At 62.5% G+C, this 57,064-nt stretch carries 53 protein-coding genes (1 of these 53 cut by a window edge); 25 read left to right on the top strand and 28 right to left on the bottom strand.

What is annotated here, in order from left to right:
- The 3 genes in view from fdhF to VFL62_RS15230 are tightly spaced (at most 3 nt apart) and all read left to right on the top strand, a layout consistent with a single transcriptional unit that may run on beyond the window.
- Nucleotides 1-2,407, top strand: partial view of a formate dehydrogenase subunit alpha gene (fdhF, locus tag VFL62_RS15240; protein ID WP_325173211.1) — the 3' portion only. The gene continues 470 nt to the left of window position 1, outside the view; 2,407 of the gene's 2,877 nt are visible here — the last part of the coding sequence; the start codon falls outside the window, past its left edge; it ends in the stop codon at nt 2,405-2,407.
- A 3-nt stretch (nt 2,408-2,410) separates the two neighbouring features.
- Entirely contained in the window at nt 2,411-3,241 is an 831-nt protein-coding gene (gene fdhD, locus VFL62_RS15235; RefSeq protein WP_325173210.1) for a formate dehydrogenase accessory sulfurtransferase FdhD, read from the top strand.
- Nucleotides 3,231-3,467 (top strand): formate dehydrogenase subunit delta, encoded by a 237-nt coding sequence (locus VFL62_RS15230; RefSeq protein WP_325173209.1) that lies wholly within the window; start codon nt 3,231-3,233, stop codon nt 3,465-3,467. Before fdhD ends, VFL62_RS15230 begins: the two co-directional genes overlap by 11 nt.
- A gap of 26 nt (nt 3,468-3,493) precedes the next feature.
- Here VFL62_RS15230 and VFL62_RS15225 read toward each other — a convergent pair whose 3' ends face one another.
- From VFL62_RS15225 to VFL62_RS15165, 13 genes are all read right to left on the bottom strand, one after another.
- Entirely contained in the window at nt 3,494-6,466 is a 2,973-nt protein-coding gene (locus VFL62_RS15225; protein WP_325173208.1) for a bifunctional [glutamine synthetase] adenylyltransferase/[glutamine synthetase]-adenylyl-L-tyrosine phosphorylase, read from the bottom strand.
- Nucleotides 6,467-6,535: 69 nt separating this feature from the next.
- Nucleotides 6,536-8,008 carry a sensor histidine kinase gene (locus VFL62_RS15220; protein WP_325173207.1) on the bottom strand — a complete coding sequence of 491 codons (1,473 nt, stop codon included), beginning with the start codon at nt 8,006-8,008 and terminating at the stop codon, nt 6,536-6,538.
- Nucleotides 7,992-8,672 carry a response regulator transcription factor gene (locus tag VFL62_RS15215; protein WP_325173230.1) on the bottom strand — a complete coding sequence of 227 codons (681 nt, stop codon included), beginning with the start codon at nt 8,670-8,672 and terminating at the stop codon, nt 7,992-7,994. Before VFL62_RS15215 ends, VFL62_RS15220 begins: the two co-directional genes overlap by 17 nt.
- Nucleotides 8,673-8,958: 286 nt before the next feature.
- Complete coding sequence (locus VFL62_RS15210; RefSeq protein ID WP_325173206.1) at nt 8,959-10,548, bottom strand: Do family serine endopeptidase; 1,590 nt, start codon at nt 10,546-10,548, stop codon at nt 8,959-8,961.
- Between the two features lie 161 nt (nt 10,549-10,709).
- Entirely contained in the window at nt 10,710-12,053 is a 1,344-nt protein-coding gene (locus tag VFL62_RS15205) for a methyl-accepting chemotaxis protein (protein WP_325173205.1), read from the bottom strand.
- A gap of 169 nt (nt 12,054-12,222) precedes the next feature.
- Nucleotides 12,223-12,705 (bottom strand): cytochrome c-type biogenesis protein, encoded by a 483-nt coding sequence (locus tag VFL62_RS15200; protein WP_325173204.1) that lies wholly within the window; start codon nt 12,703-12,705, stop codon nt 12,223-12,225.
- Between the two features lie 4 nt (nt 12,706-12,709).
- The gene (locus VFL62_RS15195) at nt 12,710-14,692 is read right to left on the bottom strand and encodes a heme lyase CcmF/NrfE family subunit (protein ID WP_325173203.1); all 1,983 of its coding nucleotides are present in this window, start codon (nt 14,690-14,692) and stop codon (nt 12,710-12,712) included.
- Entirely contained in the window at nt 14,689-15,207 is a 519-nt protein-coding gene (ccmE, locus tag VFL62_RS15190) for a cytochrome c maturation protein CcmE (protein WP_325173202.1), read from the bottom strand. Before ccmE ends, VFL62_RS15195 begins: the two co-directional genes overlap by 4 nt.
- Before the next feature lie 57 nt (nt 15,208-15,264).
- On the bottom strand, nt 15,265-16,368 hold the full coding sequence (gene ccmI, locus VFL62_RS15185) for a c-type cytochrome biogenesis protein CcmI (protein ID WP_325173201.1): 1,104 nt from the start codon (nt 16,366-16,368) through the stop codon (nt 15,265-15,267).
- 196 nt (nt 16,369-16,564) lie between these two features.
- Complete coding sequence (locus VFL62_RS15180) at nt 16,565-17,959, bottom strand: hypothetical protein (protein ID WP_325173200.1); 1,395 nt, start codon at nt 17,957-17,959, stop codon at nt 16,565-16,567.
- 139 nt (nt 17,960-18,098) lie between these two features.
- Nucleotides 18,099-19,475 carry a sensor histidine kinase gene (locus tag VFL62_RS15175; RefSeq protein WP_325173199.1) on the bottom strand — a complete coding sequence of 459 codons (1,377 nt, stop codon included), beginning with the start codon at nt 19,473-19,475 and terminating at the stop codon, nt 18,099-18,101.
- A gap of 102 nt (nt 19,476-19,577) precedes the next feature.
- Nucleotides 19,578-20,249 carry a response regulator transcription factor gene (locus tag VFL62_RS15170; RefSeq protein WP_325173198.1) on the bottom strand — a complete coding sequence of 224 codons (672 nt, stop codon included), beginning with the start codon at nt 20,247-20,249 and terminating at the stop codon, nt 19,578-19,580.
- Between the two features lie 150 nt (nt 20,250-20,399).
- Nucleotides 20,400-21,068, bottom strand: a complete 669-nt coding sequence (locus tag VFL62_RS15165) for a metallophosphoesterase (RefSeq protein WP_325173197.1) — start codon at nt 21,066-21,068, stop codon at nt 20,400-20,402.
- Nucleotides 21,069-21,295: 227 nt separating this feature from the next.
- Here VFL62_RS15165 and VFL62_RS15160 point away from each other — a divergent pair, with 227 nt between their 5' ends.
- On the top strand, nt 21,296-21,658 hold the full coding sequence (locus VFL62_RS15160) for a VanZ family protein (protein WP_325173196.1): 363 nt from the start codon (nt 21,296-21,298) through the stop codon (nt 21,656-21,658).
- A 63-nt stretch (nt 21,659-21,721) separates the two neighbouring features.
- Here VFL62_RS15160 and VFL62_RS15155 read toward each other — a convergent pair whose 3' ends face one another.
- A complete protein-coding gene (locus VFL62_RS15155; RefSeq protein ID WP_325173195.1) occupies nt 21,722-21,874 on the bottom strand; it encodes a hypothetical protein in 153 nt (50 codons plus the stop codon).
- Between the two features lie 238 nt (nt 21,875-22,112).
- Entirely contained in the window at nt 22,113-22,265 is a 153-nt protein-coding gene (locus VFL62_RS15150; protein WP_325173194.1) for a hypothetical protein, read from the bottom strand.
- Between the two features lie 274 nt (nt 22,266-22,539).
- Between VFL62_RS15150 and VFL62_RS15145 the strand changes: the two genes are divergently transcribed.
- Nucleotides 22,540-23,505 (top strand): Ku protein, encoded by a 966-nt coding sequence (locus VFL62_RS15145; RefSeq protein ID WP_325173193.1) that lies wholly within the window; start codon nt 22,540-22,542, stop codon nt 23,503-23,505.
- A 12-nt stretch (nt 23,506-23,517) separates the two neighbouring features.
- On the opposite strand, the gene VFL62_RS15140 is transcribed toward VFL62_RS15145, so the two are convergent.
- Nucleotides 23,518-23,682, bottom strand: coding sequence for a Flp family type IVb pilin (locus tag VFL62_RS15140; RefSeq protein ID WP_325173229.1), 165 nt, complete (start codon nt 23,680-23,682; stop codon nt 23,518-23,520).
- Nucleotides 23,683-24,058: 376 nt separating this feature from the next.
- Between VFL62_RS15140 and VFL62_RS15135 the strand changes: the two genes are divergently transcribed.
- The 3 genes from VFL62_RS15135 to VFL62_RS15125 are packed head-to-tail and all read left to right on the top strand — an operon-like array spanning nt 24,059 to nt 28,124.
- The gene (locus tag VFL62_RS15135) at nt 24,059-25,603 is read left to right on the top strand and encodes a thymidine phosphorylase family protein (protein WP_325173192.1); all 1,545 of its coding nucleotides are present in this window, start codon (nt 24,059-24,061) and stop codon (nt 25,601-25,603) included.
- Between the two features lie 11 nt (nt 25,604-25,614).
- Nucleotides 25,615-26,520, top strand: a complete 906-nt coding sequence (locus VFL62_RS15130) for a ribose-phosphate diphosphokinase (protein ID WP_325173191.1) — start codon at nt 25,615-25,617, stop codon at nt 26,518-26,520.
- A complete protein-coding gene (locus VFL62_RS15125; protein ID WP_325173190.1) occupies nt 26,517-28,124 on the top strand; it encodes an MBL fold metallo-hydrolase in 1,608 nt (535 codons plus the stop codon). Before VFL62_RS15130 ends, VFL62_RS15125 begins: the two co-directional genes overlap by 4 nt.
- 23 nt (nt 28,125-28,147) lie before the next feature.
- Here VFL62_RS15125 and VFL62_RS15120 read toward each other — a convergent pair whose 3' ends face one another.
- Both VFL62_RS15120 and VFL62_RS15115 read right to left on the bottom strand, forming a co-directional pair.
- Complete coding sequence (locus VFL62_RS15120; protein WP_325173189.1) at nt 28,148-29,725, bottom strand: MDR family MFS transporter; 1,578 nt, start codon at nt 29,723-29,725, stop codon at nt 28,148-28,150.
- 122 nt (nt 29,726-29,847) lie between these two features.
- A complete protein-coding gene (locus tag VFL62_RS15115) occupies nt 29,848-30,369 on the bottom strand; it encodes a YcgN family cysteine cluster protein (protein WP_325173188.1) in 522 nt (173 codons plus the stop codon).
- Between the two features lie 343 nt (nt 30,370-30,712).
- Here VFL62_RS15115 and VFL62_RS15110 point away from each other — a divergent pair, with 343 nt between their 5' ends.
- Genes VFL62_RS15110 through VFL62_RS15100 form a run of 3 tightly spaced genes read left to right on the top strand, consistent with a single transcriptional unit; the run spans nt 30,713 to nt 34,086 of the window.
- Nucleotides 30,713-32,935 carry a transglycosylase domain-containing protein gene (locus VFL62_RS15110; RefSeq protein ID WP_414644731.1) on the top strand — a complete coding sequence of 741 codons (2,223 nt, stop codon included), beginning with the start codon at nt 30,713-30,715 and terminating at the stop codon, nt 32,933-32,935.
- A gap of 9 nt (nt 32,936-32,944) precedes the next feature.
- On the top strand, nt 32,945-33,523 hold the full coding sequence (locus VFL62_RS15105) for a DUF1214 domain-containing protein (RefSeq protein WP_325173186.1): 579 nt from the start codon (nt 32,945-32,947) through the stop codon (nt 33,521-33,523).
- Nucleotides 33,520-34,086, top strand: a complete 567-nt coding sequence (locus tag VFL62_RS15100; RefSeq protein WP_325173185.1) for a DUF1254 domain-containing protein — start codon at nt 33,520-33,522, stop codon at nt 34,084-34,086. Before VFL62_RS15105 ends, VFL62_RS15100 begins: the two co-directional genes overlap by 4 nt.
- A gap of 33 nt (nt 34,087-34,119) precedes the next feature.
- On the opposite strand, the gene VFL62_RS15095 is transcribed toward VFL62_RS15100, so the two are convergent.
- Together VFL62_RS15095 and VFL62_RS15090 are read right to left on the bottom strand one after the other, a co-directional pair.
- Nucleotides 34,120-34,836, bottom strand: coding sequence for a hypothetical protein (locus VFL62_RS15095; RefSeq protein ID WP_325173184.1), 717 nt, complete (start codon nt 34,834-34,836; stop codon nt 34,120-34,122).
- Nucleotides 34,837-34,905: 69 nt separating this feature from the next.
- A complete protein-coding gene (locus VFL62_RS15090; protein WP_325173183.1) occupies nt 34,906-35,103 on the bottom strand; it encodes a hypothetical protein in 198 nt (65 codons plus the stop codon).
- A gap of 285 nt (nt 35,104-35,388) precedes the next feature.
- Between VFL62_RS15090 and VFL62_RS15085 the strand changes: the two genes are divergently transcribed.
- The gene (locus tag VFL62_RS15085; RefSeq protein ID WP_325173182.1) at nt 35,389-36,333 is read left to right on the top strand and encodes a DUF2336 domain-containing protein; all 945 of its coding nucleotides are present in this window, start codon (nt 35,389-35,391) and stop codon (nt 36,331-36,333) included.
- A gap of 5 nt (nt 36,334-36,338) precedes the next feature.
- Here the strand turns inward: VFL62_RS15085 and VFL62_RS15080 are convergent, their stop codons facing one another.
- The 3 genes from VFL62_RS15080 to VFL62_RS15070 all read right to left on the bottom strand — a co-directional run bounded on the left by VFL62_RS15080 (nt 36,339) and on the right by VFL62_RS15070 (nt 39,274).
- Complete coding sequence (locus tag VFL62_RS15080) at nt 36,339-36,683, bottom strand: DUF1491 family protein (protein WP_325173181.1); 345 nt, start codon at nt 36,681-36,683, stop codon at nt 36,339-36,341.
- 112 nt (nt 36,684-36,795) lie between these two features.
- The gene (locus tag VFL62_RS15075) at nt 36,796-37,449 is read right to left on the bottom strand and encodes a peptidoglycan-binding domain-containing protein (protein WP_325173180.1); all 654 of its coding nucleotides are present in this window, start codon (nt 37,447-37,449) and stop codon (nt 36,796-36,798) included.
- Nucleotides 37,442-39,274: an ATP-binding protein gene (locus tag VFL62_RS15070; protein WP_325173179.1), complete on the bottom strand. Its 1,833-nt coding sequence runs from the start codon at nt 39,272-39,274 to the stop codon at nt 37,442-37,444. Before VFL62_RS15070 ends, VFL62_RS15075 begins: the two co-directional genes overlap by 8 nt.
- Nucleotides 39,275-39,685: 411 nt before the next feature.
- On the opposite strand from VFL62_RS15070, the gene VFL62_RS15065 reads away from it, so the two are divergent.
- Nucleotides 39,686-40,132: a DUF5330 domain-containing protein gene (locus VFL62_RS15065; protein ID WP_325173178.1), complete on the top strand. Its 447-nt coding sequence runs from the start codon at nt 39,686-39,688 to the stop codon at nt 40,130-40,132.
- Between the two features lie 92 nt (nt 40,133-40,224).
- Nucleotides 40,225-40,659 (top strand): SufE family protein, encoded by a 435-nt coding sequence (locus VFL62_RS15060; RefSeq protein WP_325173177.1) that lies wholly within the window; start codon nt 40,225-40,227, stop codon nt 40,657-40,659.
- A gap of 3 nt (nt 40,660-40,662) precedes the next feature.
- Here the strand turns inward: VFL62_RS15060 and VFL62_RS15055 are convergent, their stop codons facing one another.
- Nucleotides 40,663-41,076 (bottom strand): MucR family transcriptional regulator, encoded by a 414-nt coding sequence (locus VFL62_RS15055; protein ID WP_325173176.1) that lies wholly within the window; start codon nt 41,074-41,076, stop codon nt 40,663-40,665.
- Between the two features lie 171 nt (nt 41,077-41,247).
- On the bottom strand, nt 41,248-42,087 hold the full coding sequence (locus VFL62_RS15050; RefSeq protein WP_325173175.1) for a DUF308 domain-containing protein: 840 nt from the start codon (nt 42,085-42,087) through the stop codon (nt 41,248-41,250).
- A 288-nt stretch (nt 42,088-42,375) separates the two neighbouring features.
- Between VFL62_RS15050 and VFL62_RS15045 the strand changes: the two genes are divergently transcribed.
- From VFL62_RS15045 to VFL62_RS15035, 3 genes are all read left to right on the top strand, one after another.
- Entirely contained in the window at nt 42,376-44,025 is a 1,650-nt protein-coding gene (locus tag VFL62_RS15045; protein WP_325173174.1) for a glycosyltransferase family 39 protein, read from the top strand.
- 103 nt (nt 44,026-44,128) lie between these two features.
- Entirely contained in the window at nt 44,129-44,908 is a 780-nt protein-coding gene (locus VFL62_RS15040) for a class II aldolase/adducin family protein (protein ID WP_325173173.1), read from the top strand.
- Nucleotides 44,909-45,095: 187 nt separating this feature from the next.
- Complete coding sequence (locus VFL62_RS15035; RefSeq protein WP_325173172.1) at nt 45,096-45,503, top strand: hypothetical protein; 408 nt, start codon at nt 45,096-45,098, stop codon at nt 45,501-45,503.
- A gap of 40 nt (nt 45,504-45,543) precedes the next feature.
- On the opposite strand, the gene VFL62_RS15030 is transcribed toward VFL62_RS15035, so the two are convergent.
- The 3 genes from VFL62_RS15030 to VFL62_RS15020 all read right to left on the bottom strand — a co-directional run bounded on the left by VFL62_RS15030 (nt 45,544) and on the right by VFL62_RS15020 (nt 49,913).
- On the bottom strand, nt 45,544-46,938 hold the full coding sequence (locus VFL62_RS15030; protein WP_325173171.1) for a M20/M25/M40 family metallo-hydrolase: 1,395 nt from the start codon (nt 46,936-46,938) through the stop codon (nt 45,544-45,546).
- A gap of 32 nt (nt 46,939-46,970) precedes the next feature.
- Complete coding sequence (locus VFL62_RS15025; protein WP_325173170.1) at nt 46,971-48,272, bottom strand: glycosyltransferase family 87 protein; 1,302 nt, start codon at nt 48,270-48,272, stop codon at nt 46,971-46,973.
- Between the two features lie 84 nt (nt 48,273-48,356).
- Complete coding sequence (locus tag VFL62_RS15020; RefSeq protein WP_325173169.1) at nt 48,357-49,913, bottom strand: helicase HerA-like domain-containing protein; 1,557 nt, start codon at nt 49,911-49,913, stop codon at nt 48,357-48,359.
- A gap of 328 nt (nt 49,914-50,241) precedes the next feature.
- On the opposite strand from VFL62_RS15020, the gene VFL62_RS15015 reads away from it, so the two are divergent.
- From VFL62_RS15015 to scpA, 8 genes are all read left to right on the top strand, one after another.
- Nucleotides 50,242-50,607, top strand: coding sequence for a DUF2267 domain-containing protein (locus tag VFL62_RS15015; RefSeq protein WP_325173168.1), 366 nt, complete (start codon nt 50,242-50,244; stop codon nt 50,605-50,607).
- Nucleotides 50,608-50,632: 25 nt separating this feature from the next.
- Nucleotides 50,633-51,040 (top strand): DUF4332 domain-containing protein, encoded by a 408-nt coding sequence (locus VFL62_RS15010; RefSeq protein ID WP_325173167.1) that lies wholly within the window; start codon nt 50,633-50,635, stop codon nt 51,038-51,040.
- Between the two features lie 115 nt (nt 51,041-51,155).
- Nucleotides 51,156-52,013 carry a dihydropteroate synthase gene (folP, locus tag VFL62_RS15005; RefSeq protein WP_325173166.1) on the top strand — a complete coding sequence of 286 codons (858 nt, stop codon included), beginning with the start codon at nt 51,156-51,158 and terminating at the stop codon, nt 52,011-52,013.
- Nucleotides 52,010-52,378 carry a dihydroneopterin aldolase gene (folB, locus tag VFL62_RS15000; RefSeq protein WP_325173165.1) on the top strand — a complete coding sequence of 123 codons (369 nt, stop codon included), beginning with the start codon at nt 52,010-52,012 and terminating at the stop codon, nt 52,376-52,378. The genes folP and folB overlap by 4 nt, the downstream gene beginning before the upstream one ends.
- Entirely contained in the window at nt 52,378-52,869 is a 492-nt protein-coding gene (gene folK / locus VFL62_RS14995) for a 2-amino-4-hydroxy-6-hydroxymethyldihydropteridine diphosphokinase (RefSeq protein WP_325173164.1), read from the top strand. Before folB ends, folK begins: the two co-directional genes overlap by 1 nt.
- 72 nt (nt 52,870-52,941) lie before the next feature.
- Nucleotides 52,942-54,810 (top strand): methylmalonyl-CoA mutase family protein, encoded by a 1,869-nt coding sequence (locus VFL62_RS14990; protein ID WP_325173163.1) that lies wholly within the window; start codon nt 52,942-52,944, stop codon nt 54,808-54,810.
- The gene (locus tag VFL62_RS14985) at nt 54,807-55,271 is read left to right on the top strand and encodes a GFA family protein (protein WP_325173162.1); all 465 of its coding nucleotides are present in this window, start codon (nt 54,807-54,809) and stop codon (nt 55,269-55,271) included. Before VFL62_RS14990 ends, VFL62_RS14985 begins: the two co-directional genes overlap by 4 nt.
- Nucleotides 55,272-55,309: 38 nt before the next feature.
- Nucleotides 55,310-57,064, top strand: a 1,755-nt coding sequence (gene scpA, locus VFL62_RS14980) for a methylmalonyl-CoA mutase (RefSeq protein ID WP_325173161.1), incomplete at its 3' end; no start/stop codon positions are given.

Raw genomic sequence — 57,064 nt, 5'->3', positions numbered from 1 at the left:
CAACGCGGCCTGGATGCCGAAGGACGAATCCAACCCCTATTTCACCTACGATCCGTCCAAGTGCATCGTCTGCTCGCGCTGCGTGCGCGCCTGCGAGGAAGTCCAGGGCACCTTCGCGTTGACGATCTCCGGTCGCGGCTTTGACAGCCGCGTCTCGCCCGGCATGAACGAAGCCTTCATCGGCTCCGAATGCGTGTCCTGCGGCGCCTGTGTCCAGGCCTGCCCGACTGCGACGCTGACCGAAAAGTCCGTGATCGAGATCGGCCAGCCGGAGCACTCCGTCGTGACCACCTGCGCCTATTGCGGCGTCGGCTGCTCCTTCAAGGCGGAAATGCGCGGCGAGGAAGTGGTCCGGATGATGCCGTACAAGGATGGCAAGGCCAACCGCGGCCACTCCTGCGTCAAGGGCCGCTTCGCCTATGGGTACGCCACCCACAAGGAACGTATTCTCAAGCCGATGATCCGCGAGAGCATCGACAATCCCTGGCGCGAAGTGTCGTGGGATGAGGCTTTCAAGTTCGCCGCCGACAAGTTCAAGGGCATCCAGCAGAAGTACGGCCGCGACGCCGTCGGCGGCATTACGTCGTCGCGCTGCACCAACGAGGAAACCTACCTGGTGCAGAAGCTTGTCCGCGCCGGCTTCGGCAATAACAACGTGGACACTTGCGCCCGCGTCTGCCACTCGCCGACCGGCTATGGCCTTGCCACCACCTTCGGCACCTCGGCCGACACCCAGGATTTCGACTCGGTCGAGGACACCGACGTCGCCGTGATCATCGGCGCCAACCCGGCGGCTGCCCACCCGGTGTTCGCCTCCCGCCTGAAGAAGCGGATTCGTCAGGGTGCCAAGCTGATCGTGATCGATCCGCGCCGCACCGAAATGGTGCACTCGGCGCACATTGATGCATTGCATCTGCCGCTGTTGCCCGGCACCAATGTCGCCGTGCTCACCGCGATGGCGCATGTCATCGTCACCGAAGGCCTCGTCAACGAGAAGTTCGTTCGCGAACGCTGCGACTGGGACGAATTCCAGGAGTGGGCCGATTTCGTTTCGCTGCCGAAGAACAGCCCCGAGGCGACCGCCATCATGACCGGCGTCGATCCGAAGGCGTTGCGCGAAGCGGCCCGCACCTACGCCACCGGCGGCAATGGCGCCATCTATTACGGCCTTGGCGTCACCGAACACAGCCAGGGCTCGACGACGGTGATTGCGATCGCCAACCTCGCGATGGCAACTGGCAACATCGGACGCCCCGGTGTCGGCGTGAACCCGCTGCGCGGCCAGAACAACGTGCAAGGCTCCTGCGACATGGGTTCATTCCCGCATGAGCTGACCGGCTACCGGCACATCGGGATCGACTCGGTGCGCGAACAGTTCGAGGCGGCCTGGAACGTCAAGCTCAACCCCGAGCCCGGCCTGCGCATTCCCAACATGTTCGACGCCGCGATCGAAGGCACCTTCAAGGGTCTCTACGTGCAGGGCGAAGATATCCTGCAATCGGATCCGAACACCAAGCATGTTGTGGCGGCGCTGTCGTCGATGGAATGCGTCATCGTTCATGACCTCTTCCTCAACGAGACGGCAAACTACGCGCACGTCTTCCTGCCGGGTTCGACCTTCCTGGAGAAGGACGGCACCTTCACCAACGCGGAACGCCGCATCCAGCGCGTGCGCAAGGTGATGACCCCGCTCAATGGCTTGGCTGACTGGGAGGTGACGATCCAGCTCGGCAAGGCGATGGGCTTTGAGATGCACTACAATCATCCGTCCGAGATCATGGACGAGATTGCGGCACTGACCCCGACCTTCGCGGGCGTTTCCTTCGCCAAGCTCGATGAACTCGGCTCGGTGCAGTGGCCCTGCAACGAGAAGGCGCCGGAAGGCACGCCGGTGATGCACATGAACGGCTTCGTTCGTGGCAAGGGCAAGTTCGTCCTCACCGAGTACATCCCGACCGACGAGCGGACCGGACCGCGCTTCCCGCTGCTGCTGACCACCGGACGCATCCTCAGCCAGTACAATGTCGGCGCCCAGACGCGGCGGACCGAAAACGTGGTATGGCACGCGGAAGACCGGCTCGAGATCCACCCGCACGATGCGGAACAGCGCGGCGTGCGTGACGGTGACTGGGTTCGGCTCGCGAGCCGCGCCGGCGAAACCACCCTGCGCGCGCTGATCACCGATCGCGTCGCACCCGGCGTCGTGTACACCACGTTCCACCATCCGGACACTCAGGCCAACGTCATCACGACCGAGTTCTCCGACTGGGCAACCAACTGCCCCGAATACAAGGTCACGGCGGTGCAAATCTCGCCTTCCAACGGTCCGTCGGAATGGCAGAAGGCCTACGAGGAGCAGGCGCGTCACTCGCGGCGTATTGCGCCGGTTGTGGAAGCTGCGGAGTAGCCGTTGCGCGATCCGGTTCGCACCGTGGGTCGTCTGGCGTGGCGGGACAACCGCCTCAGCGAGGGCCTGCGTGCGATTCCGGAAGAAACGGCGCTGGCGTTGACGTACAACGGCGGCACCTACGCCGTGATGATGGGAACGCCGCAAGATCTCGAAGACTTCGCGGTCGGCTTCAGCCTCAACGAAGGGATCGTGCAGTCGGCGGACGAAATCTCCTCGCTCGATATCGTCGACCTTGATGACGGCGTGGAACTGCGGATGTGGCTGGCGGAAGAAAAAGCCGCCCGCCTCGGCGAACGACGGCGGCATATCGCCGGCCCGACCGGCTGCGGACTCTGTGGCATCGATTCCATCGCCGAAGCCGTGCGGCCGACGGCCGTCGTCGGCAAGGGGACCTCGTTCAGCCCGCGAGAACTCATGGTCGCGATGGCGAGCATGCCGCCGCTGCAGCCGATCAACGTCGAGACCCGTGCGGTCCATGCCGCGGCCTTCTGGACACCGGCCGCCGGCATCGTTGCGCTCCGCGAGGATGTCGGTCGTCACAACGCCCTCGACAAGCTCGCCGGCGCGCTTGCGCATGCCAAGGCTTCGACAGGCGACGGACTGGTGCTTCTCACCAGCCGCGTATCGGTCGAGATGGTGCAGAAGACGGCGGCGATCGGCGCGGCCGTCATGGTCGCCGTTTCCGCCCCCACCGCGCTCGCCGTCAAGATGGCCGATGCCGCCGGAATTACCCTTGTCGCCGTCGCGAGATCCGACGGTTTTGAAATTTTCACCCATCCCGATCGCATCGCCTCAGCGGCGATCACCCAAGGAACCGCTCATGTCGCATGATCCCGCCGAACGGCTCGTCTATATGGCCAACCAAATCGGCAAGTTTTTCCAGAGCCAGGGGCACGACAAGGAAGTCGCCGGCGTTGCCGAACACATCAAGAAGTTCTGGGACCCGCGGATGCGCAAGGTGATCTTTGCGCATCTCGACGCAGGCGGCGCGGGCCTTGATCCGAACGTCCGTGACGCCATCGCCTCGCTGAAAGCCGCTGGCGTCAAGGCGTATTGACCGCGGCGCCGCCGACGCACGGCGGGCTAGCTGCGTTCTTCCAGAATTGCGCGAAACACCCGCCGCACTTCGGCCTCGGTCTCCTTGACGCGCGCCTGAAGCGAGGAGAAGTCCGGCGCGTCGCCCGCCCGGGCCATGATGCGGAGCAGGTCCTGGCCGGCGGTTTCCGGATCGAATTTATCGCTCACGCATAGCCGCAGGATTTGCGTCAGATCGTGATAAAGCAAAGCGGCCGACCGCAGAATTTCCACTGACGCAGCCGGCAATACGCCAAGACGCCCGGCTCTATCGAGCACCTCCAGCGTATTGACGTTAAGAATCTCCGATTTTTCGGCCGCGCAGGCGAGCTGCAGATACTGGGCGATGAAATCGATATCGACGAGCCCGCCGGCGACGTGCTTGAGGTCCCAGACGTCGCTTTCGCCCTTCTCGAGCGCGATGGCGCGGCGCATGTCGGCCACGTCGATCGCAACGCCGGCGCCGTCGCGCGGGCGGGTCAGGACCTCGCGAATGACGCGTTCGATCCTGTCGCGGAATTGCGGAGAGGCTGAAATCACCCGCGCCCGGGTCAGCGCCATGTGCTCCCAGGTCCAGGCTTCCTTTTCCTGATACTCGGCGAACGCATCGACATGGGACGCCACGGGACCAGCACGTCCCGAGGGCCGCAACCGCATATCGATTTCGTAAAGCACGCCGTAATTGGTGCGGGTCGTGAAGGCGCTGATCAGTCGCTGCGTGAAGCGCGCAAAGTATTGCGCACCATGCAGGGATTTGGCGCCATCGGAATCCGGATGCTCGGAATCGAAGTCATAGAGCAGGATCAGATCGAGATCGGAGGCCGCCGTCATCTCGCGGCTGCCGAGCCGGCCCATTGCCAGGATTGCGGTTTCCTGCCCCTTGATCCGGCCGTACTGTGCCGCGAACTGCTCGGTCACGAGACCATGCACGGTGTGCACGATGCCCTCCGCGACGTCGGCGAAGGCGACGCCGGCGTGCTGCGCCGAGACGGTACCCGACAGGATCCGTGTACCGATCAAGAACAGGCTCTCGCGGCCGAACAGGCGAAGGCGGTCGAGAAACTCCTCGTAAGAACCGGCATCTTCCAATGTCGCCGCAAGACGCGCAGACAACTCGGTCTTGTCGGGCATCGCGCCGAAGAAGCGCGGGTCGATCAGGCCATCCATGATCTGCGGCTGCCGCGCCAGCATATCGCCGAGCCGTGGCGCCGCGCCCAGGATCAGGGCCACCAGCGCCACCAGATCGCGATTCTGACTGAGCAGGACGAACAGCCTGCCGCCGCGCTGCAGGGCCTGGAGAAAGCGGTCGAAGACGACGATGGCGTTGTCAGGATCTTCGGCATTGGCAAGGCCGCTGATCAGCGACGGCAAGAACTCGACAAAGGAATTGCGGGTGGCTTCGCTGCGGAATACGCGATAGTCGCCATCGAGCCACTGCCGTACCGTTCCGGCGACGGCGACCGGCTTCTTGAAGCCGAGCGAGGCCAGATGTTCGGTCAGGCGCGGGTCGTCCGGCCCTCCCCCGTAATCGATCTCGGGCAACTTGGCCGTCCCGGCCGGATCGCCCTCGAACAGCTTGGCGTAATGCCCCTGGACGATCGTGAGGTGCCCGAGCAGGTCGTGTGCGAACGAGGCGCGGCTCTGATAGCCGAAAAACCGCGCAAATTGCTCGACAGCTTGAGGATCGTCCGGCAGCGTATGGGTCTGTTCGTCGGCAACCATTTGCAGGCGGTGTTCGACCCGCCGCAGGAATTCGTACGCAGCGGTGAGTTGGTTGCGCGCCTCATAGGTGATCCAGTTGCTGGTGGCGAGGCGATCGAGCGCCTCCAGCGTCGGACGCACCCGCAGTTCGGGATGGCGGCCGCCGGTGATCAACTGCTGCGTCTGCGCAAAAAACTCGATCTCGCGAATCCCGCCGCGCCCGACCTTGACGTTGTGCCCTTCGACCGCAATGTCGCTTTGACCGCGAAAGGTCTGCATCTGGCGCTTCATGTCGTGGACGTCGGAGAGCGCGGCAAAGTCCAGATGCTTGCGCCAGACGAAGGGCGAGAGTTCCGCCATCAGCGCTTCGCCGGCCTGCGAATCGCCGGCGCAAGGCCGCGCCTTGATCATGGCCGCGCGCTCCCAGGTGCGGCCCTCGCGCTCATAATAATGCAGCGCGGAGCGGATCGAGATCGCCAGCGGTGTCGAGGCCGGATCGGGACGCAGTCGCAGATCGACCCGGAAGACATAGCCTTCACCGCTACGCTGCTGCAACATGCGCGACAGCCCCTGCGCCACACGGACGAAGAACTGCTGCGGCTCGATATCCGGGGCGAGCGAATTGGATTCAGCGTCGTAAAAAACGATCAGGTCGATGTCGCTGGAGAAATTCAGCTCCCCCGCGCCCATCTTGCCCATCGCCAGCACCACGAGGCCGCTGCCCTGCTCCGGATGCTCCGGATCGGACGGCAGCATCCTTCCCCGCGTGGTTTCCTGCTGCAGCAGGAAGTGCAAGGCCGATTGCACACAAGTAACGGCGAGATCGGTCAATGCGCGCGTGACCTGCATGACCGGCCAGACGCCGCCGATGTCGCAAAGCGCAATCAACAGAGCGGCCTCGGCCTTGGTCGTCCGCAAAATCTGCATCGCTTCCGCTTCGCTCGAGGCACCCCACACCTTTCGGCGGCATTCCTCGGTCAGTTGCGTCAGATGCCGTTCGGGCTCGCGTTGCAAGACGCGAAGCGCGCGCGAGGCGTCGGCGCGAAGCAGGTCGAACAGATAGGGCGAGGCTTCGGCGAGGCCGGCGAAAATGCTCCTGGCCAGCGGAAATCGTGCGAACAGACCCGCAAATTCGGCGCTGATGGCGCTGGTGAGGTCGGATCGCCACGCCTCGAGACGCTGCTCGGCCGTTTCGGGCACAGACAACAGCGGCCCGGCGGCGAAACGCGCGGCCAGCGACATGGACTCGACATCCGCATCACGGATTCCGGGAACGGTCATGGGGAATGTCGATCCAGACGGACTACCGGTGTCAAATCGATGCGCACGGGCCGGCTTTTCTAACCCGATTCATGCCGCTTTCTGTGGCACATCCGCCGTTTGAGCCGCAAGCCTATCGCTCGACCCTGACCGGGCCGGAATGGCCAGCGTTGCGATCAACCCTGGATGGGCGTCGTCGAGCCTGAGATCGCCGCCATGTAGCGTCGCCACGGCCGATGCCAGGCTCAAGCCGAGGCCGGAACCCGGCTGGGTCCGGCTGGCCTCCAACCGCACAAATCGCTCGACCGCGTGCTTGCGGTCGCCGACCGGAATGCCCGGACCGTGGTCGGTGACGCTCAACAGAACCTGATCGCCGACACGCCGGGCCTCGATCAGGATCTGCTTGGGATCGGCTTCCAGCCCCGCACCCGCCCCCGTCGGCAATGTGGCAACGATCGGCTTGCCATATTTGATGGCATTCTCGACCAGATTGGCGAGCGCCTGACTGATCAACTCACGATTGCCATGAATCGGTGCCGGTTCGGCTTTCACGTGCAGCGTCATGCCATCGTCTTCGGCGAGCGGCTCGTAAAGTTCGTGAATGCCTCGCGCGACCTCGGCGGCGTCGAAGTCATCCATATTGCCGCGAGCTTGTCCGGACTCGGCGCGGGCAATCATCAAGAGCGCATTGAAGGTGCGGATCAGCCCGTCCGACTCCTCGATGGTGCGCTCGAGCGCGGCGCGATATTCGGGCTCGGTTCTCGATTTCGCCAGCGCGTCCTCGGCACGGTTGCGAAGACGCGTCAGCGGCGTTTTCAGATCGTGGGCGATGTTGTCGGAAACTTCCTTCAACCCCATCATCAATGCCTCGATGCGCTCCAGCATGGCATTGAGATTCTTCGCAAGACGATCGAGTTCATCGCCGCTGCGTCCAACCGGAAGACGGCCGCTCAGATCGCCCGCCATGATGCGTTCGGTTGTGCCGGTCATGGCATCGATCCGCGCCAGCACCCGCCGGGCGACGAAAATGCCGCCGCCAAGTCCAAGCACGACCACGACCAGCAACGAGAACTGCGCGGCTTTGGCGACGATGCCGATCATCCGGCGCCGCTCTTCGAGATCGCGTCCGATCAGAAGGCGAAAGCCGCTGGAAAGTTCGGTGACCTTCACCAGCGCAAAATGATTGGCGTTGTCCTGATCGTCGAGCCGGCGATAGGCGGTTTCAGACCATCCGATCGTACCCATGACCCCCGGGGAAAGCGATCCGACATTGCCGGCGACCGCCTGCCCCGCAGGCGTCGTCACGAGATAGAGATTGGCCCCGGGGCGCAGAGCGCGATTTTCAATGGTGAGAACCAGCCCACGCAGGCCACGACGGCTGAAGATATCGCTGACCTCACCGGTTTCCGCGTTTACCGTGGCGGTAATCTGCTCGGTGATCAGGTGGCGTGTGTTCCAGGCGAAGAACGCCAGCAACGATGCCGCGAACAACGCGAACAAGAACAGATAAAACAGCGTCAGGCGGAACGCCGTGGTTCGGATCAGCTTACCGAATGCCGTCACGGATCATGTATCCCGCGCCGCGAATGGTATGAAGCAGCGGCCGCTCAAAACCCTTGTCGATCTTGGAGCGCAGCCGCGAAATGTGCACGTCGATGACGTTGGTCTGCGGATCGAAGTGATAGTCCCAGACATTCTCCAGCAGCATGGTCCGCGTCACCACCTGTCCGGCATGCTTCATCAGATATTCCAGCAGGCGGAACTCGCGCGGTTGCAGCGTCAGTTCTTCCTTGCCGCGCATCACCCGGTGCGACAGGCGGTCGAGTTCGAGATCGCCGACGCGGTAGGTCGTCTCTTCGGCAGGTCCGCCGCGGCGCCGCGACAGCACCTCGATCCTGGCGAGCAGTTCCGCAAATGAATAGGGTTTTGGCAGATAATCGTCACCGCCGGCGCGCAGGCCTTTGATGCGGTCGTCGACCTGCCCGAGCGCCGACAGGATCAGAACGGGGGTGCGGTTGCCCTTCTCGCGCAGCGCGCCGATCAGCGACAGGCCATCGCGCTTGGGCAGCATGCGGTCGACCACCAATACGTCGTAATCGCCGCCTTCCGCCAGCGCCAGCCCTTCTTCGCCGTCGCCTGCGAGATCAGCGACATACCCGACTTCTCGAAACGCCTTGACCAGATAGTCGGCGGATTCACGGTCGTCTTCGATGATCAAAAGGCGCATCTGTGTATCGGTCGCGGTCGCGGTCACGTGGAAACTTCCATCACCATGGCGTGACCCGGGCCCTCATGCAAGGCGATCGGACCCGCCCTTTTGAGCCAATTAAAATCAAAAAAAGCGGGCGGTGAAGCTGGGGGGACCTCACCGCCCTTTGACCTCCCGACGGAGGGGGGCGTTTTCCACCGGAAGGTAGTCAAGGGAGCGGGCTCACGACCCACCCCCGAGGAAAGCAGCGTCGGCGGGGGCGATTATGCCGACGGCACCCTCCATTTCGTCGCGCACCGGGCGTCTAGCCTTTCGCCAGCGGGATCGCGACAAAGCGCGAAGAGCCGCCGCTCTTGACCCGCATCAGGACGCTATTCTTGTTATCGCTGCGCGCGGCTGCAATCGCCTCGCGCACATCTGCGACATTCGTCACACTCTTTCCGGCGACCTCCAGAATAACGTCGCCTTCCTTGAACCCGCGCTCGGCCGCCGCGCTCTTCGGATCGACGTCGGTAACCACGACGCCTTCCTTGCCGGCTCCGGCAACGCTGTTGGCCGGCGCAAGAGTCAAGCCGAGCCGGGGCACATCGGTTCCACGGTTCGCACCGCCCTTGTCGCTGTTGTCGGTATCCGCCTTGGCCTCGATCGTATTCGGCAACTGGCCGAGGCTGAGGTTGACCACCTTGTCCTGGCCCTTGTGCAGCACATTGAGCTTGACCGCGGTTCCCGGCGAAAGACCACCGATGGTGCGGGCGAGTTCACGGGCGTCCTTGACGGATTCGCCGTTGACTGCCGTGATCACGTCGCCGGATTCAATGCCGGCCTTGGCCGCTGGACCGTTGGCCTGCGGTTCCGCAACCAGCGCACCTTCCGCTTTCTTCATACCGAGACTGTCGGCGATGTCGGGCGTGACCGGCTGAATCTGCACGCCGATCCAGCCGCGGCTCACCGAGCCCTTGTCCTTGAGTTGGGCGACCACGCTCTTCACCGTGGAGGACGGGATCGAGAACGCAATGCCGACGCTGCCGCCCGATGGCGAATAGATCGCGGTGTTGACGCCCATGACTTCGCCTTCAGTGTTGAAGGCCGGGCCGCCCGAGTTGCCCTTGTTCACGGGCGCGTCGATCTGGATGAAATCGTCATAAGGACCGTTGCCGATGTCGCGGCCGCTGGCCGACACGATACCTGCGGTCACGGTGCCGCCGAGCCCAAAGGGATTGCCGACCGCGAGCACCCAATCGCCGATGCGGGGCTTGCCATCGGACAATTTGGCGAACGGGAAATTCGAACCGCCCTCGACCTTGATTAGGGCGAGGTCGGTGCGCGCATCGGTTCCGATGACCTTCGCGGTGAAGGTCTTGCCGTCGTCGGTCGTGACCTCGACCTTGTCGGCGCCGTCGACCACGTGGTTGTTGGTGACGGCGAAACCGTCAGCCGAGATGAAGAAGCCCGAGCCTTGTCCGGTCACCATGCCGCGGCCGCGCGGGATGGCGCGCAGCCCCGGCGGCAGATCGCCCCCGCCGAACCGACGGAAGAAGCGCTCCATCGGAGAGCCCGGCTGGAACGGCGACGAATCGTCGTTGTCGCCATTATCGTTTTTCGCAACCTTCTCGTTGATATTGACCTTGACCGAGATCACAGACGGTTTCACCCGCTCGACGATATCGGCAAAGCCGATCGGCTGGGCGACCTTGCGGACCTCGTTGTTGACCTGCGCGTGCGCACTGGTGCTGAAGAGGTCGACGGGGCCGCCCGAGGGGCCGAAGCCGTAGACCGCCACGCCAAGACCGGCGACCACCGAGGCCATCAGCGCCAATTTGCGCGCAGACAACAGGGAACGGCGCGGTGCCCGGTAAGACGGAAGCGTGGAAAGATCGGTGGGACGATCGGTCATAAAAACTTCTCCAGAGCCTGAATCGGAATGGTGCGGGGCGTATACCTGCAGGCCCCAAACATGGGGATTTACGCCTTACGACGCGCTGGCGAGGGAATTAAACTTTGGTAATGAACAGCCGATCGAATGCGGCGGATTATCGCAGGCTGACCGGTATGTTCTCAGCTTGCTTTCACGTTGCGGATGAAGTCGTCGACTTCCCGCTTCAAGGTTGTCGCCTGCTGCGACAGGTCAGCGGCGGCCGCGAGCGCCTCGCCCGCCATTTTCCCGGTTTGCGCCGAGCTCGCCGTGATCTGGCCGATATGGTTGGAGACCTCCAACGTGCCCCGGGCGGCGTCCAGGACGCTTCGGGAAATATCCTGCGTCGAGTTCCGCTGCCGATCGGTATCGACCTCGATACCGGACATGATCTCATTGATCTCGGCGAGCGTGGCGGAGATGGCGTCGATGGCGCTGCACGTCTCCGCGGTGATGCCCTGGATGTTGCCAACCTGGGCAGAGATCTCTTCGGTAGCCTTGCTGGTCTGGTGCGCGAGATTCTTCACCTCGGAAGCCACAACCGCAAACCCCTTGCCGGCTTCCCCTGCCCGCGCCGCCTCGATGGTGGCGTTCAGCGCAAGCAGATTGGTCTGCGAGGCAATCGCCTGCACGAGTTGCACGACAGTGCCGATCTTCTCCGCCGCTTCCGACAGCGTGTGGATGGTATCGCGGCTCTTCTCAGCCTCGGCGGCCGCGCCCTCGGCGCGCTGGCTTGCATCAGAGACGCGGCGGCTGATCGTACCGATGGAGGTGGTCATCTCCTCGGTCGATCGGGCCACCACCTGCACGCTCGTGCTGGCTTGCTCCGCGGCCATTGCTACAGAATTGGCTTTGCCGGTGGTTTCGTTCGCCACCTGCGACAGCGTCTCGGCGTTGCTTTTGAGATGCACCGCTGATGACGCGACGCTGGCGACGACGCTCGCGACGAGGTCGTTGAACTCGTGGATGCGACCGTCAAGATACCGGGACCGGTCGCTCTGGCGGCGCGCTTCCTCGAGCTTCTGCTCGGTCAAACGCAAGCGCTCGATCCCGTTGGTCTTGAAGACTTGAAGCGCACCGGCGAGCAGCCCGATCTCGTTGGAGCCGCCCAATCCCGGAATCGGCGTGTCGAATTTCTGATCGGCGACCTCGCGCATCGCATGCACGATCGCCGCAAGCGGCCGCATAATACCGTTACGAACTGCGAAATAGGCCGTCAGACAAACGACCGCGGCGAAAATCGCGATCACAAGACAAGCGGTGAGAAAATAGGAGAATGCCGCCTGCGCGTCCTGGTAGATGTGCTGCGCGTGGTCGCGGCCCGGCCCGCTCAGCGCAGCGAACTCTGGGGCCAGCGAGGTGATCTCATTGTTGAGATAGAGCACGGCGACAAAGCCGGTGCCACCGCCGATCGCAAGCAGGAACAGAAGGGAGGCAACGACAGCGCCAACCAGAAAACGAATCGTCAATTTGCTGTCGGAGAACATGAGCGCACTTGGTTGACGTGAAACATGCCGGCAAATTTTCAGACAAAGGTCAAAATTGCATGAAGCTAGCGACGCGCAATGTCCGCATACGGCCTGCCATTGCCTCCGTACAAATACGTAGGCAGTGCTTCGGCTGCGAATAACTCTCAACTGGTGGCAGCAGGAGACGTCAGGATTTTTCCGGCGGCGCGTCAGCAGACATGAGGGCTGCAAGCTTTTCTTCTTCTTCGGCCGAGAGCGCCGCAGGCGCCTCGGGTACGCTTTTCGCTCTCCGGCGGCTGTTGGCCCATAACGCCGTAGCACCTGCCGCGAGCGCAAGCGGCGTCAGAAACCAGAGCAGCCAAGTGTGCGAGTTGAGTCGTGGCTTCAAAAGGACGAACTCACCATAACGCGCCACCAGGAAGTCCATCACCTGCGCGTCGCTATCGCCGGCAGCGATCCGTTCGCGAACGAGGAGCCGCAGGTCGCGGGCCAGCGGCGCCTCCGAATCGTCGATCGACTGGTTCTGACAGACCATGCAGCGCAATTCGCGCGACAAGTCCCGCGCCCGCGCCTCCTTTGCCGCATCTGACATGATCTCGTCCGGCAGCACGGCTTGAGCTGCCGTCGCCATCGTCATCAGCATCATCAATGCGAACAAAGCGCGCTTCAAAGGGTCACTCCGCCGCCTGCAACCCGCGCATGGACTTTGCCGGCTTCGGCGCTCCCACCCGCAGGCGACGATCCGACAGCGACAGCACGCCGCCAAAGGCCATCAGCACCGGTCCGAACCAGATCAGGAGCACGAGGGGCTTGTGGTAGATCCGCACGGCAACGGCGCCGTCGGGGCTGACATCGCCAAGGGAAATGTAGAGCTGGCTCGCGCCGCGCGAGAGCAGCGCCGCTTCCGTCGTCGTAGCACCGCGCGTGGTGAAGTTGCGCTTCGAGGGCGTCATGGTGGCGATCGGCTGCCCGCCGAGCAGCACGTTGAATTTAGCGGCCGTCTCGCGGTAGTTCGGGCCCTGAAGCGGCGTCAAGCTGTCGAGCCTCAGCTCGTAGCCTGCGATGTTGGTGACATCGCCGGCTCTCATTGTTCTGATATTCTCGCTGTTCCACGTCGTCTCGCACACGATGCCGATCAGCGCGACGCCGATGCCGGCATGGGCGAACATCGTGCCCCAGGCCGAGCGCGGCAGTCCGCGGGCGCGCTGAAACGCGACGCCAGGCGGCAGCCGGAACAGTCCGATGCGTTCGACGATATCGATCACGGCGCCGACGATGACAAAAGCCCCCAGGCCGATCGCCAGCGGCGCGAATGTGCTGCCGCCTTGAGTCCAGGCCCAAACCAGTGCGAGCACGAAGAATGCGGCGATGCCGGCGGCCATCAGGCGCTGGGCGGCGCCGAGCAGATCGCCGCGCTTCCAGGCCAGCAACGGTCCAAAGGGAAGCGCGACCAGCAACGGAACAAATAGCGGCCCAAAGGTAAGATTAAAGAACGGCGCGCCGACCGAAATCTTCTCACCCGTCATGACCTCCAGCGCCAACGGATAAAGCGTTCCGACAAAAACCGTCGCGCAGGATGTCGTGAGCAGCAGGTTATTGAGCACGAGTGCTCCTTCCCGCGAGATCGGCGCAAACAGGCCGCCCTGCTTGAGCGAGGAAGCGCGCAAGGCGTAAAGCGACAAACTGCCGCCGATGAAGACGCACAGGATCAACAGAATAAAGACGCCGCGCCGGGGATCGTTGGCGAAGGCATGCACCGAAGTCAGCACCCCCGAGCGCACCAGGAAGGTACCGAGCAGGGACAGCGAGAAGGTCAGGATCGACAGCAGGATGGTCCAGACCTTGAGCGCGTTCCGCTTCTCCATCACGACCAGAGAATGCAACAGTGCGGTGCCGGCGAGCCACGGCATCAGCGAGGCATTCTCGACCGGGTCCCAGAACCACCAACCGCCCCAGCCCAGTTCGTAGTAGGCCCAGTAAGACCCCATTGCGATGCCGGTGGTGAGGAATATCCAGGCAATCAGCGTCCACGGCCGCACCCAGCGCGCCCAGGCGGCGTCGATCCGGCCCTCGATCAGCGCCGCAATCGCAAAGGAAAACGAAATCGAGAAGCCGACATAGCCGAGATAAAGCATCGGCGGATGTACGGCGAGACCGATGTCCTGCAGGATCGGATTGAGATCCTGGCCTTCGATCGGCGGATCAGCGATCCGCAGGAAAGGATTGGAGGTCGTCAGAATGAAGAGATAGAAGGCGCTGGCGATCCAGGCCTGCACCGCCAGCACGTGCGCCCGCAGCGTTATCGGCAGGTTGTTGCCGAAGATCGAAACCAGGCCGCCGAACAACGCCAGGATCGACACCCAGAGCAGCATCGAGCCTTCGTGGTTTCCCCACACGCCGGTAATCTTGTAGATCAGCGGCTTCATCGAATGCGAATTTTCAAACACGTTGAGGACGGAAAAATCCGAGGCGACGTGGAGCGTGACCAGCGCCGCAAAGGACGCCGCGACGAACATCAACTGCGCCACCGCCGTCGAGCGCGCGACGTTCATCAGCGAATATTCACGCCAGCGGGCGCCCAGGATCGGCACCGTCGACTGAATCAGCGCAAGGCCAAAAGCAAGCACCAGCGCGTAATGTCCGCTTTCGGCAATCACCGCACCGCTCCCTGCTCGCGTTGTGTGGTATTGGCCGCAGCACTGTCATCCGCCCGCTTGCCGGTTTTCGCTTTTGCTTCGTATTCGTCTTTCCAATGTCCCTGTTTCTTCAGGGCGTCGGCGACATCCTTGGGCATGTAGTTCTCGTCGTGCTTGGCGAGAACGGTATCAGCCTTGAAGACGCCCGAGGCATCGAGCGCACCTTCGGCGACCACACCCTGCCCCTCGCGGAAAAGGTCGGGCAGAATTCCCTGATACGATACCGGCAATTTGGAACTGCCATCGGCCACTTCGAAACTGACCTTCAGATTGTCGCCGCGCACGAGCGATCCGGGCTGCACGAGGCCGCCGAGCCTGAAGCGCTTGCCCGGCTGAATATGCTTTTCAGCCACCATCTGCGGCGTCGAAAAGAATACGATCGAATCGCGCATCGCGTTGAGCACCAGCGCGGCGGCGACCGCGAGCACGGCAAGCGAGCCGCCGATAATGGTCAGACGCCGTTGCTTGCGTGTCATTGACTGCCTCTTTTGCGCCACCGCGCCATTTCGCCCATCGCCGTCATCCAGCGCCCCTCATCCATCGAGGCCCAGATTCTTCAGACCATCATTCAGTTCGCGCAGCCGCTCGGGATCTTTTGCGACCGCCTGCCGGGCGTCCGATGAGGCTGCCTTGGCCTTGTCGGCATCGCCCAGAACCATATAGGCCTTGACCAGGCGCAACCATCCCTCGACGTCGTCGCCATTCTGGCGCAGGCGCGTGGCCAGCCGCTCGACCATGCTGCGGATCATGGCGCTGCGATCGGTCTCGCTCATGTCTTTCGCGGCAGCCATCGCCTCGTTCGACAACGCCGGAGCCGGCGCGCCGCCGACCCGAACCAATGCAGCCTGCACCAGGGAACGCCAGGGTGCGTTCGGCGGCGCCTTTTCCAGCATGCCGCGCCAGATCGAGGCCGCCTCTGCGGCGCGGCCGTCCTGTTCGGCGGCCAGCCCCAGGAAATAACTCGCTTTCACTTCGCTGGCGTCCAGCGCCAGCGCCCGCTCGAATTCGGTCTTGGCTTCGGCGGTGACAACCCCGCCGGCCGCACCCACCAACGCCTCGCCGAGATCGGCGCGGCGCGCGGCGTTTTCGCCGTTGTAGGTGATCGAGTTCCGGAACGCGCGGATCGCATCATCGATACGTCCCACTCTTGCGAGCACCGGCGCAAGGATGCCCCAGCCGCGGCCATCGGTCGGATTTGCGGCAAGGTGCTGCTCGACCTGTGCGATCATGTTCTCAAGCGATTGCGTGCCTTCAGGCGAACGGCTTCGCTGCGCCAACGGAAAATCGGGCAAATCAGGCGAACCCAGCGGGTAGTAGAGCCCGACTGCAACAAGCGGCAATCCGGCAAGGGCAACAACGGCCGCGAAACGGCGCAGTCGGACATTCGAACCCGCGGTGACCTCGCGCTCGCTATCGGCGGCGGCGAGCAGCCTGCGGCCGATCTCGACGCGCGCGGCAGCCGCTTCGGGCGGATTGATGAGGCCCGCAGCCGCATCGCGGTCGAGTTCGCTGAGCTGGTCGCGGTAGACGGTTGTTTCGCTGCCGTCCCGTTGCGGCTGGCCAGCCCGGCCAAGCGGCCAGAGCACGGCAAAAACCGCCGCGGCCGTCATCAGCGCGAACACGAACCACAATGTCATCAAGCAAGTTCCGGTGAAGCGGCGCAAAACCAGTGTGGGCACCCGTTCGGCCGCTTTACACCACAGCCGATGGGTGCGGGCAATTGACAAATATCAATTTGACGGGATGAAGGTAAGATGCTGAAATTTCTGTTGAAATAATCGACCTAAACTTGGCCTCGAGACCGGCAAAATGACCGGTCCGAACCCCGCCGGATCAAGCTGTGCGCGAGGATTTGCGCTCGCCGGTCATGGCGTTTTCGGCCGCCCTGCTCATCAGCGAGGCGTAGTCGGCGCCAAACAGCACATCGCAGAACCGAATGGCGGCGGTCACCTGAGCCTGACGGTAGGTGCGCGCCTTGCCCTCGCTGCCACGGAGCGACTGCACCAGCGCCTCGGTCGACTGCTCGACATAGTGCTGCAGGTCCGAATATGTCCGCATCGTCACTTCGTTGATCGCGAGTTCGCCGGCATAGGTGCGGCACACCGCGACGAACTCGATCAGGGCGGCGGTCTCTTCGACATCGCCGGAGTTGATCGCCGGCGCGGCAGCGATGTCCTTTTCGGCGCGTTGGCGCAGCAGCCGCCTGACGCGGCCGGGTACGCTGTCGATTTCCGACTGCAGAGCGCTGGATATGTCGGCGCGGATCGAAGCCAGCTGCCTGCCCCAGGCTGAATCCTGGCGCAGATCGAGTTCGGTCCGCAACCCGCGAACGCCGTCGTGCAGGGTTTTCAGGTGTTCGGAGACTTCGGCGAAACGACCGCGCTTGATGTCGACGCGCAATGTTGCCGCGAGGCGCGACAGGTCATACAAGGCAATGGAGACCGCCATGCCGTAGGGCGTCGAAGCCACCCGCATTTCATCATCGGAGGCCGCCATGCGGATTGCCAGACGAATGATCTGCCATGGCGCCGCAAGCCGCTGCGCAATCAGCGACAGGGCGAACGGCAGCAATTGCGGCGTCTGCAACGAGGGCACATTGAGCGCTGCGACCGCCGCCTCGATCTGCGAGTCGTTGAAAGCCCGCATATAGCTGGGAAGCCGACTGTTGAGCGTATCGACCGCCTCCCGCGCCCGCAAAAGGCTGGCAATCGAGGGCAGGTCCTCAATCACGGCCGGCGGCCCAATGCGCGACAGCGCACGGCGGTCGTCGTTGCCCGGCGCTGTGACGGCGAGCAGCGCTTCGGCGGCAGCGAGCTGAAGCTTTCGCGCGGCGGCTTCGATCTGCGGCGAGGTGCCGTTCTCCGGACCCGCGGCAAGAGCCGCTTCGAGTTCGCGTGCAAGGTCCGGCGACCCTTCGCGCGCGAGCCACTGCCACACCGGTACCAGCGAGGTACGCCGAAGCTGGCCCTGGCGCACCGACCCATTGCCCTCGACCAGGAATGGTTCCAGCGGATGGAACAACACCCGCGTCGGATTGTCGGTGCGCGGCCTCGCCTCATCGTCGGCGCCGCGTACAATCCTGCGCAACTGCTCCAGCACGAAATTGGCGACGGCAATTTCCTCGCCCCGCTCGACCGCACGCTCGAACTCCCGCATCAGCAGCGCCTGCGACTGCGGCGACAGCTTGGCGAGATAGTCCCTCAGCCGTTCGGTGGATGTCTGGCTCATGCGCCCGGAATGCAGCTTTACGGCGCGGCATCAATACGCCCGCCGGGGCATAGTACGAGCCCGCGTGTTAAGAAGTCGTTTAGGATGTCAAACGTAGAGGGTGGTTCGCGGCATAAAATCTACTGAAGGTTGCATAGTGCTAGGCTGCCGGCAACCGAAGCTCCGCCCGCAAGCCTCCGATTGGCGCGTGGCCGAGGGTCAGGCTGCCGCCATAGAGGCCCGCAAGATCGGTTACGATCGACAAGCCAAGCCCGGAGCCCGGCTTGGATTCGTCGAGCCGCTGGCCGCGGCGGGACACCTGGGCCCGCTCTTTCTCCGAAAGACCGCGCCCATCGTCATCGACCATGATACGCAGCATGGGCGCGGCACCGGCCTGCTTGGGCTCCTCAAGCAGAACCTCGATGAAGACGCGAGAGGCCGCCCACTTGCAGGCATTATCGACCAGGTTGCCGACCATCTCCTCAAGATCCTGGCGCTCGCCACGAAATTTCGCTTTCGCGCCAGCGGAGACTTCGATGACGACGCCGCGGTCGCGATGAATTTTTTCCATGGTCCGGCGCAAAGCGTCCACGACCGGTTCGACTTCCGTGACGGTGCCGACGATGGTGACACGTGCGGCGATCCGCGCCCGCTCCAGATGGTGAGCGACCTGGTCGCGCATCACGTCCGCTTGTTCGAGAACCTTGGAAGCAAACGGATCGGACGAATGCGATGTGGCCTCGTTGACGATCACTGACAGCGGCGTCTTGATCGCATGAGCGAGGTTGCCGACATGGGTGCGGGCGCGTTCGACGATTTCCCGGTTGGCGTCGATCAAGGCATTGGTTTCGCGCGCCAGCGGCGCGATCTCGACGGGAAACTCGCCCTCCAGCCTTTCGGCACGTCCGGACCTGATATCTGCGATGGCGTCGGAAATCCGTTTGAGCGGCGCCAGTCCGAAACGCACCTGGAAAATCGTGGTCAGAACCAGCACGATCGAAAGCGCGAGAAACGTGCCGCCGAGATAGTAGTCGAAGTTGCGCGTCTCGTCGAAAATCTCCGAAGCATCGCCGGCAACATCGACAAGGAACTTGCCGTCGGCGCCAAGATCGACCGGACGCTCCACCATCCGCAAGGTCTGCCCCTCCGGCCCCTCGACATAGCCGATGCGAATGCCTGCGGCGCTCAGCTCGCTGCCATGGTCCTCCAGTTTCGGCAGCTTCTTGTCCCACAGCGAGCGGGACGCCCGCGCATCGTCCTTTTCGGTGTCGGTGCGCGTGATCTGCCAGTACCAGCCCGACAGCGGCAGTTCGAACAGCGGCTCGCCCAGTGACTGGAATTGACGGTCCGGCGGCTCGTCCGGCGTCGCCACTTCGGCGACCAGGGTTCGCAGATAAAGATTGAGGCGGCGATCAAACGCACGTTCGGTAGCGTCACGGTAGACCGACGACAGGATGACGCCGGTGATCAGCAGAATCACCACCACCCATGCGGTCGCGGACAGAAACAACCGGGTCGCAAGCGAGCTGCGGCGCATCAGGGCATCATCCCGAACGATTTGCGGCCGTGTCTATACCCGCTCAAAGAGCCGAATGACAGGCGGCCAATGCCGCAACAGAGCACATCAGGAGATGTCCGATCAACGGCCTGCCGCGGGCGGCGTCAGCAGATAGCCGAGCCCGCGAACCGTCTGGATGATGTCGACATCGAGCTTCTTGCGGATACGGCCCACGAACACCTCGATCGTGTTCGAGTCGCGGTCGAAATCCTGATCGTAGAGATGCTCGACCAGTTCGGTGCGCGACACCACACGTCCGGTGTGATGCATCAGGTAGGCAAGCAATCGATATTCGTGCGAGGTCATTTTGATCGGGTTGCCGGACACGCTGACGCGGCCGGTGCGGGTATCGAGCGACACCGGACCGCAGGTCAGCTCCGATTGCGCGTGACCGGTCGAACGGCGCAGCAACGCACGAATGCGCGCCAGGACTTCCTCGAGGTGAAAAGGCTTGGCGACATAGTCGTCGGCGCCGGCATCAAATCCCTGGACCTTGTCGCTCCATCGGTCGCGCGCCGTCAGGATGAGGACCGGCATCGAACGTCCGTTGCGGCGCCAGGCCTCCAGCACCGAGATGCCATCCATCTTGGGCAGGCCGATGTCCAGCACGACCGCGTCATAAGGTTCGCTGTCGCCGAGGAAATGCCCCTCCTCGCCATCGAAGGCGCGATCGACCACGTAGCCGGCGTCCGTCAGCGCCGTGGTGAGTTGGCGGTTGAGATCCGGATCATCCTCGACGACAAGTAAGCGCACGTGGGTCTCCAAATATCGTTGTAATCTAAGACGCAAGATGAGCGCGGCCGTCGTGAACGGGTTATGAACGGCGGACATCCGCAAGATTACTTTTTCTTCACAACGGCTTTCAACGGGTTTGCCGGGGAATCCGTGAGGGCCCCTCAATCGTTAACCCGCTGCGGGGACGCCCTTGACGATGATCAAATCGACCGGGCCGCCCGGCCGGTCATCGTCGAACACACCGATCGTCAATCGCCCCGTCCGCCAGGCAAGCGTATCGAGATTGGTTCGGCCTTGATAAAGCAGCGGGCCGTCGGGATGATTGTCGTGGCCGTGAACGACGTGCAGCTTGCCGAAGCCTTCGGAATATCCTTTCGGATATCGCTTCCACAGCAGCGTCTCTTCGCTCTGGCGCTCCAGCGGTGTCGCGGGATCAACGCCTGCGTGCACGTACAGACGATGGCGGTCGACATGAAACAGCCGCAGCCGATCGAGCCAATCAGTGTCTGCCGGCGGCACGTTGGCCGGATCGCCGCCGTAGGATGCGAGCACGGCATCGCCACCTTTCGCCAACCAGTCATCCATATTCGAGCCGTTCCGTAACGCGCCGACCATCATCGCATCGTGGTTGCCCTTCAGCGCGATCAGTTCGAGTCCGTCCAGGCCCGATCGCAGCCGCTCGATCACGCCCTTGCTTGCCGGCCCCTTGTCGACGTAATCGCCGATCGTGACGACGGTGTCCCTGCGATTGGCGGACCGGGCGGCAATTTCAGCAAGACCGCTGTCCAGCAGATCCAGCCGGCCATGGATATCCGGGATGACGAAGGTGCTGCTCATGGCTGATACCGCGTCCGCTCTCGCTCTTCACATGAACGTAATGCGCATGCCGGTCAAAAGGACACAAAGCGGTGAACCGCCGGCAGATACGAGGTCCCGCCCCCCTGGCGTTTACCAAACTGCCGCCAGCCGCAAGAAACTCAAGGCCTGCGGACAAAGTAACTCTGCGCCGAAAGGAGCGCTTCAAACAGGTTGAGATCACATCCGTTGTAGCTTACCAAGCAGACATGATTCACAGACTATCGGCCATCGCCGGCTGGCTAGCGCTCGGCTTCGTCGTCTTTGCGACGCTGTCGCCAATTGACGCCCGCCCCTCACTCGCAACCCCGCATCTGGAACACTTCGCCGCCTTTGCGCTGATCGGCCTTGCCTTCGCGCTGGCTTATCCCAACCGCGTCTTGCTGGTTTTTGCGATTGTAGTCGGTGCCGCGGTCGGCCTCGAGATGCTTCAGCTGTTAACGCCCGACCGTCACGGCCGTGCCGCTGACGCCTTGGTGAAGGCGCTCGGAGCAATCAGCGGAATCTGTATCGGGCAGATGGTCTCGTTCCTGCTTCGCCTGAAGCCGATCCAGAGCGACAACTCGATCTGAGATGGCAAGCCGGGCGGCATCGTCCGGCTGCTCGGCATGCGCCGTCGCGAGACGATGCGAAAGCTAGAACGCGCGGCGGGTATGGCCGAACATCGAGATGCGCGGCCCAATGGTCGCGAACTGCGCCCGTCGCCGATGCGACCGCCACGCGCAAATGACGTAACCGGCCAGAAATCCCGTCACGAAGATCGAGGACTGAAGGAAGAGAGTGAGCATCGCGTGCATCCGGTTATCCCCCCGCGCTTATCAATCGCCCGGATCAGGGCGACATGATGATTTAAGCGGAAAACTCACCCTGCATCGTCTTGCCATGAGATCGCAACGATCCGGGCAAATTCTCACCGCGTGATCATGGCGCGATTCGCGATCGCTGAAAAACCGGATTAGCACGGATACCGGAATAACACGGGGACCAGTCACGACGGCCAGCTTCAGGCTGTTCCGCGGAACCCGTTCAGGTGCGGAAGAACACGAACCAGACAACACCCAGGATCAAAACGGCAAGTCCGGTCGAGACGGCCAGCAGCGCCAACACCGACGGTCCGGGTTCGCCCTGCCGTGCCTCCGTCGGAGTTTCCACGACGCGGTGTTCTTGTTGCACTGCCATGATAGCCTCAATCCACTTTGAGGGCTGCCCCGTTCTCTAGCTTTGCGGCACGCGGGAGCAACGCCCGATTTTCGATCATGTTCCGGTCCGTTCCAACCGTGATCGGCCGTGTCGAGCGTTGGATCAGGGCGCCTCACGCGTTTGGCCGGCCCCCTCTTTCGGCCGCAACTCTGGTGCGGTTAACGCCGTTATCAGAATCCCGCCCGGGCTTGTTCAAAAAGGAACCGTGCGGTGGTATCGTCGGATTTTTCGTGTTGCGTCTGAGGAGTATCCCATGGCCCCCCGTGCCAATTGGAAGGGTTTCCTGCGGCTTTCGCTGGTCACCTGCCCTGTCGCGCTTTATCCCGCGACGTCGGACACCGAGAAGGTCTCCTTCAACCAGATCAACCGAAAGACCGGCCACCGCATCAAATATGCCAAGGTAGATGCCGATACGGGCGAGGAAGTCGCCTCCGAGGATATCGTCAAGGGCTACAAGGTCGATACCGATACCTACATCGAGGTTTCGAAGGAAGAACTCGAAGACGTCGCGCTGGAATCCACCCATACGATCGAAATCGACGAATTCGTTCCCAAGGCCGATATCGACAGCCGCTACCTGATCCGCCCCTATTACCTCGTGCCCGACGGCAAGGTAGGTCACGACGCGTTTGCCGTGATCCGCGAAACCATTCGCAGCATGAACAAGGTTGCGATCGGCCGCGTGGTGCTCACCAATCGCGAGCACATCGTGGCGCTGGAACCGCTGGGTCAGGGCCTGATGGGAACTCTGTTGCGCTACCCTTACGAGGTGCGCAACGAAAACGAGTATTTTGACGACATCCAGAGCGTCAAAGTCACCAAAGACATGCTGGATCTTGCCAAGCACATCGTGGAAAAGAAATCCGCCTCGTTCGAACCCGAGAAGTTCGAGGATCACTATGAGACCGCGCTGATCGATCTCATCAACAAAAAGCGCGCAGGTATTCGTCCCACCGCCAAGGCCACCCCCAAGACCGCCGGCAATGTGATCAACCTGATGGATGCGCTCAAGCGCAGCCTCGCCACCGAGCGGCAGGCGCCCGCCCCGGCCACCAAGGCAAAGGGCAAGAAGCCGAAGAAACGCATCGAAGGCCAGCGCGAGATGCTGCTGCCGATCAGCGGCAAACGAGCGGCGAAAGAAGAAGCCAAAGCCGACACCAGAGCGGCGCCCGCAAAAAAGCCCGCACGTGGTTCCGCGCGGGCAAGAAAAGCAGGATAGAAGCGGAAGCTGCTATTTCAACGACGCGTTGACCGACGTGAACTTGCCGCTGAGCGTCGAGCCGATGCCGTTGACCGCCGTGAGAATCACGATGCTGAGGCCGGCGGCAATGAGGCAATATTCGATTGCCGTCGCACCGCTTTCGTCCCGGAAAAACCGTGAAACCAACACTGACATCCCAAACTCCTGCCCGCTCGATCCGAGCACTTGCATGCATCGCCTTCCACTGACGGCGGAATGTAAATCCGATTGGTTACGGCTGCCTTGAAGAAGAGCCTGAATGGGCCATTAATTGTAGCGGCCTCGGGCGCTCGATTTCCAGATAACCCATTGTCCGTGATGGATAAATCAGACCCGTGCACCGCTGGCGGACACGGCCGGCGGCGATTTTTTGTCGCGAGCAGGCCGTCTTGCATAGGTCGGCGCCGGACGCCGTGAGAGCTCCATAACCTCGATGCCCTCGACGGCACAAGGCCGGGAAAAGCATGATTTGGGTCAAGCGGCCGGACCCGCAACCGCTTAGATTCTTGGACGTTCAAAACCGGTTTGTCTCATGAGATCCGCTGAAACCAACCGCCCTCGACTGCGAATTCGCAGCGTCAATCTCGATACCGGCCGGGAGAACGTCGTGGTGCTTTCCCGGCAATCAAAGGCATTGCGGGCGGAGATCTTCCGTGGATTTAGCCGGGTCGAATTGCGCTGCGACTCGAAAGCCATGCTTGCTACCCTTCTCATCACCGACGACGATACACTCGTCGGGCCCGACGAAATCGGCCTCGCCGAGCCTGCGTTGCGACGCTTCGCCGAGCCAGTCGGCAGCTCGGTGACAGTTACGCCGGCCACACCGCCCGAAAGCCTCGAAGCCGTGAGGTCCAAGATCCGTGGGCAGGCGCTGGATGCGCGGCAGATCGCTGCCATTGTCCAGGACCTCACACACTACCGCTATTCCGACATGGAGATCGTGGCGTTCCTGATCGGGTCGGCCAGCTTCATGACCAGTGACGAACTGATCGCGCTGACCGGCGCCATGGCCGGTGCCGGGACGAAGCTGAAATGGGCCGATCCGATCGTCGTCGACAAACATTGCATCGGAGGCATTCCCGGCAATCGCACGTCGATGGTCGTCGTGCCGATCGTGGCGGCGCACGGACTGCCGATCCCAAAATCCTCCTCACGCGCCATCACCTCTCCTGCCGGCACCGCCGATACCATGGAGGTGCTGGCGCGGGTCAATGTCGGCGCCGAAGAAATGAAAGCGATCGTCGCGGCGTGCAACGGCTGTCTAGTCTGGGGCGGGCACGTCAATTTGTCGCCGGCCGACGACATCCTGATCTCCGTGGAGCGACCGCTCGGCGTCGACACGCGCGAGCAGATGGTCGCGTCCATCATGTCAAAAAAGATCGCTGCCGGTTCCACCCACCTCCTGATCGACATTCCCGTCGGCCCGAGCACCAAGATCGTCAATAGCGCGGAAGCGATGCGGCTCCGCAAACTGTTCGAATTCGTGGGCGACCGCTTTGGCATCGCGGTGGAGGTGATTACCACCGATGGCCGCCAGCCGATCGGAAACGGAATCGGGCCGATTCTCGAAGCCCAGGATGTCATGGCCGTGCTCGCGAACGAGCCGGCCGCTCCGACTGATCTGCGGGAAAAATCCCTGCGGCTGGCAGCCCATCTCCTGGAATACGACCCCCGGCTTCGCGGCGGTGCCGGTTACGCCCGCGCCCGCGATCTGCTCGAAAGCGGCGCAGCGCTCAGACAGATGCACAAGATCATCGACGCGCAAGGTCCGTCAAATTGTCGAACGCAACTCGGAGAACTGACCCATGACGTGCTGGCCGACCGCGACGGCGTGGTCTCTGGCATCGACTGTCTGCAAATGAACCGTCTGGCGCGAACCGCCGGCGCGCCGCTCGAAAAAGGCGCCGGCATCCGCTTGTTCAAAAAGATCGGCGACCGTGTCGAGGCCGGCGAGCCGCTTTATCGGATCTACACGTTTGGCTCGTCCGAGCGCGATCTTGCGGTGACGAACTCGAGAGCCGCCACCGGCTATGCGATCGGGAACTTGCCCCTGCTGCCAGGCGAGACCAGGCCGTGAATCATGCCGTCATGCAGAGTTTGCCAGACAGTGCCGGCAATGCCTCGCGCCTCGCCTCGCAGCTCGGCATCCCGTTCCATGAAATCGCCTTGCATTGGTTTCCGGACAGGGAAACGCGGGTGACGGTGGGACCTTCCGCACCTACCACCATTCTTTATGCGTCACTCGATCAGCCAAACGACAAATTGATCGCACTGTTATTCGCGTGCGAAGCGCTGCGGCGGGCGGGAACGAGACGGCTCGTGCTGCTGGCGCCTTATCTCTGCTACATGCGCCAGGACGTCGCCTTCAGCGAGGGTGAGGCGATCAGTCAGAAAGCCATCGGCCGACTTCTCACCGGCCTCGCCGATCGCATCATCACGACCGATGCTCACCTGCATCGGACCCACGATATCCGCACCATCTTCCCAGGCATCGAGGCGGAAAATCTGTCCGCGATGCCGGCAATTGCAAACACGTTGCGCCGATCGGGCCTGGACCCCGCCACCATCGTAATCGGCCCCGACAAGGAGTCCGAACCATGGGTCAGCGACCTCGCTGGGCGCCTCGGGCTGTCCTGGACGGTTGCACAAAAAGTTCGGCACGGGGACAAAGAGGTGGAGATATCCTTCTCCGATCCAGCATCGATGGCGGCCCGGCCGGCATTGCTCGTCGATGACATCGTTTCATCCGGCGCCACCTTGATCGCCTGCGCAAGGGCGCTCGCCGCGGCAGGCGCAACGACAGTCGATGCCGTCATCACGCACGCGCTTTTCCCGGCAGCGCTGACAAGCAGCTTCACAGCGGCCGGAATTCGCTCCGTCCGATCGACCACGAGTGTATCCCACCCCACGAACGCAATTCCCCTCGACGACATTTTTGCGGCTGCGCTGCGCCGCGAGTTGGACGGCGATGGCTGTCCGGGAGTCAAAGCATGACCGCAACGATCCGATTTTGTGGTGCAGCGCGCACCGTAACCGGCGCATGCTTCCTGCTCGAAACCGGTTCGGGACGCTTGCTGATCGATTGTGGGCTGTTTCAGGGGCAGAAGACACTCAAGGAGCTGAATTACGGGGCGTTTCCATTTCGGCCTGCGGATATCGACGCCGTGCTTTTGACCCATGCCCATATCGATCACTGCGGATTGCTGCCGAAACTCGTGCGTGACGGCTTTGCCGGCAAGATCCTGGCCACGCAAGGAACGATCGATCTCTGCTCCTATATGCTGCCAGACGCCGGGAGCATTCAGGAATCGGAAGTCGTTGCGCTCAATCGGCGCAATTCGGCGCGCGGCAGGGCGGAGGTCAACCCGATCTATACCCAGGCCGACGCCGTGAGGTCGCTGGAATCCTTTCGGCCTGTCGAGTACGAAACATGGGTCAGCGCCATACGCGGTGTCCGCGCTCGCTACTGGAATGCCGGCCACCTGCTCGGATCCGCCTCGATTGAGATCGAAATCGAAGACGAGAATTCCAGCCGGCCGCCGTTGCGCCTTCTCGTCTCAGGCGATATCGGACCGGACGCCAAGCTGCTCGAGCCGGATCCGAAGGCACCGTCGGGGTTCGACTACGTCATTTCGGAGGCGACCTACGGGGACAGAATTCGCGAAGTCACAACGCCGCAACAACGCCGAGCTCGACTTGCGGCCGAGGTGCGCGAGGCGGCTGCGGCCAGGGGCGCGCTCCTGATTCCAGCCTTCGCGGTCGAAAGAACCCAGGAACTGATCGTCGATCTGGTCGATCTGATGGAACGTGGCGAGATTGCACCGGCTCCCATTTTCCTGGATTCGCCGCTGGCCATTCACGCAACCGAGGTGTTCCGGAAGCACGCGGCAAGCCTCGATGCCGCTGCCGACGTCAACCGGCTTTTCAATTCGTCGCATCTGCGATTTACCGAAAGCGTCGACGAAAGCAAATCGATCGCCAGACTGACTGGGTTTCATATCATCATGGCCGCCAGCGGCATGTGCGATGCCGGCCGGATCCGCCACCATCTCAAGCGCTGGCTTTGGAATAACCGGGCTACCGTGCTTCTGGTCGGCTATCAGGCTCACGGCACGCTCGGCCGCTTTCTTCAGGACGGTGCAAAAGCAGTCCGAATCCAGGGTGAGGAGATCAAGGTCGCGGCCCGCATCCGCATGATGGACGACTATTCAGGCCATGCGGACGGGCTGGAGATCGCACGGTGGATCGCCGCGCGCCGTCCGATTCAGAAAGGTCTCTTTCTCGTTCACGGCGAGGAGCAGGCGATCGCGGGACTCGCCGAGCGCCTTTCCGAACGAATTGTTCCGGCAGCAAAGCTGTATCAGCCGGTGCTGGACGACATATATGACCTGTCGGGTACCACGCCATCTTTGCTGGATATCGGTCGTCGCCGGCGGCTTGCGCCGGAAGCGGTCACCCACCTCGACTGGCACAACGAGATGTCGAAGTTACTGCTCGATATCAACGATCAGGTCCAAGCGGCCGCCGACGACCGCGCCCGCGGCGTCATTATCCGAAGGCTTCGACGCGCGTTGGTCGGCGAGGACAAACCTTCCTAGCGCGGAATAGGCGCTCCCGGATTTTACTCGATCAGGTCGGACGCTTGCGAAGGTCCAGCCAGTGGCCGTTCTTCCATCAGGGCCATGGCTATCGACGCGATAATCATCAGGGCGGCCGCGGCCCCGAACACATAGCGGAACGCGGCGATCATATCGGCCGCGGAGATCGAGGTGACGGTGCCGCGATGTTCGCCCGAAAACGAGATGTCCGCGCCAAGCGCTGTCAGCAGAACCGCCGAAAACACCGCGACCGTGAACGAGGCCATCAGCGCGCGGAAGAAGTTCGTTGCACCGGTGATGGTGCCGACCTGTGATCGTGCGACCGCATTCTGCGAGGAGACGGTGGAAACCGGAAACGCCGTGCCCAGCCCGAGCGAGAAGATCGACAGCAGTGCCAACAGCAGCCATAGCGGCATCGGCGCGAACATCATCGCCGCTGCCGTCGCGGCGGCGACCAGGGTTCCGGTGATCGCCACCCATTTGTAATGCTTCGCACGCGCCATGGTGCGTCCGGCAATTGCGGCACCAAGGGTTGAAATCGCGGCGAGCGGAATCAAGCCCATGCCCGCTTCGCTGGCGCTGAGGTGATACACGCCCTCGTAATAGAGCGGCAAATAGACGGTCAGGCCAAGCATCGCGCCCATGGCGCAGCCGCCGCATACCATCGCGTAAGGCACCACCGTGCCTCCCATCAGCGACAGCGGCAGGAACGGCTCCCTGGCGCGCGAGGCATGCCACACGAAGGCAAAGGTGAGCGCGGCCGAGGCGCCAATCATCGCCATGATCGTAGGCGACAGCCAGAGATAGCGCGTGCCGCCCCAGGTCAGCACCAGCATCACCATGACGGCGGCCGCCATCAGCAAGACGCCGCCGAGCCAGTCGACTTCGCGGCGCCGGTGGAAAACCGGAATCCGGCCCATCTTCGGCAGCAGCATCGCCATCGAGCTGAGCCCGAGCGGCACATTGATCCAGAAGATCATCGACCAGTGCAGATGTTCGGCGAACACGCCGCCGAGAATCGGTCCGCCGATTCCCGCCGCCATCCAGACGCCGCTGAAATAGGCCTGATACTGGCCGCGCTCGCGCGGCGTCACCACGTCGGCAATCACGGTCTGCACGATCGGCAGAATACCGCCGCCGCCAAGGCCCTGAAGCCCGCGTGCGATGATCAGGATCGGCATGTTGGGCGCGACCGCGCACAGGATCGAGCCGACGACAAACAGGCTCATCGACGTGATGATCGTGGCGCGGCGGCCATAAATATCGCTCAGCGTGCCGAACACCGGCGCAACCGCGGTCGAGGCCAATAGATAGGCCGTAATCACCCATGACAGGCTGGAAACGTCGCCGAATTGCCGGCCGATCGTCGGCAACGCCGTCGCGACGATGGTCTGGTCGAGGGCGGCCAGAAACATCGTCAACATCAGGCTCGTCAAAATGGTGCGGACTTCGCTTGGCGTGAGCGGTGCCGGAGGCGCGATCGGCGGCGCGTCGCTGACGTCTGGAATGTCGGAAGGCGCAACCGTGGGTTCGACGGCGAGGCTGTCGGACAACGTCTGCTGATCGGCCGATGGACGGCCCTGCCGTTCGAACTTGTTCATACCGAATAGAGCTGGGAGGGGAACCGGGTTTGGCCGCTATTTAGGCCGCGAATCGAGGTCGGGGCAGCGGGTCGGGCGCATGGGTGCGTCCCGATTGAAGCGAACACATCAGCGCGAGGATATTACCGCGACGATGATGGGCGCTTTTTCAGGCGGGCGCGCTTGGGCAGAACGGCCGGCCAGCTCACGATATGGTCCTCGAGATCCTCGTCCGCGATCTCGTTCTCCGTCCCCTGCACCCGTCCGCGCACGGAAACGCCGGCCTCGTGAACCGTGTTGCGATCGCCTGAAATCAGGGGATGCCACCAATAGAGGTCGCGGCCTTCGGCCACCAGACGATAGGCGCAGCTTGGCGGCAGCCAATTCAGCGTACGCACATTGGCCGGCGTCAGTCTGACGCAGTCCGGAACCTGCTCGGAACGATGCTCATAATCCTTGCACGCACAAAGACCTGCATCGAGAAGCTTGCAGGAAACGTGAGTGAAGTAGATTTTCCCGGTATCTTCGTCCTCGAGCTTTTCCAGGCAACAGCGGGCACAGCCGTCGCAGAGGCTCTCCCACTCCGCATCCGACATTTCTTCCAACGTCTTGGTTTTCCAGAAGAATCCTTCCTGTGCGGAAGGAGGCTTTGGCTTTGCGGTCATGATTTGCGCTGTCTTGGACGGATTCGGCTGCTTTTCGTTCTAGGGGCTGCGCCTACATCCACGCAAGCGCGGAATTGGTGGTTCCGCCAGAGCCGGATCACGTTATCCCTCCCGGTGAATATGTAAGGCCAGCCATTGGTTTATCGTCCCCGCTCGGTTAGATAAGGGGTACGGCACCGAATGCCTTGGGTTTGCCGCAACAACCCTTAAGATTTGAAATTCGTGCACCGCCGGCGGTGAGACGACTTCAAACCGAAAAAGACAACCGAATTCCGGATTCAGGTAACCCCTGCCCGTGCGCAAGATCGACCTCGCCGAGTGGAGAAAGAAGATCCGGCACCGGATGCTGGATCTGGACGCGCGCATCGACTCGACGCTGTTCTCGACCGGCAAGGGCGCCCGCGAACTCTATGAGCGCTACTCCGCCTTCATGGACCGCTTCTATGTCGGCCGCTGGAAGCGCTGGGTCTTCATCGAGCCGCTGTCGGAAGCCGCAACGCTTGGGCTCGGCGGCCTGGTCCTGATGCTGGCGCTCGCGGTGCCGGCCTTCCGCGAGACCGCCGATGAAGACTGGCTGAAGAAATCCGATCTCGCGGTCTCCTTCCTCGATCGTTATGGCAATCCGATCGGCAGCCGCGGCATCAAGCACAACGACTCGATCCCGCTGGAGGATTTTCCCGACGTTCTGATCAAGGCGACGCTGGCGACCGAAGACCGCCGCTTCTACGACCATTTCGGCATTGACGTTGCCGGCACCTTGCGCGCGATCGTGACCAACGCGCAGGCCGGCGGCGTGCGCCAGGGCGGTTCGTCGATCACCCAGCAGCTGGCGAAAAACCTGTTCCTCTCCAACGAGCGGACCATCGAGCGCAAGGTCAACGAAGCGTTCCTGGCGGTCTGGCTGGAAACGCGGCTCACCAAGAATGAAATCCTGAAGCTCTATCTCGATCGCGCCTATATGGGCGGCGGCACCTTCGGCGTCGACGGCGCGGCGCATTTCTATTTCAACAAGTCGGCGCGCGATGTGAATCTTGCGGAAGCGGCGATGCTGGCGGGCCTGTTCAAGGCTCCCACCAAATACGCGCCCCACATCAACTTGCCGGCCGCGCGCGCCCGCGCCAACGTCGTGCTCGACAATCTGGTCGACGCCGGCTTCATGACCGAAGGCCAGGTATTCGGCGCACGGCGTAATCCTGCGACAGCGGTCGACCGGCGCGATGAGAATTCGCCGAACTACTATCTCGACTGGGCCTTCGACGAAATGCGCAAGCTCGTCGACACTTTCCCGAAATCCTACAATGAGCGCGTTTTCGTGGTGCGTACCGCGATCGATATGAACGTGCAGCGCGCGGCCGAAGAAGCCATCGAAAACCAGCTCCGCCAGTTCGGCCGCGATTACCACGCAACACAGGCGGCCACCGTCGTCGCAGATCTTGACGGCGGCATCCGTGCGATGGTCGGCGGCCGGGACTACGGCGCCAGCCAGTTCAACCGCGCGACCGACGCCTACCGCCAGCCCGGCTCTTCGTTCAAGCCCTATGTCTATACGACCGCACTGCTCAATGGCTTCAAGCCGACCTCGATCGTGGTCGACGGCCCGGTTTGCATCGGCAACTGGTGCCCGCAGAACTATGGCCATTCCTATTCCGGTGCGGTCACGCTGACGCAGGCGATCACCCGCTCGATCAACGTGGTTCCGGTGAAGCTGTCGATCGCGCTCGGCGGCAAGGCGCCGAACCCCGCCAAGGTCGGGCGGGCCAAGATCGTGGAAGTGGCCCGCCGCTTCGGCATCAAGGCGCCGCTGCCGGACACGCCGTCATTGCCGATCGGCTCTGACGAAGTCACGGTGGTCGAACATGCGGTCGCCTACGCGACCTTCCCGAATAAAGGCAAATCCGTCACGCCGCATGCGGTGCTGGAAGTACGCACCGGTGCCGGCGATCTGGTCTGGCGCTTCGACCGCGACGGCAAGAAGCCGGTACAGGCGATCCCGGCCGCGACTGCGGCCGACATGGCCCAGATGATGAGCCACGTGGTCAGCGAAGGCACCGCGCGCCGCGCCGCGCTCGACGGCATTCCGACCGCCGGCAAAACCGGCACCACCAACGCGTATCGAGACGCCTGGTTTGTCGGCTACACCGGCAACTTCACCTGCGCGGTCTGGTACGGCAACGACGACTACTCGCCCACCAATCGCATGACCGGAGGCTCGCTGCCGGCGCAGACCTGGCACGACATCATGGTCGCCGCGCATCAGGGCGTCGAGATCAAGGAGCTAGCGGGCGTCGGCATGGGCACGAAACTGCAGCCCGCGCCTGGGTCGGCCGTCATGGCCGCCAATGGCGGTCCGAAGCCGCAGGAGATCAAACCGCCGCCGGTCCTCACCAAGCGCGGGGCGGACATTCTGGTGCGCGTTGAAAAATTGCTGGATGATGCGGCCAAGACCGCTGACGAACCGGCCAAGCCGGCGCGATCGACTTCCGCGACTCCGGCCAGTGTTAACGAGAGCTTTGCTTCGGCGTCGCCCGGCAGCGCTGCGGTTCCGGCCGCATCGCGCAAGAACTGACGTAATCGCGTGCGCCTGATATTCGTCACTTTGCTGGCCCTGATCCTCGCCGCCTCCGTCGGCCTCGGCGCGACATGGATGACCGCAACGCGCGGCACCGATCTCGGTACACTGACCATCGGTGCCTGGACTGCCCGGCCCAAGACCGGAACCGCCGATGTCGACCCCTATTCGCGCGCCTCGATCGCCCGCAGCGGCGAACTGCCGGTTGGCACCGGCGACGGCGTCGCATTCCTCGCCACGCGGGACGATCGCAAGCGGCCGCTGGATGGCCGCTGCGACGTGGTGGTGAGTGGTATTACGCCGCCGGCACGGTTCTGGACCCTGACGCTTTACGACAGCAAGGGGCGGCTGGTGGCCAACTCGTTGCAACGTTATGGCTTCACCAGCCAGGAAATCATCCGCGGTGCGGACGGCTCGTTCGAGGTGCGGGTGGCGTCGCGCTCGCGCGCCGGAAACTGGCTTCCGACCGGCGGCATTGAACGCTACACGCTGGTGCTGCGGCTCTACGACACGCCGGTCGGGGTCGCGACGCGCACGCAGCGCGACGCGCCGATGCCCGCCATTTCGACCGAGCGCTGCTCATGATCCGGCTGCTCTTCACCATCATCGCCGGCGTGGTGCTGGGCGGCATCGTGCATCTGGTCAGCGTGCTGGCGCTGCCGCGCATCGCAACCCAGGATGCCTATTCCCGCCTCGCACCGATCACCAAGCTCAACGCGGTGACACCGCTGCCGCAGCCCGACCCGGCAACGGCCCCTTTGCCCTTCATGGACCCTGCCTTTGCCGTTGCGGTCTGCCGTTACGATCTGTCGGGAGGACCGATCAAGCTCACGGTTCCGGTGAGCCAGGCCTACACGTCGGTCTCGTTCTACACGCGTAACGAACTCGCCTATTATGCCATCAACGACCGTTCCGCCGGACGCAAGGTGATCGAGCTCGATCTGATGACCGAAGCCCAGCACGCCGCGCTGCCGGAGGATGAAGACGTGACGGCGGCGGACCGGCTGATCATCGATTCGCCGAGCACGTCCGGATTGATCGTGATGAAGGCGCTGGCGCCGGAGCCGAGCCTGATGCCGCAAGCGCTTGCCTCGCTCTCCGCCTCGAGTTGCAAGGTGCAGACCGAGCCGATGCCGGCCAAACGCTGATTCCGCAGCGTATCGACCTTCGGCCTACCCCGTTCAGCCGCGCGTGGAAATCGCGACTCCGTTGACGGGCTGCGTGGTGACCGGAGGATTGGCAGCAAGTGCGGCAAGCTCGTTGATCAGCCGATCGGCCTCGGCGGCGATGTTGTCAGGTCCTTGCACCACCAGCCGCTCCAGCGCCCAGCGATATGACGAAATCCGCCGTTCCTGGCACTGCTGCACCCACTGCACGATCAAGGTATTTTCGTCCATGCGGGCAACAGCGTCCGCACGCTCGCGCGGCGATAATTGCGAGACATGCGCCATGCTGGCGTTGCGCTTGCGGTCGAGTTCGAGCACCCGCGCTGCGGTCGCGTAGAATGGCTCGAAGCGGGTAATGTCATCGCGCACGTCATCGATCAATTGCGAATAACGCGAGGCGTCCGAACGGTGCGGCTCATCGATGAGCGCGCGGCCATAGGCGGTACGATCAAAAACCACCTTGTGCCGCCACGGAGAGGCGATCGCCTGATAATCGCCAAATACCGCCTTCCAGGCCGGCCGTGAATGCGGCGGTTCGATCACGGGATAGGCCTGATCGCGAAGCTGCCGTTCGTAGTCGGTCAGTTGGAACTGCGAGGCCCTCAGGCCGACGCTGCCGGTTGCTTCAGCCCCGAGCCAACGATGCATGTCGTCGTTGCGAAAATCCTCGCGGGTCCGCCCGAAATCACCACCACTGCAGCCAGCCAGCATCACGGCTGTGGTCAGCAACATCGAAGCCGACAGGCAAGCCGATATCCTCCGTCGGTGCTGGATCAAACGAGCTATGCCCGACATGTCGCTTCAACGGCGCCGGCGGCGACGACCGGGCGCTGTGCCCTGCTCCGGTCCGCGGTCGCCGCTGGTTTCATCAACCTGCCGCTCGATCCGGATGACCGGGAGGATGACCACCGTTCCCCGGACGCCGTTGCCGGCATCATCCATGGTTGACCCCAGCCGCCGCGAAGCCGCATCCGCTGGAAATTCAATGACGGTCCCCATGTGTCTCAACTCTCTCCGGCTGCCACTCTCATGCGACTTGTGGCGACGGGCGTCATTAAGATCAAAACGTGGTTAACGGCATCTTAATGCGAGGACTGATCGATTTGGCCACGCCCATTCTGCAACCGAGCGCAGCCAAAATGGCACAATGAGCACGTAGCCATTTCACGGATTGTTTTCCTTAACGCGGTGTTAAAGCAACCGGTCTAGTCTTTCGCGAGTTTGAATCAGTCGCGTATCTCCGACATGACCACGCCTCCACTATTCTCAGGCTTCGACGGTTTGATGAACCTCTCCCGCCGAGAGGGCGTCGATATCCGACCCACCCTGCTTCGGGTCCTCGCCGACCTCTATGTTCAGACGAGCACCCACAGCGAAGAGGAAGCCCGACAGTTCGTCGAGCTTACCTCCCGCCTGATCGATCAGGTGGATGACGCCACGCGCGCGGCCGTGCGCGCCCGGCTCGCGCTCTACCCGGCAACGCCAGCGCCCGTCCTGAAACAACTGGGAATTCAGCCCGCCAGTCCGGACCAACCGGTGCCGCTGGCTCGCGAAATCCAGCGGGCCGACAGTGGCCTTGCATCACAACCGCCCAGGGACGAAGCGCAGTTGCGCGCGGTCTTGACGCTCTCGATGCAGCCCAAGGACGCGGCGGAAATCAGCGGATTGTTTTTCGGCGCAAGTTCGACCGAACGCGCCATGATCCTGCACAACCTCTCTGAAACACCATTGAAGCCTTCGGCCCGCATTCCCGCAAAACGCGCAGCCCGCGCGATCGAGGCCCTGGAGATGGCCGCCTGGGTCTCAGATCTCGAAAGCTTTACGCTCGAACTCGGCGAGACGCTGATTCTGCCCTGGAAGATCGCGACCCAGGTGGTCAACGAACCGACCGGCGAACCGCTCGCCTGCGCCGCCAAGGCGCTTGGAATGCCGGGGCCGGTCTTTCAGCGCGTTTTGCTTTTCCTCAAGCCGGACATAGGCAGTTCGGTTCACACAGTCTATCGGCTTTCGCGACTTTATGACGTGCTCAAGGAGCAGTCGGCGCTGATCATGCTGGCCGCATGGCGCGGTTCGACGATCGCCACGACGCGTGCGAAATATCGTTCCGGCCTTTACGACGACGAGCGCAGCCGTGCGCGGAGCGGGCCGGCGCAGACGAGACCGGTTACACAGCCGGCGCCCGGCGTCGCGCCTCTTCGAACCGGTTCGTCGCAGAATTCCGGACGCTAGCTGGCTCAGTCCCGTGACAGATCGAGAAAGTGCCGGCCGGCGCGATCCTCGGTCTCCACGATCCAGGCGTCCGGATCAAACCGGACTTCCTTTTGCAGACGCGCCTCCACGGCGGGCTCCGGCAATGGCTCTTTCGAGATCGGCATGAAGAAGCGCTCGATCGGCCGCGACTCGTCGTAAACCGTCTGCGGTGCCGGCACGTAAAGCATGGCGTTGCCGTCCATCAGCGCCACCTTGACGAACACCGCACCCGCCTCCTCCGCGCCACGCCGGCGCACCGCACCGAACACGCCCGCGGTCTGGCAGCGGCGCAAATAGGCCGCAACCCATATGGCTGATTTCAATCGCATGAACCGACGATAGGCCAGCCGATGCCACGAAGCTAGTGCAACGACACTCGCCCGGTCAGCTTGAAAGGAGAAGACCAATCGGTGATGTTGAGCGTCACCAAACCATTCAGAGCTACTCGATCGGATGCCCGATCATCGCAGCCAGTTCACGCACCAGGCGATCGGACACTTGTCCGGTGACCGGAAGCTTCCGTGTTCTTTCGAACTTCTGAATCGCGGCCTGGGTGTCGGCTCCGGCGACGCCCGTCGGCTTTAGCTGGCCGTAGCCATACTCGGTCAGCGCGCGCTGCACCGCCGCCACGCGGTGCGGCCCGGAAAGCGGCACGCTCTCGGCGTGGGAAGATACCGGCACCGTCATCGGCGGCCGCGGAATATTGGCGTTCGCAGGCTGTACGGTGCTCGTCGTCTTGACGAGGTTGGTCAGGGCGTCGGCGGCCTTCGGATCGGCGGGGCGCGGTTCGGGCGGCGACACATCGGCCTCGGCGGGCCGCGGCCGCGGCATCGGATTGGCCGGGACCGAAGCAACGGCCGGCAAAGTAACGACCGTGCCGAACATCGGCGCCGGGTGACGTCCGGCTTGCATGAACAGCGCATTGATCAGAATTGCGCAGATGGCGACGAACGCGAGCGCGCCCGCAATCACATCCTTCGGACTGTGGAGAAAAATGCGCATGGCAAGGCCATGCTCGGAATCCGGCTCGGGTGCGGCTTGCTTTGCACGGCGGCGGCGCGGCATTTCATCGTCGAGGTTCGGTTTCCTAGGCACTTTTCTTCACCTGAAGCGCTTGTTCTGCCGTGGCGGGTCGCACCATGGGGGCGAGCGTCGCGACATTGCTGTTGGGTTGGGCCGCCTGCGGCGTCAATGGCAGCGTCACCGTAACCGTGGTGCCCTCGTCGATCTTGCTCTGCACGGTCATCTCACCACCATGCAATGCGACGAGAGTCTTGACGATCGACAGCCCAAGTCCGGTGCCTTCGTGCCGGCGCTGATAGGTCGTGCCCGCCTGAAAGAAGGGATCGCCGATCCGCTTGAGATCGTCGGCCGTGATGCCAACGCCGGTATCGGCGACGCGAACCACGAGGCGACCACCGTCAATACTGGCGGACACCGTCACGGTGCCGCCGCGCTCGGTGAATTTGACGGCATTGGAAACGAGGTTGAGCACGATCTGCTTGAATGCGCGGGGGTCACCGATCATGACCGGCAAATCATCCGCGGCCCGGGTGACCAGGTCGATCCCGCTCTCGCGGGCCTTCAAGGCCAGAAGGCTGCAGCAGTTGGTGAGGGCGGCCCTCGGCGAGAAAGGCTCCGGCATGATTTCGAAATTGCCGGATTCCATTTTCGACATATCGAGGATGCCATTGACAACCGACAGCAGATGCTGGCCGGAATCGTTGATGAGCTGGGCGTACTCCCTGCGGCGTGCCGCATCCAGCATCAAGGTGTCTTCCTGCATGATCATTTCGGAGAAGCCGATGATCGCGTTCAGCGGCGTGCGCAGTTCATGGCTCATAGTGGCCAGGAAGCGGGTCTTCGACGCATCGGCCCGCTCCGCTGCCGTTCGCGCCAGATCCAGTGCGTGCTCCTGGTTTTTCCGATCGGTGACGTCGCGCATTACGGCAACGACTTCCGACTCGGATGGTTTTGAGGTCGTGACTTGTTCCAGCGGACGGCACCGCATTTCGACCCAGATGAAGTTTACCTGACCGGCTTGTCCGCCCTCGCGGCCGCGTGGGGCATCCCGCCTGAGGCGGAACTCGACGCTTTGCGCAACACCGCCGCGCGCGGCTTCCGAAAGCGCCGTGAGATAGGCCGGACGATCGGCGACATGAACCCGGTCAAACAGGCCATAACCGATCAAACCGGAGGCCGGCGTTCCCAACAGCATCTCTGCCGCCGGCGATATGAAGCGGACTGCGCCGTTGCGGTGATGGCGGGAGATCACATCGCTCATATTGTGCGCCAAAAGCCGATAGCGCTCTTCCTCGGTATAAAGCAACGAAGCGCTGGTGCGCGCCAGCAGTTCGGCACCGAATGCGAGGCCTGCGGCATAGAGCGTCGCCGATGCGACGGCGAATGCGGTCAGCACGGCGCGCAAGTCGGCGCCCACATCGGCCTCCGGCAGTACTTGGAAATGGCTGAGAACGATCAACAGCGCGACGCAGACCAAAGCCAGCGCGCAGGCAAACGCCACCACGCGGCGCGAGGCCGAATTCGCAGCCTCCATCGGCACGACGACCAGCCAGATTGCCGCAAAGGAGCCGATCCCGCCGGTGACCGAGGCAAGCGTCATGATCAAGCCGGCAAAGGCAAGTGAGGACAGCAGACAAGCGCCCTCATAGCGGCCGGTGCGAGACAGGAACCAGGACAGCAGAATCGGCACGATCAACCAGGCAAAGGCAGCGACCGCAAACGCGGTCGGTGCGCCATGCATGGCGAGGTAGACCGGAAATGCCGCAAAGGCGGTCAGGCTTCCCAGCAGCCGCGGGGCGATGAAAGCCCGATGGCGGGCGCGTGCGAGCACATCGTAGCGCGCTGACGGGTGCAGCAGCGCATCTAGGCAATCGCGAATGGTACTCAGAACACTCACAGCTTCGCTTTTCGCCTGCGCGTCGAACAGACGCCCCGGACCCGTCCCCCTTGTCGTGGTCGCAACCTGTCAGAGCGACCTTAAACGAACGCTAAGGCGGCGGGAGATTGCGGCCAAAGACCGTATCTCCACGGCGCTTTCGGCCTCTGAAGCGCCGGCCTATCAACGCGAATGGTGAACGGCAGGTTTCCTCCACACCCGTGGATATGGTTTCGAAATGGTGCATCGGATCGGCCGAGGAGCGAATCGGCATCAATCGAAAATTTACGCCGAATCGTTTCCCACGATTTTTTCGCGAATTCCCGCCGATTTAACTTCAATGCAAACAGTTGCGATTTATCGACAACTATAAGGGGTCGATCTTCAAGGTCTAAAAGCGACGGGAAAAAAGAAGGCGGCCGGAGTAGCAAGATGTTTTTTCTGCTTCGCTTGACGTTCTGGATTGGACTGGTGCTCGTCCTGTTGCCGCGGGACAAGACCCCCGAGACGGACAAGGCGCCGCAAATCAACGCGTCCGAAGCGGTCTCGGCGGCGACGGCTGCGATTTCCGACATGGGACAGTTCTGCAAGCGTCAGCCGGCGGCTTGCGAGGTCGGCGGCCAGGCTGCGAGCGTGATCGGTCAGCGTGCCCAGGGCGGCGCGCGAAAGCTCTATCAGATTATCACCGACAAACCTGAGAAGGCCGAGAAGCCCGACAAACCGGACAAGTCCGACAAGCGTGCGCCCGATCACACTGGTTCGATCGGCGGCCTCGAAAATGCCAATGCTGCAGGACCTGAGGTCGCGCACGACACGCTGACGGCCAACGACATGCAGATCGAATGGCAGGGTCCATCGCCGCCGTCGCCGTCACCGTAGATCGCCGGCGAAAGCGGGAACATCCTCAATCGGGCGATATCGCTTTCGGTCGATTTCACCCCTATATAGGGGATTGAACACTGAGCGCGATCATGACGACAATTGACGAGATCCGGGAAAATTTCGAGCTTTTGGAAGACTGGGACGACCGCTACCGGTACGTCATCGAACTCGGCCGGACGCTGGAGCCGATGCCTGAGGCCGAACATTCCTCCACCAACAAGGTGCAGGGGTGCGCCAGCCAGGTTTGGCTTTCCAAGAGCATCGCGCGTAACGGCAAGGGCGACGTGCTGCTGAAATATCTGGGTGACAGCGACGCCCATATCGTGCGTGGCCTGATCGCGATCCTGCTTACGCTGTATTCCGGCCACACACCGCAGCAAATCCTCGACACCGATGCAGCCGCAGTGTTCGACGAATTCGGGTTCCGCGAGCATTTGACGCAGCAACGCTCAAACGGCCTGCGCGCGATGGTCGAACGCATCCGCAGCGACGCCCGCGAGACGCTGGCCGCCGTTGGAACTTGAAACCTACTTCCGCCGCTTGCGCTGCTGACCAAGCCCCATCTTCTTGGCAAGCTGAGAACGGGCGACCGCGTAGTTCGGCGCGACCATCGGATAATCCGGCGGCAGGCCCCATTTTTCCCGGTACTGTTCAGGCGTCATATTGTACTGCGAGCGCAGGTGCCGCTTCAGCGACTTGAAACGCTTGCCGTCCTCCAGACACACCAGGTAATCAGGCGTCATCGATTTCTTGACGGAAACCGCGGGCTTTGCGGGTTCCGCAGCCGTTTCGGCGCGCCCCGTTGAAACGCGAACCAGCGCGGCGTGAATCTGGTTGATCAGGCCCGGAATTTCAGAAGCGGGCGTCGGATTGTTGCTGAGATAGGCCGAGACGATGTTCGCAGTCAGATCGATGAAATTCTTGCCCGTGGCGTCGGTCATAGCCAAAACCTTCTCAAGAGTTTCATCGCTCACGTCATCTCCACGCAACTCTGCAAGAGCCAGCGTCGTCGCAGCCACGGACCGCCGGCCAGATGATACGAGCTTCGGAATCGGGACACTAGCTGGAAACAAGAACGGCGCATGCGATTTTCCACGCCGCTACTTGCCTCCTCACGGTCGCTGATCGAGGTGAGCCCGCAGCTCGTCGATCGACGCAAAGCGCATCATGCCCTCTGGCATCTGGGCTTCGATCGATCCATCCGAGTACAATGAATAGGCCATTCCATCGACGACGCCCGATTTGAGCACCGTCACGGCCGCCTGATCCGCGGCGGGCGGTGTCTGACGCGCAGCTGCCGTTTCGCTGGAGGCGGCGGATGGCATGCGCGCAGGCCGCCGCTGGGCCGGCACCTCGGAAGGCCTTGAGCGTTCCGATTTCGGCCACGCGTCATCGAAGGTCGCGGGCGCGGGCTCGTCAATCTCGGCAGGTGCCACCGGCGGTGCCGGGCGAGGTTCATTGGCGGCCTGCTCGCCGGAACGCGCTTGGGCGCGCTCGCGTTCGCGACGCGACGTCGAGGAAAACATCAAGTTGCGCCGCTGCTTCGCCGGTTGTGATTCGGGTGGTAGCGCGGGCGGCGTGTCCTGCCGCCCCCGCTGAGCTGCCTCTTCGAGCCAAGGCTCGGACGGCATCGGCGGAGCCCCACCGGCCGTTTCTCCGAGGTCTGGCTCATGGGCGGCGGAATCTGCGGCCAGAGGGCGCGGCAATGCCGCCGGTGCCTGCGGCCGGCCGAGATCGGGAAGCGCACCGGCACCAAGGCGCGCGGCCATGCCTTTCAATTCTCTGACCACAACCCACAGGCTGAGAATGATCAATCCGGTACAGGCGCCAACCGTACCCGCCACGATCAGAGTATTGCCGAGGCCGAACTCGTTGATCGGGACTCCGAAACCGATCGCGAGGAGGCCCGCCAGCAGGCAGGCTATCCCGGCTACCAACATGCCAATCGACATCAAACCTACCCCTGAGCCGCGCTCCACCATCGCGCGGCCTCTTCAGCCCCAATGCCACGATACCGTCATATTGCTGGCCCCGCCAACCGGCAATTAACCAGGCAAATCCGGGACCTGTGTATCGTTGGAACCATGGTTAAGCGCCAAGCGTTCCCTTCCGCTGCGTTGCAGTAAGCGAATTACGCCACAATTGCCAATTACTTGGCAATGGAACTGCGCTATATGGATGCCAGGGGATGAGGCCCAAATGCGCTAAGTGGGCCAAGGGACACCGGGTATCCGATCGTCATGACTTCCATTACGACCTCGGCAGTCGATACGCCTTCTCGGCGCTCGATCGAGCGAACGTGCGACGACGCTGCGGTGCTGGTTCTGGTCGTCGTCTCGCTGGTCGCAGGCTTCACATTCCGCGACTACGGCCTCGGCTGGGACGACTACACCCACGCCGAATATGCCGATCTGTTGCTGCGGATGTATGGCTCGGGGTTCAAGGACACCGCAGCGCTTTCCTTTGTCAATCTCTACATGTACGGCGGCGGTTTCGATATGGCCGCCGCGCTGCTGCACAAGGTCATTCCGCTCGAATTGTTCGAAACGCGGCGGCTTGTCGGTGCCGTCGTCGGCATCATCGGCCTTGCCGTAACGTGGCGGCTTGGCCGCAGAGTCGGCGGTCCGCTGGCCGGACTTGCAGCGCTGCTGCTTCTCGCGCTGTGTCCGACCTTCTATGGCCACATGTTCATGAACCCGAAGGATGCGCCGTTCGCCGTCGCGATGGTGATCCTGATGCTCGGTCTTGTTCGGCTCGTGGAAGAATATCCTTATCCGTCGCCGCGGACGGTGCTGATCGTCGGCCTTGGCGCAGGCCTCTCGATCGGCTCGCGCATCCTCGGCACGCTGGCGCTGTTTTATGCCGTGATCGGTTTCCTTCCGATGCTGATCGACGAAGTCCACAATCATGGCGCACGCGAAGCGGCCCGCCGATTTGTCCGAATGGCCCATGCGCTGCTTCCCGGCTTGCTCCTCAGCTATCTCGTGATGGGCTTGATCTGGCCGTGGTCGATCATCGAATTCGATCATCCGCTCCAGGCCGCCACCTATTTCTCGCAGTTCTTCGAAAAGCCCTGGAAGGAGATGTTTGACGGCGCCATCTTCTCGGTGCCCGACATGCCCTGGTCGTACCTGCCGACGCTATTTGCGTTGCAGCTTCCGGAGATTCTGCTGGCATTGATGACGGCATCGATTATCGCCAGCATTGCTTCGCTGCCGCGAAGCGACGTGCCGGCGCGTCGCAAGGCGATCCTGCTGATGCTGACGCTGGCCGCGGTGCTGCCGATTGCGATCGCAATCCTCAAGCGCCCGGCGCTCTATAACGGCATCCGCCACTTCATCTTTGTGATTCCGCCGATGACCGTGCTGGCTGGTCTTGCCTTCGCGCGCGGAATGGACTGGCTCAAGGACAATCGCCGCAGCTGGCAGCCGGTGGCCTTAGCTGTGTTCGTGTTCGGCCTGATGCTGCCGCTGGGCGAAATGATCAGGCTGCATCCGTATCAGTACACGCATTTCAACCACATCGCCGGCACCGTGCGCGGCGCCGACGACCGCTATATGCTGGATTACTGGGGACTGGCGTTCAAGCAAGCCTCCGACGGCCTGCGCGAGCAGCTCGAGGAAAAGCACGAAACTCCCGCGCCGGGACACAAATGGAAAGTCGCGGTGTGCGGTCCGCACCGTCCGGCCCAGGTCGCCCTGGGACCCGACTTCACCATTACCGGCGACAGCCACGCCGCCGACTTCGCCATGACGCTCGGTGAGTTCTACTGCAAGGGCCTGACGGCGCCGGTCATGGTCGAGATCAAGCGCGACGATGTGGTGTTCGCGCGCGTCTACGACATCCGCGGCCGCAGTATCTCGAGCCTGTTGGCGATCCCCCCGCCGTAATGGCCTGTCCCAAAGCATGACTGCCACATCCGCAGCGCAGCTTGTCGCTCCTTGGCGCGCGGAATAGGCTCATCTCAATCATTTATTACTGGGAGAAAGCCTCATGTCGCCAGCGGAAGCTCGTCTGAAGGAAGTGCCGTCGGGAATGACGGAGGCCGAGTGGAGCCAGCGCGTCAATCTTGCGGCCTGTTACCGCTTGATCGCCTACTACGGCTGGGACGACCTGGTCGACACCCACATCTCCGCGCGGGTACCCGGGCCCGAGCATCACTTCCTGATCAATCCCTACGGATTGATGTTCGACGAGATCACGGCTTCCAGCCTGGTCAAGGTCGACCTCGACGGCAACCTGCTGAGCAAGACGCCGTACCATATCAATCCGGCCGGTTTCACCATTCACTCGGCGATCCACGAAGTTCGCGAGGATGCCGGCTGCGTGATCCATCTGCACACGCCGGACGGCACGGCGGTCGCCAGTTGCGCGGAAGGCCTGCTGCCGCTCAATCAGACCGCGCAGCTCGTCACTTTCGATCTTGCCTATCACGATTATGAGGGCATTGCGCTCGATCACGACGAACGCCCGCGCTTGCAGCGCGATCTCGGCAACAAGAACCACATGCTGCTCCGCAATCACGGAACGCTGACCGTCGGCCGCTCGGTTGCCTCGGCCTTTGAACGCATGTTCCACCTGGAACGCGCCTGCACCATGCAGGTGCGCACGCGGATGCTGGGACCGACTGCCTACCCGGTCGATCCTGATGTGATCGACAAGAACACCCGGCTGCTCGACAATCCAGAACGCGCCGAATTGCGTTCGACCACGCTGGTCTGGCCGCCGCTGCTGCGCAAGCTCGACCGATTGGACCCTAGCTACAAGAATTGAAAGATGAGACGATCCGGTGTAGGGTCTTTCCACATACCTCTACACACCTGAGATCAAACGCCGCTCAATTCCGGGCGGCGTTTTTACGTCAGGTCGTCGCCCTATTGCTCCGCCGCACATATTGCAGTGCGTATTGCCGCCCCGAATGGCTTGCGATTAGATGTCGCGGGGTTTGCGGGGAAAAATCATGAAGAAGGTCGTCTGGATTGTCGCCGTCGCCATCGCGTTAACGGCCGTCATGCCTGCAGCAAATGCGCAACAAGCCGATCAGCCCAAACAGGGCCTGTCCGTCAAAATCAAACAGAAATATCTGGAGCGCCGCGCCAAGTTCGTACGCCGCGTCAAGGACATTTATTTTGCCGTCGGCTGCAAGGTCTTGCCCGGCGATGCCGGCACCCGGAGCCGGGACAGTTATCTCGCCAGTGTCAGAGAACAGGCGGTCCTTGATTTGAAGGAAGACGAAGAACTGGTGGAGGCCGCAAGACAAGCGGGCCTTGAGCGCGCGTCCAAACCCGGAGCATGCGACTACTATCGCCGACATCCGGAAGCCGCGGAAGTGATGCGGCGGACCGCGGATGACGCAGCCAAGCAATAGCTCTGGCGCGCCACCCCGCACTTTATGCACCCGGAAGGATCTAGTGCGCGAGCGCGGCCAGAATTCTCGTCCAGGAGCGAATGCCCTTGTGGAAGCTTCTGAGGTCGTACTTCTCATTCGGCGAATGAATATTGTCATCGTCGAGCGCAAAGCCGACCAGAAGCGAATCCAGACCAAGCGTGCGCTTGAAGTCCGCCACGATCGGGATCGAGGCGCCCGACCCCATCAGCACCGCGTCCCTGCCCCATTCCTCGGCGAGCGCGCGCCGTGCCGCCGCCAGCGGCTTCATGTTCCAGTCGAGCGCCACCGCCGGCGCGTTGGAGTGGTCGGTAAATTCGGCCCGGCAGTCTCCAGGCAACCGCGCCTTGACGTATTCGCGGAACGCATTGCGAATCTTGTTCGGGTCCTGTCCCTCCACCAGGCGGAACGAGACTTTGGCAGAGGCTTCGGCCGGGATCACGGTCTTTGAGCCTTCACCGATATAGCCGCCGACAATGCCGTTGACGTCGCAGGTCGGGCGCGACGAGATTTGCTCGATCAGGAGACGGCCCTTTTCGCCGGCCGGGATCGACAGACCGATCGGCTTTAGAAATTTCTCCGCCGTCAGGTCGAGCTTGCGCCACTGCTCCAGAATATCCGCCGGCAAGTCTTTCACACCATCATAGAAGCCGGGAATGGTGATGCGGCCGTCATCGTCGAAAAGGCTTCCCAGAATACGCGTCAGGACGCGAATGGGGTTTTGCGCGCCGCCGCCAAAGATGCCCGAATGCAGATCGCGGTTGGCGGCCTTGATCTTCACTTCCTCATATACGAGTCCCCGCAGCGAGGTCGTGATCGCCGGCGTATCCCGGTCCCACATACCGGTGTCGCAAACGAGCGCGTAGTCCGCCATCAGGTCCGCCTTGTTCTTTTCCAGGAAGGGAACGAAATTCTTCGAACCGACCTCCTCCTCGCCCTCGATGACGATCGTCAGATTGAGCGGCAGCGAACCCGTCACCGACTTCCATGCCCTGCACGCCTCGATGAAGGTCATCAATTGGCCCTTGTCGTCTTCGGCGCCGCGCCCGACGATGATCTTCCGCCCGTCGGCATGATCAGTCACCACAGGCTCGAATGGCGGCCGGTGCCAGAGGTTCAGGGGATCGACCGGCTGCACGTCGTAATGGCCATAGAACAAAGCGTGAGGACCGCCGGATTTGCCGCTGGACCTAGCGACAACGGCCGGATGACCATCGGTCGGCCTGACCTCGCTCGCCAATCCGAGCGAGGCGATGTCCTTGGCCAGATGATCGGCGGCCGCCTTGCATTCGCCGGCAAAAGCCGGATCGGCCGAAATCGATTTGATCCGCAACAGCGCGAACAATCGCGTCAGGCTGTTGTCGAAATCCGCATCGACATGGTCGAGAACTTTGTTGAGCTGCGCGACGTCGGACATCACCGATCTTCCCTTGGTTTTCTGAGGTTACTTTACGGCACGCGCCCCGCGGCGGACAAGGAGCTAACCTGCGAACCGGCCTTTTCATCCGCCGGATGCAGGAGATGCCATGCGAGCCCCGCCGCCATTACAACCGTGGCAAGAAAGTTATTTCCATAGGCCTGCCAGGCATGCGGAAACGGCGGAAGCGACAGGCAGATCAGGAAGGCAGATATCCCGAGCACGATCCAGCTTACCTTGCGCATCGCGGGGCGGATATCATGAGCCGCGCGATGGAGCAGCACCGTCAGCGGGAAGAACAGCCATATGAAGTAATACTGACGCGCCAGGGGTGAAGCGACCGTCATCAGGCAGAACAGGATGCCGAGCTCTTCCGCATCCGAACGCGGCGTCCGGCGCGAGGCCGGGGGCATCACGGTGATGAAGCCAAGACCAATGACGGCGGCAACGCCCAGCACCACCCAGTTCGCGGCCTTGAAGTCGAGATCGAGCAAGTTCATGTAGGCCGGCCGGCTGTTCGGATTGTCCTGGTTGTAGTCGACCGGACGGGTTAGACGATGCGTCAACGAGATCAGCGACTGGTTCATCCATGACCAGTTCTGATCGTCGCGCTGTCCGAAGCCGGCCTCTGAACTCGACCCGACCATGCCCCGATACCAGGTCTTCAGTTCGGAAAGATTGTGCGCGTAGCCGCGGATCGGAGCTGGAACCACGATCAGAAGAGCGGCGAGAAAGACCACCGTGCTTACGGCGGAAGCCCATTGCCGCCGCCACACCAGATATGGAAGCACAGCGATCGGAAAGACCTTGATCGCGGTCGCGAGCGCAAACAGGATTCCCGAACTCCACGGACGATTGTGCTGCAGGAGCCAGAAGCCCCACAGCATCATCGCCAGCAGCACCAGATTGGGCTGACCGAGATCGAACATATCGAAGGTGAAGGTAATCATGACGATTGACGGCAACGCCGCGAGCCACGGACCTGTGGTCTCGCTGTCGCCGCTCATCGCGTTCGACAACTGCGCCGTCATCCACCATGCGATGGCGTTGAGCAGCGACAGGCAAAGATAGAGCGGAATTTTTCCGAAATAGGCCGGAATCGCGAGCAGCATCGCCGGCAGCGGCGGATAGAGAAAGGCGAAGACCGTATGAGGATCGTGCGGGTAAAGATCGCCGCCCTGCAGGACCTGCTGCCCGGCCCAATACCAGAGCGGATAATCCTTGGTCTTGCCGTGGCCGAAGATTTCGGGGCCGAGAACGTCGGCGGTCAGGATCAGACAGCAGACCAGGAAAAGCACATCGAGCGGCGCTCGTAAGGACGGAAGTCTCAACACGCCTCACTTTCTGAGTGGAAGGAAGATCAAACCGGCAATGACGCGCGGCGAAGTTGATAGGAACTTCAATTTGCCGCACCAGCTCTATCGTCGCAGCAGCCCGCCGAGCGCTCCACGAACGATGGAACGGCCGATCGAACCGCCGATCGAGCCACCGACCGACTTGCCGAGATCGGCGACCGCGCCGCCGACCACCTTGTTGGTCACCGAGCGCGTGATATTACGCGCGATCAACTGGCCGGTCGACAATCGGCTGCGTGGCGTGTTGGTCCCGAAGATCGCGCCCACGATGGCGCCGACCTGCCCGAGAATACCCCCGCCACCTCCCATGGCCGCGCCGGCCACGCGCTTTTGCAACACCTCGTAGGCGGATTCGGAATCGATCGCGGTGTCGTATTTCCCCTTGACCGGGCTGTTGTCGATGATCGATTTGCGCTCCTCCGGCGTGATCGGCCCGATGCGCGCCGTCGGCGGCCGCACCATGACGCGCTCGACCATCGCTGGAATGCCATTGCCTTCCAGGAACGATACCAGCGCCTCGCCCTTGCCGAGCTGGGTAATCACCTGCGCGGTGTCGAGCTTCGGATTTGGCCGAAACGTTTCGGCCGCCGCCGTAACCGCCTTCTGATCGCGCGGCGTGAAGGCGCGAAGCGCGTGCTGCACGCGGTTACCCAATTGCGCTAACACCTTGTCGGGCACGTCGATCGGATTCTGCGTGACGAAATAGACGCCGACGCCCTTGGAGCGGATCAACCGCACCACCTGCTCGATCTTTTCCATCAGCGCTTTCGGTGCATCGTTGAACAACAGATGCGCCTCGTCGAAGAAGAAGACGAGCTTGGGCTTCGGCGGATCGCCGACTTCCGGCAACTGCTCGAACAGTTCCGACAGCATCCAAAGCAGGAAGGTCGCGTATAGCCGTGGACTTTGCATCAGCTTGTCGGCAACCAGGATATTGACCATGCCCCTGCCATCGCGGTCGGTGCGCATGAAGTCCTTCAAATCCAACGCCGGTTCGCCGAAGAACTTGTCGCCGCCCTGGTTTTCCAACACAAGGAGCTGACGTTGAATGGTTCCCACCGTCTGTTTGGAGACGTTTCCATACTGGGTCGTCAATTCGGCGGCATGTTCGGCAATGAAGGTCAGGATCGCGCGCAGGTCTTTCATGTCGAGCAGCAGCAGCCCCTGCTCGTCGGCGACGCGGAACGCGATATTCAGTACGCCCTCCTGAACATCGTTCAGGTCCATCATACGCGACAACAGAAGCGGCCCCATCTCCGAGACGGTGGCGCGCACCGGATGACCCTGCTCGCCAAACACATCCCAGAACACCGTCGAAAACTGGTCAGCCTGGAAGGTGAGCCCCATGTCACCCGCGCGCTTGAGGATGAAGTCCTTCGCCTCTCCCACTTCCGAAATGCCCGACAGATCTCCCTTGATGTCGGCCGCGAACACTGGAACGCCGGCGCGTGCGAATCCTTCGGCCATCACCTGTAACGAGACGGTTTTTCCCGTTCCGGTCGCGCCTGTGACCAGCCCGTGCCGGTTGGCGAGCGCAAGCGTCAGCCAGGCCGGCTGTTCCCCCTTGCCAATAAATATCTTTTCAACGGTATCGGCGGTCTGAATATCTGTTGTCGCCATTACATCGCCTTTGTTGCGCAGATCGACGCGCAGTCACCCCTTTTATAAGGCATGTCGCAAGCCGATTGAACCTTTGACGAACGAATGAGAGAGACAATCACGCTTCAATCGGCGCCCATTCGACCGATTTTGTCGCCGTGCATCATCGAATTTGGTGCGAAATGCATCCGTCAAGGTACGAAATCGTCTCTTGCTCTTGCATTGCTGCAACACCTGCGATCCGAATCACAGGCGCGGCGGTGGTGATCGCTTGTAATTCGTCTCGCACCCGATCAAGATAAATCGCGAGTACGGACCCGGCCAACAAGCCGGCCGAGGATGGGGCACAATGGACGAGCTGACGGGGCGGCTGGCTGCAAAAGTCGGCATCGAAGGTGCTGTGGCTGAAGAGACCATCGGCATCATGCTGGGCTTCCTTCGCCGTGAAGGACCTTCTGACAAGGTTCAAGCCTTGATCGATGAGATCCCCGGAGCCGAAGCGGCAATCTCCGCATCCGAGAGCACCGCCGGCCTGTCGAAGCTGATGGGTGGCGGTTTGATGGCCGTCGGTACCCGGCTGATGGCATTGGGCCTCGGCGTCAACGACATCCAGAGCATCGCGCGGGAACTGTTCCGATTTGGCCGGGACAAAATTGGCGAGGATCAGATGGGCGCTATCGTTGCGGCCACCCCTGGCCTCAATCAGTTCGCTTGAAAACACATTTCACATTCGAAAAATCATGACATATCCACTTTCCGAGATTGATGGCCTCCCCTCTTTCGCGGCGTCGAAACTCAAGTCGGTCGGCATTCGCACCACGGATCGCCTGCTGGAAGCTGCGAAAACCGTCAAAGGGCGAAAAGCGCTTGCGGCCAAGACCGGCATCAGCGAGCAGCAGCTGCTGGAATGGGCCAATTTTTCCGACTACATGCGGATTCCAGGCATGGGCAGGGCCAAGGTCGGCCTGGTGCGCGCCGCCGGCGTGCCGACGGTCCGCGAGCTGGCCCTTCGAAATCCGGCGCGGCTGGCTCAGAACATGAAAGAAGTGAACATTCGGCGGAAGCTTGTCCGCGTTCTGCCTTCGGAGAAGTCGGTCGAGCAATTGATCGCCAAGGCGCGCAAGCTACAGCCCAAAATCACCTACTAAGATGACTTGCTAAAATTGCTTTTAGCGTTGCCCGTTTGACGCCGTCGGCAGGTCCGGACCGCAACCCGACGCCTGCTCCCTTGACACTCCGGCATTGACCGCGCAAAGCGACCGCATGATCGCGACGTCGCCCGGAACCACCCCTGGGACGGCCTCGGCGGACCATCGGACCTGGCCTGAGCGGCTGTCTGGACCGTATCCGCTCGTCATGGGGGTGTTGAACATCACGCCCGACTCCTTCTCGGACGGCGGACGCTTCCTTGCGCCGGAAAACGCACTGGCTCACGCCCGTCGCATGGTCTCGGAGGGTGCTGACATCATCGACATCGGCGCCGAATCCACCCGTCCGTATGGCGCGCAACCGATTTCCGCCGATCAGGAGATACAACGTCTGCGGCCGATTTTGGCCGGGGTCGTCGGGCTCGGAATTCCCGTCTCGATCGACAGCATGAAAGCTGTCGTCATCGCCTGGGCGCTCGATCAAGGCGCGGCCATTGCCAACGACGTCTGGGGCCTTCAGCGCGATTCCGATATGGCGCGTTTGATTGCGCAGCGCCGCTGCCCGGTCGTGATCATGCACAACCGCGATCGGGCCGATCCCCAGATCGACATCATGACAGATATCGCCGACTTCTTTTCGCGCTCGCTCGAGATCGCGACAAAGGCCGGGATTTCGCACGCGCAGATCGCTCTCGATCCCGGCATCGGTTTCGGCAAGACGCCGGAACAGAGCATGACGGTGCTGGCGCGGCTCGCGCAGTTCGACAGCTTCGGGCTGCCGCTCCTGGTCGGCGCCTCGCGCAAGCGCTTCATCTCGACCGTGTCGGCATCGGAACCGGACCAGCGGCTCGGCGGCTCCATCGCCGCGCACGTGATTGCGGCCAAAGCCGGCGCGCGGATCATCCGAACCCACGACGTCTCCGAGACCGTGCAGGCGCTGCGGGTCGCCTCAGCCATTTGGGACAAGCAATGAGCGATACGATCTTCATCACCGGCCTCGTTATCCACGCCCGCCATGGCGTCATGGACCATGAAACCGAGGTCGGCCAACGCTTCGTCATCGACCTCGAGCTTTCGGCCGACCTGTCGGAATCCTCCCGCACTGATCGCCTGGCCGACACCGTCTCCTATTCCAACGTGGTGGCGACCGCGACCGCCGCGTTCAAGGACACCAACTACAAATTGCTGGAACGCGCCGCCGGCGCCGTCGCCGAGGCGGTGCTCGGGGCCTTTCCGAAAGTCAGCGCCGTCAAGATCACCGTCCACAAGCCGCATGCGCCGATCGCGGCGATCTTCGATGACGTCGGCATCGTGTTGACACGCGTACGGAAAGTCTGATGCCGCACGCCCTGATCGCGCTTGGCGGCAATGTCGGCGATGTTCGCACGACCTTCCGCAACGCGATCGCCAATATCTGCGGCATGACCCAGGCCGCATTGCTGGCGCGGTCTTCCGACTACACGACGCCGCCCTGGGGCGACGTCGAACAGGCTCCCTTCGTCAACGCCTGCATCGAGATCGACACACCGCTTGATCCGCATGCACTGCTGTTCGCGCTGCAAAAGATCGAAGCCAAATTCGGCCGCGACCGTGCCAAAGAGACCCGCTGGGGCCCGCGGACGCTCGACCTCGATCTGATCGCCTATGACGACGTCTCGCTTCAAAAGCCGGAACTGACGCTGCCCCATCCACGTCTGTTCGAACGCGCGTTCGTACTCGTCCCGCTTGCCGAGATCGCGCCCGACCGCGTGATCGGCGGCCGCAGGGTGGCTTCCGCCTTGGCCGGGCTGTCGACGGACGGAATTGAACGCCTGCCCGACCCTCTTTGAGGTCAAAACACCGTTTGGCTTGACGGCGCGCCCGTGGCAATTTCGGCTACTCGCAATGACGATGTTTCGGAAATGACACGATCTGACGAACTGTCGCTGGCCGCGGATTTTGCGCCCGCCTCTTTCGAGGACTGGCGCAAGCTGGTCGACGGCGTCCTCAAAGGCGCGCCGTTCGAGAAGCTGGTCAGCAAGACCTATGACGGGCTCACCATTGAGCCGATCTATCGGCGCGCCGCCAACGCGGCTCCGATCGCAGGCCGGCCGGCGGCGACGCCCTGGCAAGTCATGCAGCGGATCGATCATCCGGACGCTGTCGCAGCCAATGCACTGGCGGTCCATGATCTCGAGAACGGAGCCAGCGGGATCGAGATCGAATTTGCCGGGGGTCCGGGCGGGCGTGGCTTTGGCATCGCCGATGCGACGCCCGAAACCATGAAGCGGCTGTTCCAGGGCATCTTCGTCGATGCGGGAATTTCGATTTCGATCCATCCGGTGGTCGGGCGCGGCAATGCCGGCGAACTGCTGGCCGACATGATCGAACAACGGCGCATCGATCCCGCAAAAGTTGATCTTCGCTTCAACTATCAGGCGCTGAGCACGATGGCGGTGCGCGGCCGGGCGCCTGCCCCATGGAATGAGATGGCCAAGCCATTTGCCGCCGTGGTCGGCGGGCTGATGAAGCGCGGCTTCCGCGGTCCGTTCGTGCTGGCCGATGGCCGCGCCGTCCATGATGCCGGCGGATCGGAGGTCCAAGAGCTGGCGTTCGCGCTGTCACTGGCGGTCGCCTACTTGCGGATGCTGGAAGATGGCGGCATCGAATTAGATGCGGCGCGCGCGGCAATCGCGTTCCGCCTCGCCGCCGACGCCGATCAGTTCTTGACGATGGCAAAATTCCGCGCGTTGCGTCTGTTGTGGGGGCGGGTCGAGGCCGCCTGCGGATTGATGCCGAAGCCGGTTTTCGTCGCCGCCGAGACCGCCTGGCGGATGCTGACCCAGCGCGACCCTTACGTGAATATGCTGCGCGCCACGATGGCGACCTTTGCGGCGGGGCTCGCCGGCGCGGACGCGATCACGGTGCTGCCGCACACGCTGGCGCTTGGACTGCCTGATGCCTTTGCGCGACGCGTCGCCCGCAATACGCAGCTTGTCCTTCTCGAAGAATCCAACCTTGCCAAAGTGTCGGACCCCGCCGCTGGCGCCGGCGGCATCGAAAGCCTGACGCAGGCGCTTTGCGAGGCGGCCTGGGCAGAGTTTCAGGCCATCGAAAAGGCCGGTGGCGTTTTCGCAGCGCTCGAACAGAATCTGATCCAGCGCAAGGTCGCCGCGGTCAGGGCGAAGCGCGAAGCCAATATCGCAAGACGCAAGGATGTGCTGACCGGCGCCAGCGCTTTTCCGAACCTGAACGAAGCGCAGGTCGCAACGCTCGATGTCAAGCCGATCGTGCTTGCGCCTGACGAAGCCAAAATCACGTTCGAACCGTTGGCCGCGATGCGGCTTGCCGCGCCTTTTGAGCACTTGCGCGACCGCTCCGACGAGGCGCTGAAAAAGAAGGGCGCACGGCCGAAAGTTTTTCTCGCCAATCTCGGCTTGCCGTCCGATTTCACCGCGCGTGCGACCTTTGCGAAAAGCTTTTTCGAGACCGGCGGCATCGAAGCCGTGACATCGGAAGGGTTCGAAGACCCGAAAGCCGTCAAGGCGGCATTTCGAGCTTCCGGGGCACCGCTCGTCTGCATCTGTTCATCCGATGCGGTTTATGTCGACCATGCCGAAGCCGTGGCGAAGGCCCTTCAAGCCGCAGGCGCCAGACATATCTATCTGGCAGGGCGCGGCGGCGAACGGGAGTCTGCATTGCGCGCGGCCGGTGTCAAAGAGTTCATCTTTGCCGGCGGTGACGCGCTCGCTGCCCTGCAACAGGCGCATCATTTTGCGGAGACCGCATGAACGACGCTGAAAAACCTGTTCTGACCGGCGGCTGCCAATGCGGGGCGATCCGTTTTGCGCTGTCGGCGCCACCGATCAAGGTCAGCATCTGCCATTGCCGGATGTGCCAGAAGGCGGCGGGCGCCCCGTTTGCGTCCTTTGCCGACGTTGAAAAAACCGATTTCGCCTGGACCCGGGGCGAGCCGGCGGCGTTCCGCTCCTCCTCAATCGCCGAGCGCGACTTTTGCCGGGATTGCGGCACGCCCTTGAGCTTCCGCCGCATCGACGGGCCACGGATCGAGATCATGACCGGTGCCTTCGACCGGCCCGACCGGCTGGTCCCGATCCGGCAATATGGCACCGAATCCAGGCTCGGCTGGGTGGTGGCGATCGCGAACCTCCCGAGCCAGACCACGTTGCAGAACTATGGCCAGGAGAAGCTGAGCGGCATCGTCAGCCACCAGCACCCGGATCATGATTAACGGCACTTCGAGAACTCGTTTGTGATAACGTAGCAGCCATGAGCCGCATACCAAACTTCGCAGACCTCGCTTTCGAACCCACCGCGCCCGCGGGCGCTGCGGGCAACGCCGAACCGTGGCTGACGCCGGAAGGCATTCCGGTGAAGCCGGTCTATGGCGAGGCTGATCTTGCCGGCATCGATTTCCTCGAGACTTGGCCCGGGATTGCGCCCTATCTGCGCGGCCCCTACCCGACCATGTATGTCAATCAGCCGTGGACGGTCCGGCAATATGCCGGCTTCTCGACGGCTGAAGATTCCAACGCCTTCTATCGCCGCAATCTCGCCGCCGGCCAGAAGGGCCTCTCGGTCGCCTTCGATCTCGCGACCCATCGCGGCTATGATTCCGATCACCCGCGCGTGGCCGGCGACGTCGGCATGGCGGGCGTTGCAATCGATTCAATCTACGACATGCGCACGCTGTTTGCCGGCATTCCGCTCGACCAGATGAGCGTGTCGATGACCATGAACGGCGCGGTGCTACCGATCCTGGCGCTGTTCGTGGTCGCAGCCGAAGAGCAAGGCGTACCGCCGGAAAAACTGTCGGGCACCATTCAGAACGACATTCTGAAAGAGTTCATGGTGCGCAACACCTATATCTATCCGCCGGCGCCCTCGATGCGGATCATCTCCGACATCTTCGCGTTCACCTCGCAGCGGATGCCGAAGTTCAACTCGATCTCGATCTCCGGCTATCACATGCAGGAAGCCGGCGCGACGCAGGATCTCGAACTCGCTTATACGCTCGCCGACGGCGTCGAATATCTGCGCGCCGGACTCAAAGCCGGCCTCGATGTCGACCGCTTCGCGCCGCGGCTGTCGTTCTTCTGGGCGATCGGCATGAACTTCTTCATGGAAGTCGCCAAGATGCGGGCTGCGCGGCTGCTCTGGGCCAAGCTGCTCAAGCCGTTCAATCCGAAGGACCCGCGTTCGCTGTCGCTGCGCACACACTGCCAGACCTCCGGCTGGTCACTGACCGCGCAGGACGTTTTCAACAACGTCATGCGCACCACGATCGAGGCGATGGCGGCCACCCAGGGCCACACCCAGTCGCTGCACACCAATGCGCTCGACGAAGCGCTGGCGCTGCCGACCGATTTTTCGGCGCGGATCGCCCGCAATACGCAGCTCTTCCTGCAACAGGAAAGCGGCACGACAAGAATCATCGATCCCTGGGGCGGCTCGTATTATGTCGAACGGCTGACCCGCGATCTCGCCGCCAAGGCCTGGGGCCATATCCAGGAGGTCGAAGAGCTCGGCGGCATGGCCAAGGCGATCGAGGCCGGCGTGCCGAAGCTCAGGATCGAGGAAGCATCCGCCAAGACGCAGGCCCGGATCGACGCCGGCAAGCAGGCCGTGATCGGCGTCAACAAGTACAAGCCGTCGGACGAGGCGCCGATCGACATTCTTAAGGTGGACAATTCCAATGTCCGCCGGCTCCAGATCGACAAGCTGAAGCGGCTGCGCGGCGAGCGCGACCAGAAGGCTGTGACCGAAGCGCTCGCCGCGCTGACCCGCTCGGCGGGCGAAGGTAACGGCAATCTTCTGGCACTCGCGATCGATGCGGCGCGTGCCAAGGCTACCGTCGGCGAGATTTCAGATGCCATGGAGAAGGTGTTCGGCCGCCACCGCGCCGAAATCAAATCCATCACCGGCGTCTACAAACGGGAGGCCTCGACCATGTCCAACCGTGTCGAGAAGGTGCAGGCGCTGATCGACGCCTTCGAGGAGGCGGAAGGGCGCAGGCCGCGCATC

The organism is Bradyrhizobium sp., assembly GCF_035701725.1.
GTDB lineage: Bacteria > Pseudomonadota > Alphaproteobacteria > Rhizobiales > Xanthobacteraceae > Bradyrhizobium.
The sequence above is the reverse complement of the archived record's forward strand: the minus strand, read 5'-3'. Positions and strand labels throughout refer to the sequence as shown.

Excerpts from the sequence above, each read along its gene's own strand:
- VFL62_RS15230 (WP_325173209.1), top strand. The coding sequence starts at position 3,231 with ATGTCGCATGATCCCGCCGAACGGCTCGTCTATATGGCCAACCAAATC.
- VFL62_RS15225 (WP_325173208.1), bottom strand. The coding sequence starts at position 6,466 with ATGACCGTTCCCGGAATCCGTGATGCGGATGTCGAGTCCATGTCGCTG.
- VFL62_RS15215 (WP_325173230.1), bottom strand. The coding sequence starts at position 8,672 with ATGCGCCTTTTGATCATCGAAGACGACCGTGAATCCGCCGACTATCTG.
- VFL62_RS15210 (WP_325173206.1), bottom strand. The coding sequence starts at position 10,548 with ATGACCGATCGTCCCACCGATCTTTCCACGCTTCCGTCTTACCGGGCA.
- VFL62_RS15205 (WP_325173205.1), bottom strand. The coding sequence starts at position 12,053 with ATGTTCTCCGACAGCAAATTGACGATTCGTTTTCTGGTTGGCGCTGTC.
- ccmE (WP_325173202.1), bottom strand. The coding sequence starts at position 15,207 with ATGACACGCAAGCAACGGCGTCTGACCATTATCGGCGGCTCGCTTGCC.
- ccmI (WP_325173201.1), bottom strand. The coding sequence starts at position 16,368 with ATGACATTGTGGTTCGTGTTCGCGCTGATGACGGCCGCGGCGGTTTTT.
- VFL62_RS15180 (WP_325173200.1), bottom strand. The coding sequence starts at position 17,959 with ATGAGCCAGACATCCACCGAACGGCTGAGGGACTATCTCGCCAAGCTG.
- VFL62_RS15175 (WP_325173199.1), bottom strand. The coding sequence starts at position 19,475 with ATGCGCCGCAGCTCGCTTGCGACCCGGTTGTTTCTGTCCGCGACCGCA.
- VFL62_RS15165 (WP_325173197.1), bottom strand. The coding sequence starts at position 21,068 with ATGAGCAGCACCTTCGTCATCCCGGATATCCATGGCCGGCTGGATCTG.
- VFL62_RS15160 (WP_325173196.1), top strand. The coding sequence starts at position 21,296 with ATGATTCACAGACTATCGGCCATCGCCGGCTGGCTAGCGCTCGGCTTC.
- VFL62_RS15155 (WP_325173195.1), bottom strand. The coding sequence starts at position 21,874 with ATGCTCACTCTCTTCCTTCAGTCCTCGATCTTCGTGACGGGATTTCTG.
- VFL62_RS15150 (WP_325173194.1), bottom strand. The coding sequence starts at position 22,265 with ATGGCAGTGCAACAAGAACACCGCGTCGTGGAAACTCCGACGGAGGCA.
- VFL62_RS15145 (WP_325173193.1), top strand. The coding sequence starts at position 22,540 with ATGGCCCCCCGTGCCAATTGGAAGGGTTTCCTGCGGCTTTCGCTGGTC.
- VFL62_RS15140 (WP_325173229.1), bottom strand. The coding sequence starts at position 23,682 with ATGTCAGTGTTGGTTTCACGGTTTTTCCGGGACGAAAGCGGTGCGACG.
- VFL62_RS15135 (WP_325173192.1), top strand. The coding sequence starts at position 24,059 with ATGAGATCCGCTGAAACCAACCGCCCTCGACTGCGAATTCGCAGCGTC.
- VFL62_RS15130 (WP_325173191.1), top strand. The coding sequence starts at position 25,615 with ATGCAGAGTTTGCCAGACAGTGCCGGCAATGCCTCGCGCCTCGCCTCG.
- VFL62_RS15125 (WP_325173190.1), top strand. The coding sequence starts at position 26,517 with ATGACCGCAACGATCCGATTTTGTGGTGCAGCGCGCACCGTAACCGGC.
- VFL62_RS15120 (WP_325173189.1), bottom strand. The coding sequence starts at position 29,725 with ATGAACAAGTTCGAACGGCAGGGCCGTCCATCGGCCGATCAGCAGACG.
- VFL62_RS15115 (WP_325173188.1), bottom strand. The coding sequence starts at position 30,369 with ATGACCGCAAAGCCAAAGCCTCCTTCCGCACAGGAAGGATTCTTCTGG.
- VFL62_RS15110 (WP_414644731.1), top strand. The coding sequence starts at position 30,713 with ATGCTGGATCTGGACGCGCGCATCGACTCGACGCTGTTCTCGACCGGC.
- VFL62_RS15100 (WP_325173185.1), top strand. The coding sequence starts at position 33,520 with ATGATCCGGCTGCTCTTCACCATCATCGCCGGCGTGGTGCTGGGCGGC.
- VFL62_RS15095 (WP_325173184.1), bottom strand. The coding sequence starts at position 34,836 with ATGTTGCTGACCACAGCCGTGATGCTGGCTGGCTGCAGTGGTGGTGAT.
- VFL62_RS15090 (WP_325173183.1), bottom strand. The coding sequence starts at position 35,103 with ATGGGGACCGTCATTGAATTTCCAGCGGATGCGGCTTCGCGGCGGCTG.
- VFL62_RS15085 (WP_325173182.1), top strand. The coding sequence starts at position 35,389 with ATGAACCTCTCCCGCCGAGAGGGCGTCGATATCCGACCCACCCTGCTT.
- VFL62_RS15080 (WP_325173181.1), bottom strand. The coding sequence starts at position 36,683 with ATGCGATTGAAATCAGCCATATGGGTTGCGGCCTATTTGCGCCGCTGC.
- VFL62_RS15065 (WP_325173178.1), top strand. The coding sequence starts at position 39,686 with ATGTTTTTTCTGCTTCGCTTGACGTTCTGGATTGGACTGGTGCTCGTC.
- VFL62_RS15060 (WP_325173177.1), top strand. The coding sequence starts at position 40,225 with ATGACGACAATTGACGAGATCCGGGAAAATTTCGAGCTTTTGGAAGAC.
- VFL62_RS15055 (WP_325173176.1), bottom strand. The coding sequence starts at position 41,076 with ATGACCGACGCCACGGGCAAGAATTTCATCGATCTGACTGCGAACATC.
- VFL62_RS15050 (WP_325173175.1), bottom strand. The coding sequence starts at position 42,087 with ATGTCGATTGGCATGTTGGTAGCCGGGATAGCCTGCCTGCTGGCGGGC.
- VFL62_RS15045 (WP_325173174.1), top strand. The coding sequence starts at position 42,376 with ATGACTTCCATTACGACCTCGGCAGTCGATACGCCTTCTCGGCGCTCG.
- VFL62_RS15040 (WP_325173173.1), top strand. The coding sequence starts at position 44,129 with ATGTCGCCAGCGGAAGCTCGTCTGAAGGAAGTGCCGTCGGGAATGACG.
- VFL62_RS15035 (WP_325173172.1), top strand. The coding sequence starts at position 45,096 with ATGAAGAAGGTCGTCTGGATTGTCGCCGTCGCCATCGCGTTAACGGCC.
- VFL62_RS15030 (WP_325173171.1), bottom strand. The coding sequence starts at position 46,938 with ATGTCCGACGTCGCGCAGCTCAACAAAGTTCTCGACCATGTCGATGCG.
- VFL62_RS15020 (WP_325173169.1), bottom strand. The coding sequence starts at position 49,913 with ATGGCGACAACAGATATTCAGACCGCCGATACCGTTGAAAAGATATTT.
- VFL62_RS15015 (WP_325173168.1), top strand. The coding sequence starts at position 50,242 with ATGGACGAGCTGACGGGGCGGCTGGCTGCAAAAGTCGGCATCGAAGGT.
- VFL62_RS15010 (WP_325173167.1), top strand. The coding sequence starts at position 50,633 with ATGACATATCCACTTTCCGAGATTGATGGCCTCCCCTCTTTCGCGGCG.
- folP (WP_325173166.1), top strand. The coding sequence starts at position 51,156 with ATGATCGCGACGTCGCCCGGAACCACCCCTGGGACGGCCTCGGCGGAC.
- folB (WP_325173165.1), top strand. The coding sequence starts at position 52,010 with ATGAGCGATACGATCTTCATCACCGGCCTCGTTATCCACGCCCGCCAT.
- folK (WP_325173164.1), top strand. The coding sequence starts at position 52,378 with ATGCCGCACGCCCTGATCGCGCTTGGCGGCAATGTCGGCGATGTTCGC.
- VFL62_RS14990 (WP_325173163.1), top strand. The coding sequence starts at position 52,942 with ATGACACGATCTGACGAACTGTCGCTGGCCGCGGATTTTGCGCCCGCC.
- VFL62_RS14985 (WP_325173162.1), top strand. The coding sequence starts at position 54,807 with ATGAACGACGCTGAAAAACCTGTTCTGACCGGCGGCTGCCAATGCGGG.